Origin of the sequence: Sphingobium agri (assembly GCF_023051225.1) — a bacterium.
Taxonomy (GTDB): domain Bacteria; phylum Pseudomonadota; class Alphaproteobacteria; order Sphingomonadales; family Sphingomonadaceae; genus Sphingobium; species Sphingobium agri.
The window spans coordinates 224,844-279,800 of record NZ_JALKHS010000004.1; the positions used below are offsets into that span (position 1 = coordinate 224,844).

At 64.2% G+C, this 54,957-nt stretch carries 56 protein-coding genes (1 of these 56 cut by a window edge); 33 read left to right on the forward strand and 23 right to left on the reverse strand.

Annotated elements, in window-relative coordinates; all coding sequences use genetic code 11:
- Window positions 1-6: 6 nt before the first annotated feature.
- The 4 genes from MU848_RS02285 to MU848_RS02300 form a co-directional block, all read right to left on the reverse strand.
- On the reverse strand, window positions 7-618 hold the full coding sequence (locus MU848_RS02285) for a riboflavin synthase (protein ID WP_201515846.1): 612 nt from the start codon (window positions 616-618) through the stop codon (window positions 7-9).
- 32 nt (window positions 619-650) lie between these two features.
- Complete coding sequence (gene ribD / locus MU848_RS02290; RefSeq protein WP_281494268.1) at window positions 651-1,634, reverse strand: bifunctional diaminohydroxyphosphoribosylaminopyrimidine deaminase/5-amino-6-(5-phosphoribosylamino)uracil reductase RibD; 984 nt, start codon at window positions 1,632-1,634, stop codon at window positions 651-653.
- Between the two features lie 8 nt (window positions 1,635-1,642).
- The gene (locus MU848_RS02295) at window positions 1,643-2,098 is read right to left on the reverse strand and encodes a hypothetical protein (RefSeq protein WP_380800049.1); all 456 of its coding nucleotides are present in this window, start codon (window positions 2,096-2,098) and stop codon (window positions 1,643-1,645) included.
- A 65-nt stretch (window positions 2,099-2,163) separates the two neighbouring features.
- Entirely contained in the window at window positions 2,164-2,856 is a 693-nt protein-coding gene (locus MU848_RS02300; protein WP_247229963.1) for an energy transducer TonB, read from the reverse strand.
- A gap of 142 nt (window positions 2,857-2,998) precedes the next feature.
- On the opposite strand from MU848_RS02300, the gene MU848_RS02305 reads away from it, so the two are divergent.
- The 4 genes from MU848_RS02305 to ssb all read left to right on the forward strand — a co-directional run bounded on the left by MU848_RS02305 (window position 2,999) and on the right by ssb (window position 6,451).
- Entirely contained in the window at window positions 2,999-3,664 is a 666-nt protein-coding gene (locus MU848_RS02305; protein WP_247229965.1) for a COQ9 family protein, read from the forward strand.
- 87 nt (window positions 3,665-3,751) lie between these two features.
- Window positions 3,752-4,006, forward strand: a complete 255-nt coding sequence (locus tag MU848_RS02310) for a FeoA family protein (protein WP_201515939.1) — start codon at window positions 3,752-3,754, stop codon at window positions 4,004-4,006.
- Entirely contained in the window at window positions 4,003-5,859 is a 1,857-nt protein-coding gene (gene feoB, locus MU848_RS02315; RefSeq protein ID WP_247229967.1) for a ferrous iron transporter B, read from the forward strand. The genes MU848_RS02310 and feoB overlap by 4 nt, the downstream gene beginning before the upstream one ends.
- Before the next feature lie 25 nt (window positions 5,860-5,884).
- Window positions 5,885-6,451, forward strand: a complete 567-nt coding sequence (gene ssb, locus MU848_RS02320) for a single-stranded DNA-binding protein (protein ID WP_201515849.1) — start codon at window positions 5,885-5,887, stop codon at window positions 6,449-6,451.
- A 260-nt stretch (window positions 6,452-6,711) separates the two neighbouring features.
- Here ssb and MU848_RS02325 read toward each other — a convergent pair whose 3' ends face one another.
- The 3 genes from MU848_RS02325 to MU848_RS02335 all read right to left on the reverse strand — a co-directional run bounded on the left by MU848_RS02325 (window position 6,712) and on the right by MU848_RS02335 (window position 8,495).
- On the reverse strand, window positions 6,712-7,611 hold the full coding sequence (locus MU848_RS02325; RefSeq protein WP_201515850.1) for a UTP--glucose-1-phosphate uridylyltransferase: 900 nt from the start codon (window positions 7,609-7,611) through the stop codon (window positions 6,712-6,714).
- A gap of 86 nt (window positions 7,612-7,697) precedes the next feature.
- Window positions 7,698-8,126 carry a hypothetical protein gene (locus tag MU848_RS02330; RefSeq protein WP_097093833.1) on the reverse strand — a complete coding sequence of 143 codons (429 nt, stop codon included), beginning with the start codon at window positions 8,124-8,126 and terminating at the stop codon, window positions 7,698-7,700.
- A 195-nt stretch (window positions 8,127-8,321) separates the two neighbouring features.
- On the reverse strand, window positions 8,322-8,495 hold the full coding sequence (locus MU848_RS02335; RefSeq protein ID WP_247229969.1) for a DUF1674 domain-containing protein: 174 nt from the start codon (window positions 8,493-8,495) through the stop codon (window positions 8,322-8,324).
- A gap of 47 nt (window positions 8,496-8,542) precedes the next feature.
- Between MU848_RS02335 and htpX the strand changes: the two genes are divergently transcribed.
- From htpX to MU848_RS02385, 10 genes are all read left to right on the forward strand, one after another.
- A complete protein-coding gene (gene htpX, locus MU848_RS02340; RefSeq protein WP_281494269.1) occupies window positions 8,543-9,514 on the forward strand; it encodes a zinc metalloprotease HtpX in 972 nt (323 codons plus the stop codon).
- Between the two features lie 351 nt (window positions 9,515-9,865).
- Window positions 9,866-11,173, forward strand: coding sequence for an RsmB/NOP family class I SAM-dependent RNA methyltransferase (locus MU848_RS02345; protein ID WP_247229971.1), 1,308 nt, complete (start codon window positions 9,866-9,868; stop codon window positions 11,171-11,173).
- Window positions 11,174-11,205: 32 nt separating this feature from the next.
- Window positions 11,206-11,691 (forward strand): diguanylate cyclase, encoded by a 486-nt coding sequence (locus MU848_RS02350; RefSeq protein ID WP_247229972.1) that lies wholly within the window; start codon window positions 11,206-11,208, stop codon window positions 11,689-11,691.
- Window positions 11,692-11,782: 91 nt separating this feature from the next.
- On the forward strand, window positions 11,783-12,445 hold the full coding sequence (rpe, locus tag MU848_RS02355) for a ribulose-phosphate 3-epimerase (protein ID WP_097092555.1): 663 nt from the start codon (window positions 11,783-11,785) through the stop codon (window positions 12,443-12,445).
- Window positions 12,442-14,211 (forward strand): heparinase II/III family protein, encoded by a 1,770-nt coding sequence (locus MU848_RS02360; RefSeq protein ID WP_247229973.1) that lies wholly within the window; start codon window positions 12,442-12,444, stop codon window positions 14,209-14,211. Before rpe ends, MU848_RS02360 begins: the two co-directional genes overlap by 4 nt.
- Window positions 14,212-14,306: 95 nt before the next feature.
- Window positions 14,307-15,896 carry a bifunctional phosphoribosylaminoimidazolecarboxamide formyltransferase/IMP cyclohydrolase gene (gene purH / locus MU848_RS02365; protein ID WP_247229974.1) on the forward strand — a complete coding sequence of 530 codons (1,590 nt, stop codon included), beginning with the start codon at window positions 14,307-14,309 and terminating at the stop codon, window positions 15,894-15,896.
- Window positions 15,897-16,069: 173 nt separating this feature from the next.
- Entirely contained in the window at window positions 16,070-16,399 is a 330-nt protein-coding gene (locus MU848_RS02370; RefSeq protein ID WP_247229975.1) for a UrcA family protein, read from the forward strand.
- Between the two features lie 122 nt (window positions 16,400-16,521).
- A complete protein-coding gene (locus MU848_RS02375) occupies window positions 16,522-18,048 on the forward strand; it encodes an NAD(P)/FAD-dependent oxidoreductase (protein ID WP_247229977.1) in 1,527 nt (508 codons plus the stop codon).
- Window positions 18,049-18,058: 10 nt separating this feature from the next.
- Window positions 18,059-18,472, forward strand: a complete 414-nt coding sequence (locus MU848_RS02380) for a GtrA family protein (protein WP_247229979.1) — start codon at window positions 18,059-18,061, stop codon at window positions 18,470-18,472.
- Window positions 18,435-20,279 carry a hypothetical protein gene (locus tag MU848_RS02385; protein WP_247229981.1) on the forward strand — a complete coding sequence of 615 codons (1,845 nt, stop codon included), beginning with the start codon at window positions 18,435-18,437 and terminating at the stop codon, window positions 20,277-20,279. The genes MU848_RS02380 and MU848_RS02385 overlap by 38 nt, the downstream gene beginning before the upstream one ends.
- On the opposite strand, the gene msrB is transcribed toward MU848_RS02385, so the two are convergent.
- The 3 genes from msrB to MU848_RS02400 are packed head-to-tail and all read right to left on the reverse strand — an operon-like array spanning window position 20,260 to window position 22,898.
- On the reverse strand, window positions 20,260-20,733 hold the full coding sequence (gene msrB / locus MU848_RS02390; RefSeq protein WP_380800092.1) for a peptide-methionine (R)-S-oxide reductase MsrB: 474 nt from the start codon (window positions 20,731-20,733) through the stop codon (window positions 20,260-20,262). The two genes, MU848_RS02385 and msrB, sit on opposite strands and share 20 nt — an antisense overlap.
- A 9-nt stretch (window positions 20,734-20,742) precedes the next feature.
- A complete protein-coding gene (locus MU848_RS02395) occupies window positions 20,743-21,939 on the reverse strand; it encodes an ABC transporter permease (RefSeq protein ID WP_247229985.1) in 1,197 nt (398 codons plus the stop codon).
- On the reverse strand, window positions 21,936-22,898 hold the full coding sequence (locus tag MU848_RS02400; protein WP_247229987.1) for an ABC transporter ATP-binding protein: 963 nt from the start codon (window positions 22,896-22,898) through the stop codon (window positions 21,936-21,938). Before MU848_RS02400 ends, MU848_RS02395 begins: the two co-directional genes overlap by 4 nt.
- 22 nt (window positions 22,899-22,920) lie before the next feature.
- Here MU848_RS02400 and queG point away from each other — a divergent pair, with 22 nt between their 5' ends.
- A complete protein-coding gene (gene queG / locus MU848_RS02405) occupies window positions 22,921-23,988 on the forward strand; it encodes a tRNA epoxyqueuosine(34) reductase QueG (RefSeq protein WP_247229989.1) in 1,068 nt (355 codons plus the stop codon).
- Here the strand turns inward: queG and MU848_RS02410 are convergent.
- Both MU848_RS02410 and MU848_RS02415 read right to left on the reverse strand, forming a co-directional pair.
- Window positions 23,971-24,339 (reverse strand): hypothetical protein, encoded by a 369-nt coding sequence (locus MU848_RS02410; RefSeq protein WP_247229992.1) that lies wholly within the window; start codon window positions 24,337-24,339, stop codon window positions 23,971-23,973. The two genes, queG and MU848_RS02410, sit on opposite strands and share 18 nt — an antisense overlap.
- Window positions 24,336-25,004, reverse strand: a complete 669-nt coding sequence (locus MU848_RS02415) for an EI24 domain-containing protein (protein WP_247230096.1) — start codon at window positions 25,002-25,004, stop codon at window positions 24,336-24,338. Before MU848_RS02415 ends, MU848_RS02410 begins: the two co-directional genes overlap by 4 nt.
- 109 nt (window positions 25,005-25,113) lie before the next feature.
- Between MU848_RS02415 and MU848_RS02420 the strand changes: the two genes are divergently transcribed.
- Window positions 25,114-26,118, forward strand: coding sequence for an adenosine kinase (locus tag MU848_RS02420; RefSeq protein WP_247229994.1), 1,005 nt, complete (start codon window positions 25,114-25,116; stop codon window positions 26,116-26,118).
- 69 nt (window positions 26,119-26,187) lie between these two features.
- Here MU848_RS02420 and MU848_RS02425 read toward each other — a convergent pair whose 3' ends face one another.
- Genes MU848_RS02425 through tsaD form a run of 3 tightly spaced genes read right to left on the reverse strand, consistent with a single transcriptional unit; the run spans window position 26,188 to window position 29,769 of the window.
- The gene (locus MU848_RS02425; RefSeq protein ID WP_097092566.1) at window positions 26,188-27,717 is read right to left on the reverse strand and encodes a lipopolysaccharide biosynthesis protein; all 1,530 of its coding nucleotides are present in this window, start codon (window positions 27,715-27,717) and stop codon (window positions 26,188-26,190) included.
- Window positions 27,718-27,766: 49 nt separating this feature from the next.
- Entirely contained in the window at window positions 27,767-28,738 is a 972-nt protein-coding gene (locus tag MU848_RS02430; RefSeq protein WP_247229996.1) for an NAD(P)H-dependent glycerol-3-phosphate dehydrogenase, read from the reverse strand.
- Entirely contained in the window at window positions 28,735-29,769 is a 1,035-nt protein-coding gene (tsaD, locus tag MU848_RS02435; protein ID WP_247229998.1) for a tRNA (adenosine(37)-N6)-threonylcarbamoyltransferase complex transferase subunit TsaD, read from the reverse strand. Before tsaD ends, MU848_RS02430 begins: the two co-directional genes overlap by 4 nt.
- Before the next feature lie 44 nt (window positions 29,770-29,813).
- On the opposite strand from tsaD, the gene hemC reads away from it, so the two are divergent.
- The 4 genes from hemC to MU848_RS02455 all read left to right on the forward strand — a co-directional run bounded on the left by hemC (window position 29,814) and on the right by MU848_RS02455 (window position 33,181).
- Entirely contained in the window at window positions 29,814-30,752 is a 939-nt protein-coding gene (gene hemC / locus MU848_RS02440) for a hydroxymethylbilane synthase (protein ID WP_247230000.1), read from the forward strand.
- Complete coding sequence (locus MU848_RS02445; RefSeq protein WP_247230003.1) at window positions 30,749-31,417, forward strand: uroporphyrinogen-III synthase; 669 nt, start codon at window positions 30,749-30,751, stop codon at window positions 31,415-31,417. Before hemC ends, MU848_RS02445 begins: the two co-directional genes overlap by 4 nt.
- A 28-nt stretch (window positions 31,418-31,445) precedes the next feature.
- Window positions 31,446-32,315 (forward strand): hypothetical protein, encoded by an 870-nt coding sequence (locus tag MU848_RS02450; RefSeq protein ID WP_380800062.1) that lies wholly within the window; start codon window positions 31,446-31,448, stop codon window positions 32,313-32,315.
- Window positions 32,316-32,431: 116 nt separating this feature from the next.
- The gene (locus tag MU848_RS02455; RefSeq protein ID WP_315862405.1) at window positions 32,432-33,181 is read left to right on the forward strand and encodes an esterase/lipase family protein; all 750 of its coding nucleotides are present in this window, start codon (window positions 32,432-32,434) and stop codon (window positions 33,179-33,181) included.
- 160 nt (window positions 33,182-33,341) lie between these two features.
- On the opposite strand, the gene gltX is transcribed toward MU848_RS02455, so the two are convergent.
- Together gltX and MU848_RS02465 are read right to left on the reverse strand one after the other, a co-directional pair.
- Window positions 33,342-34,667, reverse strand: a complete 1,326-nt coding sequence (gene gltX / locus MU848_RS02460; RefSeq protein ID WP_247230009.1) for a glutamate--tRNA ligase — start codon at window positions 34,665-34,667, stop codon at window positions 33,342-33,344.
- A 4-nt stretch (window positions 34,668-34,671) separates the two neighbouring features.
- A complete protein-coding gene (locus MU848_RS02465; RefSeq protein ID WP_247230011.1) occupies window positions 34,672-36,327 on the reverse strand; it encodes an NAD+ synthase in 1,656 nt (551 codons plus the stop codon).
- Window positions 36,328-36,444: 117 nt separating this feature from the next.
- On the opposite strand from MU848_RS02465, the gene MU848_RS02470 reads away from it, so the two are divergent.
- Window positions 36,445-37,380 (forward strand): ribose-phosphate pyrophosphokinase, encoded by a 936-nt coding sequence (locus MU848_RS02470; RefSeq protein ID WP_066525693.1) that lies wholly within the window; start codon window positions 36,445-36,447, stop codon window positions 37,378-37,380.
- 25 nt (window positions 37,381-37,405) lie between these two features.
- Here the strand turns inward: MU848_RS02470 and MU848_RS02475 are convergent, their stop codons facing one another.
- Together MU848_RS02475 and MU848_RS02480 are read right to left on the reverse strand one after the other, a co-directional pair.
- Entirely contained in the window at window positions 37,406-37,672 is a 267-nt protein-coding gene (locus MU848_RS02475; RefSeq protein WP_281494270.1) for a hypothetical protein, read from the reverse strand.
- A 22-nt stretch (window positions 37,673-37,694) separates the two neighbouring features.
- A complete protein-coding gene (locus MU848_RS02480; protein WP_247230013.1) occupies window positions 37,695-38,123 on the reverse strand; it encodes a VOC family protein in 429 nt (142 codons plus the stop codon).
- A 77-nt stretch (window positions 38,124-38,200) separates the two neighbouring features.
- On the opposite strand from MU848_RS02480, the gene hisN reads away from it, so the two are divergent.
- The gene (gene hisN, locus MU848_RS02485; protein ID WP_247230016.1) at window positions 38,201-38,986 is read left to right on the forward strand and encodes a histidinol-phosphatase; all 786 of its coding nucleotides are present in this window, start codon (window positions 38,201-38,203) and stop codon (window positions 38,984-38,986) included.
- A 3-nt stretch (window positions 38,987-38,989) separates the two neighbouring features.
- Here the strand turns inward: hisN and MU848_RS02490 are convergent, their stop codons facing one another.
- Both MU848_RS02490 and MU848_RS02495 read right to left on the reverse strand, forming a co-directional pair.
- Complete coding sequence (locus tag MU848_RS02490; RefSeq protein ID WP_247230018.1) at window positions 38,990-39,520, reverse strand: O-acetyl-ADP-ribose deacetylase; 531 nt, start codon at window positions 39,518-39,520, stop codon at window positions 38,990-38,992.
- A gap of 39 nt (window positions 39,521-39,559) precedes the next feature.
- Window positions 39,560-41,740: an AsmA family protein gene (locus MU848_RS02495; RefSeq protein WP_247230020.1), complete on the reverse strand. Its 2,181-nt coding sequence runs from the start codon at window positions 41,738-41,740 to the stop codon at window positions 39,560-39,562.
- 158 nt (window positions 41,741-41,898) lie between these two features.
- On the opposite strand from MU848_RS02495, the gene rpmI reads away from it, so the two are divergent.
- The 8 genes from rpmI to MU848_RS02535 all read left to right on the forward strand — a co-directional run bounded on the left by rpmI (window position 41,899) and on the right by MU848_RS02535 (window position 50,264).
- Window positions 41,899-42,102: a 50S ribosomal protein L35 gene (rpmI, locus tag MU848_RS02500; RefSeq protein WP_007689506.1), complete on the forward strand. Its 204-nt coding sequence runs from the start codon at window positions 41,899-41,901 to the stop codon at window positions 42,100-42,102.
- 13 nt (window positions 42,103-42,115) lie between these two features.
- Window positions 42,116-42,478: a 50S ribosomal protein L20 gene (gene rplT / locus MU848_RS02505; RefSeq protein WP_022682430.1), complete on the forward strand. Its 363-nt coding sequence runs from the start codon at window positions 42,116-42,118 to the stop codon at window positions 42,476-42,478.
- Between the two features lie 160 nt (window positions 42,479-42,638).
- Window positions 42,639-43,259, forward strand: coding sequence for a LysE family translocator (locus MU848_RS02510; RefSeq protein ID WP_247230021.1), 621 nt, complete (start codon window positions 42,639-42,641; stop codon window positions 43,257-43,259).
- Window positions 43,260-43,328: 69 nt separating this feature from the next.
- Window positions 43,329-44,420: a phenylalanine--tRNA ligase subunit alpha gene (gene pheS / locus MU848_RS02515; protein ID WP_247230023.1), complete on the forward strand. Its 1,092-nt coding sequence runs from the start codon at window positions 43,329-43,331 to the stop codon at window positions 44,418-44,420.
- The gene (gene pheT / locus MU848_RS02520; RefSeq protein ID WP_247230025.1) at window positions 44,417-46,831 is read left to right on the forward strand and encodes a phenylalanine--tRNA ligase subunit beta; all 2,415 of its coding nucleotides are present in this window, start codon (window positions 44,417-44,419) and stop codon (window positions 46,829-46,831) included. Before pheS ends, pheT begins: the two co-directional genes overlap by 4 nt.
- 208 nt (window positions 46,832-47,039) lie before the next feature.
- Window positions 47,040-47,918 (forward strand): aldose 1-epimerase family protein, encoded by an 879-nt coding sequence (locus MU848_RS02525; RefSeq protein ID WP_247230027.1) that lies wholly within the window; start codon window positions 47,040-47,042, stop codon window positions 47,916-47,918.
- Between the two features lie 144 nt (window positions 47,919-48,062).
- On the forward strand, window positions 48,063-49,628 hold the full coding sequence (locus tag MU848_RS02530; protein WP_247230029.1) for a peptide chain release factor 3: 1,566 nt from the start codon (window positions 48,063-48,065) through the stop codon (window positions 49,626-49,628).
- A gap of 18 nt (window positions 49,629-49,646) precedes the next feature.
- Window positions 49,647-50,264 (forward strand): glutathione S-transferase, encoded by a 618-nt coding sequence (locus MU848_RS02535; protein WP_247230032.1) that lies wholly within the window; start codon window positions 49,647-49,649, stop codon window positions 50,262-50,264.
- On the opposite strand, the gene metW is transcribed toward MU848_RS02535, so the two are convergent.
- Window positions 50,261-50,860 carry a methionine biosynthesis protein MetW gene (gene metW, locus MU848_RS02540; RefSeq protein ID WP_097092583.1) on the reverse strand — a complete coding sequence of 200 codons (600 nt, stop codon included), beginning with the start codon at window positions 50,858-50,860 and terminating at the stop codon, window positions 50,261-50,263. The genes MU848_RS02535 and metW overlap by 4 nt on opposite strands.
- Window positions 50,857-51,993 (reverse strand): homoserine O-acetyltransferase MetX, encoded by a 1,137-nt coding sequence (gene metX / locus MU848_RS02545; RefSeq protein WP_097092584.1) that lies wholly within the window; start codon window positions 51,991-51,993, stop codon window positions 50,857-50,859. The genes metW and metX overlap by 4 nt, the downstream gene beginning before the upstream one ends.
- Window positions 51,994-52,059: 66 nt before the next feature.
- Between metX and MU848_RS02550 the strand changes: the two genes are divergently transcribed.
- The 3 genes in view from MU848_RS02550 to MU848_RS02560 are tightly spaced (at most 41 nt apart) and all read left to right on the forward strand, a layout consistent with a single transcriptional unit that may run on beyond the window.
- Window positions 52,060-53,007, forward strand: coding sequence for a 2-hydroxyacid dehydrogenase (locus MU848_RS02550; protein WP_247230034.1), 948 nt, complete (start codon window positions 52,060-52,062; stop codon window positions 53,005-53,007).
- 41 nt (window positions 53,008-53,048) lie between these two features.
- Entirely contained in the window at window positions 53,049-54,146 is a 1,098-nt protein-coding gene (gene hisC, locus MU848_RS02555; RefSeq protein WP_201515884.1) for a histidinol-phosphate transaminase, read from the forward strand.
- Window position 54,147: 1 nt separating this feature from the next.
- Window positions 54,148-54,957, forward strand: partial view of a prephenate/arogenate dehydrogenase family protein gene (locus MU848_RS02560; RefSeq protein ID WP_247230036.1) — the 5' portion only. The gene runs 96 nt beyond the window's last position; 810 of the gene's 906 nt are visible here — the first part of the coding sequence; it begins with the start codon at window positions 54,148-54,150; its stop codon lies beyond the right edge, outside the window.

Here is a 54,957-nt window from a genome sequence, read left to right on the forward strand (position 1 = left end):
CTGCAATCACATTGCTTGGCGCAGGCTTTGCATCCGATCAAGGTAGCGGGCGAGCACGTCGATCTCCAGATTGAACGATCGCCCTTCGGCCAGAGCGTCCAACGTCGTCGCAGCGGCGGTGTGCGGAATGATGTTGAGGCCGAAGTGGACGGAACCGTCCGGCTGATCTTCGACGCTGTTGACGGTCAGCGAAATGCCATCGAGGGTGATCGATCCCTTGGCCGCGAGAGCGGAAGCGAGTGCGGGAGGCGCGGCGATCACCAGCCGGGTCGAATCCCCCTCAGGGGCGGCCGATACCAATGTACCGACGCCATCGACATGGCCGGTCACGATATGGCCGCCAAGCTCGTCACCCACCTTGAGCGCGCGTTCCAGATTGAGCCTGGCGCCCTGCCGCCAGAGACCGGGCGCGGTGCGATCCACGGTTTCGGCGGACAGATCGACGGCGAACCAATCGGCGCCCTTCTCCACCACTGTAAGGCAAGCGCCGGAGCAGGCGATCGAGGCGCCGATCGCAACGCTGTCCATGTCATAAGCGGTGCCGATGACGAGGCGAAGGTCTCCCCGCTGTTCGGCGGAGCGGATGGTGCCGATGTCGGTGATGATGCCGGTGAACATGGGTGCGTGATCCTGCTGGTTCGGTGACGCTCCTAAGCGCCGCGCCGCCTTTCGTAAACCTCCAGCCGGTCATCGCCCAGTTGCCGTGCGTCGGTCAGGGTCCAGCGATGATGCGCCTGGGCGAGGTCCGACAGGCCGATGTCGCCGATGCCAGCAAGGCCCCCGCCGATGATAATCGGTGCGCGGTAAAGGAGCAGACGGTCGACCAAATCGGCTCGCAGAAACGCCGCTGCGGTTGAAGCGCCACCCTCCACCATCAGATGATCGACATGATTGAGCGCGGCGATCTCTTCGGGCTGCGCGACGGCTTCCCAACCTTCGGGCGCATCGCCGCGCGTCAGCAGCAGGCGGCGGGGAGAGCGATCCTCCAGCCCCGGCAGGCGCACATCGAGGCGCGGGGCGTCGGCGCGCAGTGTGCCGCCGCCGACAAGGATGGCGTCATGGCGCGCCCGCTCCAGATGCGCATGCGCGCGCGCGGCCTCTCCTGTGATCCAGCGGCTGGCCCCGTCCCTGAGCGCGATGCAGCCGTCGAGCGACAGGCCAAGCTTCAGGGTGACGGCGGGGCGGCCCAGCGTCTGGCGCAGGACGAAACCGCGCATGGCCGCAGCAGCCTCCTTCGCCATCACGCCCATTTCGACCTGGATGCCGCGCGCGCGCAGATGCCCTGCGCCTTGCCCATCGGTACGCGGGTCGGGGTCGCGAAGCGCGATCACCACGCGGGCCACGCCTGCTCGTGCCATCAGGTCGGCACAGCGCGGCCCACGGGCGGACAGGTGAAAACAGGGTTCCAGCGTCACATAAGCGGTCGCGCCGCGCGCCTGATCCTGCGCCTCGTCCAGCGCCTGCGCTTCGGCATGGGGCCGGCCGCCCTTCTGGGTCCAGCCACGGCCCACGACGGCTCCATCGCGAACGATCAGGCAGCCGACATTGGGATTGGGCGTGGACAGGCCCCGGCCACGTTCCGACAGGGCAATGGCCGCTTCCATGAAACGGCGGTCGTCGGCGGGGTCGGCCATCGGGAAACTCAATTCTGGCTGGTCTTGGGCGCGGCCTTTTCCGCCGCTTCCGCCTTGGCCAGCCGCGAGTCGAGCTGCGCGTTGATCTGCTTCAACGCTTCCTTGCGCCTGGCGCTGTTGCGGGCTTCCTCGGTGCGCCAGTCGATGCCGAATGCGTCGGCCCATCCCTGCATCTGCTTCTGCCGTTTTTGCAGCGCCGCTTCGCTTTTCGCGAGGTCGATTTTCTGCTGCAGGATGATGGCTGCGTCCGACCGGCTCGCGTCCCAGCTCTGGACGTAGATGATCTTGTTGCGGGTCGGCATGGTGTTGGTGTTGGCGTCGACCATGAACACCCAGATGATGACCCACGTGATCGCCATCGACAGCCCGAGCAGCGGCCATTTATGCGGCCGATTCTCGCGGAAATAGCTCCACAGGTCGCCAAGCGCGCTTTTGGGAGAGACCGGACGGGGGAAAATCGCCATCGCCGCTATATAGGATAGGGCAGCGCCGGATGCAAAGCCGCGCCTTGCATCCGGCGCCGTCAGGCTCACCTGTCGGTCAGCTTGAAATGGACGGTGAGAACCTTTGTTCCTGGCACCGGCACGCCATCGCGAGTCGCGGGGCGAAAACGCCATTTGCGCATCGCATGCCGCTGGGTGGCGATCCAGAAGGCCTCATCGGTCGCAGACAGCCGCTCGATGCCCGTCACCCTGCCGTCCGCGCCTATGCTGACGCGGACGGTGACCGATCCTTCCACGCTTTGCCGGATCATCGAGCCGGGATAATCGGGCTGGAAAGCCGCCATGGCGCGCGGGTCGATGCCGACTTCTGTGACAACGGGTTCACGCGCCGGCTCGATGGGCGGATCGATGACACTGCCGCCCGCACCGGTGCCAGCGGTTGTTCCGCCTGTGGGCACTAACGGCCCTTCACCGCTATTGGGTAGCTTCACCAGATCATCGGGATTTGAGGGGATCGGGTCTACGGTCGGCTGGGCCGGAAGCTTGGTCTCGGCGGGCTGCGGCTGGGCTTCGGGCGGCGGCGGCGGATCGAGGGGGATCTGATTGCCGATCAGGATCTGCGGCACATAAGGCGCGATCACCTCCTTGGGCATCAGGATGAAAGCGCCGACCACCAGCGCATGGACCGCGATGGTCGCCCCGATCGCGGCGGGCGATCCCCCGCCACCGCTGTAGCCACGCTGGTGGCCATTTGCCGCATGCATTGCCGATACTGCCATTGCATCCTCCATCCTCAACTTGCGCGGCTTGAGCCGCCGCTGCAACATAATGTTACATCATATCTAGTGATATGTTGCAACATTATGTTCATGCCGTGGAGGGAACTTGTGCGCTGGCATGCGGCACCTTACCATAGGAGCCATGAAGACGTTATCCGAAGACCCGACCCTGGACGAAGTGCGGGCGTATCTCGCGCCGATCATCCCGCGCCATGCCGCCTTCGACGGCTGGCGGGCGGAAGCCGTCACCATGGCCGCTTCGGAAGGACGCGTGGATGCCGAGATCGCGCAGCTCGCCTTTCCCGGCGGAGCGATGGACATGATCGACGCCTGGTTCGCGAGCATCGACGCAGGCATGCTGGAAGCGCTCCCGCCGGAAAAGCTGGTCACCATGTCGATCCGCCAGCGTATCGTCTCGTTGATAACGGCGCGGCTGACACTGCTCGCCCGCGACAGGGAGGCGTTGCGCCGCGCGCTCGCCATCATGGCGCTGCCGCAGAACAGCGTTCGGGCGGCGCGGCTGGGCTGGCGGGCGGCCGATGTCATGTGGCGCGCCGCTGGCGATCACGCCACTGACCTCAATCATTATAGCAAGCGCCTGACGCTGGCGGGCGTCTATGCCGCGACGCTGCTGGTGTTCGTCGATGACGAGAGCGACGATTGGGCGGACAGCCGCGCCTTCCTCGATCGCCGCATCGAAGGCGTGATGCGCTTCGAACGGGCGAAGGCCAGGTGGAAGGGCATCGGCGGCGGGGAAAGGCTGAGCCTTGCCCGCTTCATCGGCAGGCTCCGTTATCCCGCCATCTGACCCCAACGAGGAGGCCGCGATTCCGGCTGGCCTTTTCCTATCTATATTGATAGTCACTCGCAGGTGACTTCAGCGAGCTCTTCTACCTTGCGCCTGACCGAACTGCCGTTGCGCCAGCCAGCCTATGTGGACCTGATCGACTGGGACGCGCTGACCGCGTCGGACGGCCAGCGCTTGCGTGAATTCGGCCTGTGCGAAGGCGCGAGCGTCGAAGCGCTTCACCATGGCGGCCTGCTTGGCCGAGGTCCGATCGCCTGCAAGGTCGGGCGCATGACCATTGCCATGCGGCGCAATCACGCCGCTGCGATCACAGTCCGCACGGGCCCGGCGGACGCCGCATGAGCAGCCTGCCGCTGGTTGCGCTGGTCGGCAACCCCAATGCCGGCAAGAGCGCCCTGTTCAACGCCTTGACCGGCGCGCGGCAGAAACTCGGCAATTATCCGGGCGTGACCGTAGAGCGCAAGGCAGGCAGGCTGTCGCTGTCCGATGGCCGCCCGCTCGAACTGGTCGACCTGCCCGGCACCTACAGCCTCAACCCCACCAGCCCCGATGAGCAGGTGACCCGCGACATCGTGCTTGGCAAACAGCATGGCGAACGCCTGCCGGATGCGCTGGTTGTGGTCGTGGATGCGTCAAATCTCGACAATCACCTGCGTTTCGCCCTTGAACTGATCGCGCTTGGCCTGCCGACCGTGGTGGCGCTCAATATGGTCGACCTCGCCACCCGCGATGGGCTGGAGTTGGACGCGAATATCCTCTCGCGCGAACTGGGCGTGCCGGTGATCTCGACCGTCGCGGTGCGCAAGCGGGGCCTCGACCATCTGCGGACCGAATTGGACACTCTTTTTGACGGAAGCTCAAAGGCGCGGCCGTCCGCGGCCCCGCTTGGCTTCGACGCATTGCGCAGCGAGGCCCGCAGGATTGCCCGCGCGGCGGTGGTGCGCGAAACGCCGTCCCGCCGGTTGACGGCTGCGGTCGATCGGGTCGCTCTGCATCCCGTCGCCGGGCTGCTGCTGCTGCTGGCGCTGCTGTTCATCATGTTCCAGGCGGTCTATGCCTGGTCGGAAGCGCCCATCGCCATGATCGAAGGGCTGGCGGAAGCGGCCAGCTCGGCAGCAAGCGACGCGCTGCCGGACGGGCTGCTACGGTCCTTCCTGGTGGATGGCGTCATCAACGGCGTGGGATCGGTCGTCGTCTTCCTGCCGCAAATCCTGATCCTCTTCTTCTTCATCCTCATGCTGGAAGCGACCGGCTATATGGTTCGCGCCGCATTCCTGATGGATGGCCTGATGGCGCGCGTCGGCCTGTCGGGGCGCGCCTTCATTCCACTGCTTTCGTCCTTCGCCTGCGCCGTGCCCGGGATCATGGCGACGCGCACCATTTCCGATCCCAAGGATCGTCTGACGACCATATTGATTGCGCCGCTCATGACCTGCTCGGCCCGGCTGCCGGTCTATGCGGTCATCATCGGCGCTTTCATTCCCGCGCGGAATGTGGGTCTGGGCATCGGCCTTCAGGGCCTCGTCCTCTTCTGCCTGTATATTGCCGGAATTATCGGTGCGATGCTGGTGGCGCTGGTGCTGCGCCTTACGGTAACAAAGGGCGCAAGCGGCGGATTCCTGATGGAAATGCCGAAATATCAATGGCCGCGCCCCCAGGACATCGTGCTGGGACTGTGGCAGCGCGCGATCATCTTCCTCAAGCGCGCGGGCACGATCATCTTCGCGTCCACGGTGATCCTCTGGTTGCTGCTGAGCTTTCCCAAGGCGCCCGAAGACAGTGCCGTCAGCCAGGTAAATTATTCGGTCGCCGGGCGGATCGCCAACGGGCTCAACGTCGTGCTGGAGCCGATCGGCTTCAACCGCGACATTTCCCTGGCGCTGATCCCGGCGATGGCGGCGCGCGAAGTGGCGGTATCGGCGCTCGCCACCGTCTATTCGCTCGATGCCGACGAGGATGAGGCAAAGCTGGAGCGCAGCCTTGGCGACAGGCTGAAGGACAATTGGCCGCTGCCCACTGCGCTTGCGTTTCTCGCCTGGTTCGTCTTCGCGCCGCAGTGCATTTCGACCATCGCCGTTACGAAGCGCGAAACCAATGGCTGGAGATGGCCACTCTTCATGATCGGCTATCTTTTCGCGCTTGCCTATGCCGCTGCGGGCCTGACCTACTGGACCGCGACGGCAGCGGGGCTATAAGAACCTCCAAAGTATCGGAGGAAATATGGCGGGTTCGGTCAACAAGGTCATTCTGGTCGGCAATCTGGGCGCCGACCCGGAGGTGAAGAGCTTCCAGAATGGCGGCAAGGTGTGCAACCTTCGCATTGCCACGTCCGAAAGCTGGAAGGACCGCATGTCGGGCGAGCGCAAGGAGCGCACCGAATGGCACAGCGTCTCGATCTTTTCCGAAGGACTGGCGGGCGTCGCCGAGCGGTTCCTGCGCAAGGGTTCGAAGGTCTATGTCGAGGGTCAGCTGCGCACGCGAAAGTGGCAGGACCAGTCGGGTAATGACCGCTACACCACCGAAGTCGTGCTTCAGGGGCCAGGCGCGGTGCTGACCATGCTGGACGGCGCGCCGGGCGGTGGCCAAGGTGGCGGGCGCTCGCAAGGCGGCGGCAGTGACTGGGGCGCCAGCTCTGGCGGCTTCGGCGGCGATTATGATGATTTCGGCGGTGGCAGCAGCGGCGGCGGCTTTGGCGGCGGCAGCGGCGGCCGCTCATCGGGCGGCGGGCGCGGCGGCGCTGGCGGGCCGAATTTCGACAATGATCTGGATGATGAAGTGCCGTTCTGAGGGTTTTGTTTGGCAAGAGGTAGAGGGCGGCTCTGAGAGGGCCGCCCTTTTTTGTACATGTTGGGGAACGTCAGAACATGCGGCTCCCATAGCCCTTCAAACTAGGCATGTTACTCGTTTGAAGGGCTATGGGTGGGCGCGAGCGGAGCGAGCTTTTGCGTTACCTCAGCCAAGGCGGACGTTGCGCTGGCCCACCCCCGGCCCCTCCCGCTTGCGGGAGGGGAGATGAGGAGCGGGGCCAGCTTTTTCAGCCCATGCCCTTAGGCAGCTGCGGCGATCGTCGTCGCGCCCAGTTCGGCCAGGGCGAATTCACGGATATGTTCGCCAAGGTCCTCGCGTTCCAGCGCGAGTGCCAGGTTGGCTTCGATATAGCCCGCCTTTGACCCGCAGTCGAAGCGACGGCCGTCGAAGGTCACGCCGTGGAAGGGCTGTTGCCCGATCATCGAAGCCATGGCGTCGGTCAGCTGGATCTCGCCGCCCGCGCCCTTTTCCTGTGTGGCGAGGATCTTCATGACCTCTGGCTGCAGGATATAGCGGCCCGGCAGGATGAGGTTGGACGGCGCGGTGCCGGGCGCGGGCTTTTCAACGAGGCCCCTGACTTCGGTGAGCGGGCCATTGCGCTCGCCCGGATCGATCACGCCATAGCTTGGGGTGTCGGCCATCGGCACTTCGAGCGCGCAGACGAGGTTGCCGCCCACCTGATCATAGGCTTCGACCATCTGCTTGAGGCAGCCACGGCCGGGAGCGCCCTTCATGAATTCGTCGGGCAACAGGATGGCGAAGGGTTCATCGCCGACGATGTCGCGCGCGCACCAGATGGCGTGGCCGAGGCCGAGCGGTTCCTGCTGGCGCAGGAAGACCGCGTTGCCCGGTGCGAGGCGCGTGCCGTCAAGGGCGGACAGGTCCTTGCCGCGCTCCCGCTGGGTCGCTTCGGCTTCGAAGGCCATGTCGAAATAATCCTCGATCGCGCCCTTGCCGCGCCCGGTGATGAAGATCATCTGCTCGATCCCCGCCTCGCGCGCTTCGTCGACGGCATATTGGATTAGCGGGCGGTCGACGACCGGCAGCAATTCCTTGGGCACCGACTTGGTGGCAGGCAGGAAGCGCGTGCCGAGGCCTGCGACAGGAAACACGGCTTTGCGTATCGGCTTGTAGGGCATGGTACTCCATTCTCGCTAGACGCGCGGACAGGCTTCGCCCTCCACGCGTCAAAGGTCAAGCATAGCGGGAGGATTACCTCGCCCGGTCAGACGGCCAGCAGGCGCTGCGCCACCGTTTCGAGCGAAGATATCTCCGCATCGAGGTGATCAAGCGAGACATGCGTGTGATTGTTCCGCGCGTCGCGGCAGGTAAAGCCGCCGGGCGCTGGCTGCTGAAAGCCGCCAATGATGAGCGACCGGAAGCGATCGATCCTTTGCATGTGCCGCTCGATATCCGAAATCTCCGTCAAGGCGCTGGCGTTGCGCTTGTCACGCATCGCCACCATCGTGCGGAGTTCCGTCATCAGTTTCGCCATTCCAGGGCGCGTCCGGGTGCCGACGGTTCGCACGTCACCCATGGCTTCCCGCATCATGGCGATTTTCGCCTCCAAACTCTGCTCCAGCATCGTCCAGGCACAGACCAGACGACCAACGGCACAGAGCAGCGCCGCGTCCTCCGGCGCATATTCAGACACCGCCCTCACTTTTATCTCAGCTATATGATTCACGACCCGCCCCCGGCTTGTTTTCTTCCTTTGCCCATATGAATCCTGCACAAAAACAGGCGGTAAAGGCTAGAGGCGGAGGTGCACATCGCCCGCAATGAGGGCACAGGCCAGCGGAAGACGTGCAGAATCAGCGATGAACCGATCAAATGCGATCAGCCGGGTTTAAAAATCGATCGCGATCCCCTTGCGCTCCCAGTCGCCATAGCGGACCGGGCTCAGTTCCTCGTCATGGCGCGAGGGTCGATCCAGGGGATCGGGCTGAGGCACCGGTGGACTCTTCGACAGGTGCGCAGGCGGCTTCACATGCGCGGGGCGCTTGCCGTTATAGGTTCCCATGTCCAAAAGCCTTTCGATTGTGGCGCCGTGTCGGCAACCCCATATTCATGCATGGCCTGCTATCTGGGCCGCAAAGGAGTGGAAGACAAGTGAGCGGTTTCAAGACGGTGATGCTGTTGTCGGCGCTGACGGCGCTGTTCATGGCTCTGGGCTATACGCTGGGCGGCAGCGGCGGGGCGATGATCGCGCTGCTGGTGGCGGCGGGCATGAACCTGTTCACCTTCTGGAATGCCGACAAGATCGTCCTGTCGATGCACAATGCGCGGGAGGTGGATGCTGAGAGCGCTCCGGAATTTTACGGGCTGGTGCGCGATCTGGCGCAGCGGGCGAAGCTGCCCATGCCGCGCGTCTACCTGATCGACGAACCGCACCCGAACGCTTTCGCTACGGGCCGCAATCCCGAACATGCGGCCGTGGCAGCGACGACGGGCCTGCTGTCGATGCTGAGCCGCGATGAGGTTGCGGGCGTGATGGCGCATGAGCTTGCCCATGTGAAGAATCGCGACACGCTGATCATGACCATGGTCGCGACGATCGCGGGCGCGATGTCCATGCTCGCCAATTTCGGCCTGTTCTTCCGGGGCGGGAATGAGGAGAATGGGCATGGCAACATGCTGGCGACGCTGATGGCGGTGATCGTCGCGCCCTTTGCCGCAATGATCGTGCAGATGGCGATCAGCCGCACGCGTGAATATGGCGCTGACGCCGCCGGAGCGGAAATCAGCGGCAACCCGCGCGCGTTGGCGTCGGCGCTTGAAAAGATTTCCGGCAAGGCGGAGATGATCCCCAACCATGTGGCTGAACGCAATCCGGCCGCAGCCCAGCTCTATATCGTTCCCGTACATGTCAGCGAGCTGTTCTCCACCCATCCGGCTACGGAGAAGCGCATCGCTGCGCTGGAGGAGATGGCTGGAGGCATGGCTATTCCCGCTCCTTCAGCCCCGCGCGCGTCGGCATTGAGCCCCGTGGCGACGCCCACGCGTCGACGGTCGAGCGCGCTTGACCCCACCAGGCGCTGATGGTCGAGATCATCGGAGAGGTGGCTGCTGAAGTAGCTGGCGCGCTTGTCCGGCACGCTGGCGGGCTAGTAGTCGAACTGAGTGTCGAACACATCTTCTCCCGCCACACTGCGCGGTTCTTTCATGGGGTAGGCCGCCGTGTGATTTTCATAGGCTCGTTGGGGACAACCCGTATTCCGTCGTCGCTAAGGGCGGTCCCCAAAGGGGTCAGAGCAGGCCCCCGCCCATCAGATTGGCTGGCACTTTGGACTGGGGTTGGCATTTGGACGGCGTTGTTTCTGCTTGTTTGCATAGTCGTCACACATTTTCTTTGAAGGTGACCCTTCAAGTTAAATCGCATAGGGCGGCTTGATGCCCCGTCGCGCTTCGCAATCCGTATCAAACTCCCGCCCCGCAGACATTCCCGGCCTTCCTGCACGCCGCGCCGCTTTGCGGCTGCTCGACGCCGTCCTGCGCCGGGGCGACCCGCTGGAGCTGGCGCTGCATGGCGCGGCGCAGGGGCTCCCCGCAGCCGATCGCGCGCTTGTCCATGCCATCGCCGCAGAAGCGCTGCGCCATCTGCCCGACCTAGACGCGCTGATCGACGGCGCGACTCGTCAGCCGCTGCCGAATGATGCGAAAGCGCGCATGGTGCTGCGGATCGCCCTTATCCAGGTTCTCGCGCTTGGCACGGCGCCGCACGCCGCCATCGCGACTGCCCTGCCGCTGGTGGATGGCGGGCCGCGCAAGCTGGTGCATGGCGTGTTCGGCACAGTGACTCGCGCCGCGCCCGCTCTGCCGGACCCGCCTACCCTGCCTGAAGAGGTCGCCGCGCGGTGGGAAGCGCAGTGGGGAGGCGACATGCCCGCCGCTGCGGCAAGCGCCTATGGCGTGCGTCCGCCCGTGGACGTCAGCCTGCGCCACCCGGCAGAGACGGCCGACTGGGCCGAAAAGCTGGGCGGCGAAAGCTTCGCTCCCGGTCATGTCCGCCTGCCCGATCATGCATCGGTGACGGAGTTGCCCGGCTTTGCAGAAGGGGCTTGGTGGGTTCAGGATCTCGCGGCGTCCTGTCCCGCCCGCTTGCTCGGAACAGGCGAAGGCCGCACCGTGCTGGACCTTTGCGCCGCGCCCGGGGGCAAGACGATGCAGCTGGCCGCCGCGGGGTGGCAAGTGACGGCGCTGGATCAATCGAAGAAGCGCCTGGAACGGCTGAGCGAGAATCTGGCACGCACCGCGCTGGCCGCTACGATCCTGCAGGCCGACCTGCGCCAATGGGAACCTAAACGCCAAGCCGACGCCATCCTGCTCGACGCTCCCTGCACCGCCACCGGCATTTATCGCCGCCATCCCGACGTGCTGCACCGCATCGGTCCGCGCCAGATCGCCGAGTTGGCAGAGCTGCAGGCCGAACTGCTGAGCCGCGCTGCCCAATGGCTGAAGCCTGGCGGGACCCTGATCTACGCCACCTGCTCGCTCGAAAAGGCGGAGGGCGAGGAGCAGCTGGAGGCGTTTCTGCGTCAAAACCCCGGCTTCAGCCTTCAGCCAGCACAACAAGGCGAATTGCCGCAGGGCATTTGTCCCGATCCGGAGGGTTGGCTGCGCACTTTGCCCGACACATTGGCCGACAAGGGTGGCACGGATGGCTTTTTCGTTGCCCGCCTTGCTCGCGCGGCACAATGAACTAAGATCAGGGAACGTCAGAAAGGCCACGCTTGCGCCCGACCGAGCCCCTCCCCCTGCACCATAGTTGGCCGCTCTACGATCTGCGCCAGCATCTTGCGTCAGTATCCCTGGACGATCGCACCGCACGCGACGATCAGGCGCTGGCAGAGCGCGGGATCGGGCTGTGGCATTGCGATCTCAGCGACAACAGCCTGTCGTGGACCAGCGGCGTCTACGACCTGTTCGGCATAGAAAGGGGCGTCGGCGTTCCGCGCCCGCTTGCCACTTCGCTTTACCAGCCAGATTCGCGCGAGGCGATGGAGCAGCTGCGCGCCTACGCCATCCGTCATCGGCGCGGCTTCACCCTGGACGTGGATATTCGCCCGCTGGATGGCAGCGAATGCACGATGCGCCTTATCGCCGCGCCGATCCTGGAAGGCACGCGCGTGATCGGCCTGCATGGCGTCAAACAGTTTCTCCCGCGCGGCTCGGCGGGTTCCTGCGGCCTTGACCCCACCATTTTCATCCTGCCCTGAAATCCTTGGCCATACCCGCCGCAAAAGCCTGTGGATAAGGTCGAACTGCAGCGTTGCCCTTGATCCGTGGCGCGGCTAGAGCCGACTGTTGATGACCAGCCCGATCCTTATCTCGCCCTCCATCCTGTCCGCCGACTTCGCCCGCCTGGGTGAGGAGGTCCGCGCGATCGACGAAGCGGGTTGCGACTGGATTCATATCGATGTGATGGACGGCCATTTCGTGCCCAACATCACCATCGGCCCAGCCGTGGTGAAGGCGCTGCGCCCCCACAGCAAGAAGCCGTTCGACGTGCATCTGATGATCTCTCCGGTGGATCAGTATCTGGATGCCTTCGCGCAGGCAGGTGCCGACATCCTGACCGTCCATCCGGAAGCTGGGCCGCATATCCACCGCTCCATCCAGCACATCAAGTCACTGGGCGTACAGGCTGGCGTGGTGCTCAATCCCGGCACCCCGGCCAAGATGCTCGACTATCTGATCGATGATGTCGATCTGATCCTGGTGATGAGCGTCAATCCCGGCTTCGGCGGGCAGAGCTTCATCGAGAATCAACTGCGCAAGATCGAGGCGATCCGCAAGATGATCGACAAGAGCGGGCGCGACATCCGCCTGCAGGTCGACGGCGGCATCGACTTCACCACGGCACCGCGCGCGATCGAGGCGGGCGCGGATGTGCTGGTCGCGGGCACCGCCACATTCCGTGGCGGGCCTTCCGCCTATGCCGACAATATCCGGAAGCTCAAGGGCGGGTGAGCGACAGGCGGCGCATCCCCAGCCCTTCGCTTGCGGATACGGCGGAATCAGAACCAGCCGAAAACGGGATCGAACAGGGCAAGCGGCTCATCCGCGTGGCGGATGACAAGGGCCTGTCGCTGGCGCAGCGGATCGCCAACCGCTTTTACCTGATGAGCTGGAAGACGCCGATCCACGGTCGGCGGCTGAAGGGAAAATATCCGCTCAAGCTGCTCGCGGTGCCTGATGATGAAATTCCGGGCGATGCGAAGGCGGGGCAGGCCATCCGCGCCGGTTATTTCCTGTTCCGTGGGCTGAAGCAGCCGCTCAACACGCTGGATTTCGGCCGGCTGAGCGTCGTGCCGGCCTTTGCCGATTATCTGCACAGCTTCGCCTGGCTGCGCGACCTGTCGTCGGCCGCCACGCGCGAACAGGGTGCGCCCGTCGCGGAAGGCGTGCTGCGCAAATGGCTGGAGGCGCATGCCGAAACGCCGAGCGAACCGGCCTGGCGCGCGGACAATGCGGGCTGGCGACTGCTGTTCTGGTCGGCCCATGCGCCGCTCATCCTGTCATCCAGCGACCTGGTCTATCGATCGCTGGTGCTGAACTGCATCGCGCGGACGGCGCGGCATCTGGATCGCGGTGCTGACAAGGCACCGCTCGGCCTGCCTCGCCTGGTCGCCTGGGGCGGCATCGTCGCCGCCTCCATGCTGCTGCCCGGTGGCGCGGCACGGAAGATTTTCGGGGAAGCAGGCCTCAAGCGCGCGATCGACAATGCGGTGCATGGCGATGGCGGTATCGTGTCGCGATCCCCGCTGGATCAGCAGGGCGCCATCATGCTGCTTTCCATGGTGCGCGCCGTCTATGACGTGCGCCGGGAACAGGTGCCGCCTTTCCTGACCGAAGCGCTGGGGCGGATGGTGCCCGCCCTGCTTGGCCTCGCACATGGCGATGGGGGGCTGGGCAGCTGGCAGGGTGCGGGCGCTATCGATCCCTCCACGGTCGAAGCGGTGATCCGCGCGAGTCGGGTGCGCGCGCGACCGCTGCGGCAGGCGAATGATTGGGGGTATCAGCGGCTGGTCGCGGGCCCTACCATCGTTCAGATCGACGCAGCGCCGCCGCCCGTGGCGCGTTTGGCAGCGGCGGGATGCGCCTCCACCACCGCGATCGAGATCAGCGATGGGCCGCAGCGGCTGATCGTGAATTGCGGCGGCGCGGCGCTGGAGGGCGCGTGGATGCCCGATGGGCTGGCGCAAGGGCTGCGGACTACGGCGGCGCACAGCACGCTGGTGCTGAACGACACCAATTCCACCGCGCTGATGCCGGACGGCACGCTCGGCCGCGGCGTCACCGAAGTCGAGCTTCACCGGCAGGAGCAGGAAAGCGGCAGTCGCATAGAGATCAGCCATGATGGCTATGTCCGCCGCATGGGCTATGTCCATCGCCGCCTGCTGCTCGTCAACATCGATGGCCGGGAAATCCGGGGCGAGGATTTGCTGACCCCCGCCGCCCGCCGCCGCAGGCCGGTGAAGCTGCCCGCGCAGTTGCGCTTCCATCTTGCGCCGCTGGTCGAGCCCACCGCGACGGCGGACGGCATGGGCGCTCTGTTGCGGATCGAAATGGGGCCGATCTGGCAGTTCCGCGCCAATGCGGGGAAGCTCGCGATCGAGGAGAGCCTGTGGGTCGATGCAGAAGGCCGCCCGCACGAAACCCGCCAGTTGGTCATCACTGCCGAAGCGCTGCCCGGCGGGTCGACCATCGGCTGGCTCTTCAAGCGGATGAGCTAAGGCTCTTAACATCCAATCCTGTCCTTGCCGCATTGGCCCGGCAGGACTAGAGGGCTGCGGCAAGCCTGAGCGGCACCCGAACAGCAGGAAGCATCATGTCAGACGTCACCATCAAACGCGCCCTCCTTTCCGTGTCGGACAAGTCCGGCTTGGTCGAACTGGGCCATGCGCTGGGCAAACATGGCGTCGAACTGGTGTCCACCGGCGGCACGGCCAAGGCTCTGCGCGATGCCGGGTTGGAGGTGAAGGATATTTCGGACCTCACCGACTTTCCCGAAATGATGGATGGGCGCGTCAAGACGCTGCACCCGAAGGTTCATGGCGGCCTGCTCGCCGTGCGCAACAATCCCGATCATGTCGCCTCAATGCAGGAGCATGAGATTGGCGCGATCGACCTCGTCGTCGTCAACCTCTATCCGTTCGCTGCAACGGTCGCCAAGGGGGCAGAGCGCGAAGAGATTATCGAGAATATCGATATCGGCGGCCCCTCCATGGTCCGATCCGCCGCGAAGAATCATGAAAGCGTCGCCATCATCACCGATCCGGCCGACTATGCCCGCCTGATCGCGGAGATGGCGGAAAAGGGCGGCGCGACCAGCTATGATTTCCGCCGTATGCTGGCGGCCAAGGCCTATGCCGCCACTGCTGCCTATGACTCGATGATCGCGAGCTGGTTTGCTTTTGCCGATCAGGGCGTCGATTTCCCCGAGACCTTGGCGGTGTCGAGCAAGCTCGGATCGAGCCTGCGCTATGGCGAGAATCCGCACCAGTCCGCCGCGCTCTATCTGCCGGTCGGCCCGTCAGCCAACGGCATTGCTCAGGCCAAGCAGATCCAGGGCAAGGAGTTGAGCTACAATAATTATAATGATGCGGACGCCGCACTCGAACTGGTCAGCGAGTTCCGTGATGGCCCGCCGACCGTTGTTATCGTGAAGCACGCCAATCCCTGTGGCGTGGCGACCGGCAACACGCTGATCGAAGCCTATGAAGCGGCGCTTGCCTGCGACAGCGTATCGGCCTTTGGCGGCATCATCGCCGTCAACCGTCCGCTCGACGGGCCCACGGCCGAGGCGATCAGCGGCATCTTCACCGAAGTGGTCGCGGCACCCGATGCCGATGACGATGCGAAGGCGATCTTTGCGAAGAAGAAGAACCTTCGCCTGCTGCTGACCGGCGAGTTGCCCGACCCCGTCCGCACTGGCCTGATGATGAAGAGCATCGCTGGCGGGCTGCTCGTGCAGAGCCGCGACAATGGCCGTATCACGCGCGACCAGCTGAAGGTCGTTACCAAGCGCGCGCCCACTGATCAGGAATTGAATGACTGCCTGTTCGCCTGGACCGTCGCAAAGCATGTTAAATCCAACGCCATCGTCTATGCCAAGGGCAACAGCACCGCAGGCATCGGTGCGGGGCAGATGAATCGCCTGGAGTCCGCTCGCATCGCGGCGTGGAAGGCCAAGGATGCCGCTGAAAAGGCAGGGTGGAGCGAAGCCCGCACCATCGGCTCGGCAGTCGCGTCCGACGCCTTCTTCCCCTTCGCCGACGGCCTCCTCGCCGCAGTCGAGGCTGGCGCTACAGCCGTGATCCAGCCGGGCGGATCCATCCGGGACGAGGAAGTCATCGCGGCGGCGGATGAGGCGGGGCTGGCCATGCTATTCACCGGCATGCGGCACTTCCGCCACTGATCCTGTCATGCGGATGCGAGAGGGGGCACATTCCTTTCGCATCCGCAAAAATAGCTGATTTCTGCCACTTTCAGCCAAGTGGCCTCTTCCCAATGCCTTGCGCACATCCTATTTTCCAGTCGACCCCAAGCCCATGCAGGCTGCGGGCAACCATTGTTCGCAGGAGACATAGGATGACCATGAAGACGCTGGCGGCGTTGGCTGCCACGATGACCCTCGCCTTACCTGTTTCGGCACTCGCCTCAAGCACGCTGGTCGTGGATGCCCGCGCTGGCACAGAGACGCGCAGCATCATGGTTTCCGTGGCCGACCTGAATCTGGCGAGCGCGCACGGCGCCCGCTTGGCAAATTCCCGTATCGATCGCGCAGCCAAGCAGGCCTGCGGCTGGCTCAGCGGCTCGATCCAGCAGCCTACGCGCGAATTCCGCGACTGCTACAGCAGCGCCCTGGGAAGCGCGCGGGGCAGTCTGGACGGTCTGGCACAGGGACAGCATCAGGGCTGATCCGTCACGAATAGCGACAGGGCCGTACATGCGGCCCTGTCATGCTTACCCGCCCGTTAACCATTCCTTAGATGATTTCCGCCACTCCCGATGATAGAAGTTAGCCTATCGGGGGGCATTGCATGCCGGAAATCGACCAGAATGTGGATGTCGCCATCGTCGGCGCGGGTCCGGCAGGCCTGACTGCGGCGTATTTGCTGACGAAAAAGGGCTACACAGTCACTGTCATCGAGAAGGACCCGCGCTATGTCGGCGGGATCAGCCGCACTGTCGAACTGAACGGTTTCCGCTTCGATATTGGCGGCCACCGCTTCTTTTCGAAGTCGAAAGAGGTTGTCGATCTTTGGAACGAGATCCTGCCCAATGATTTCATCCAGCGTCCCCGGATGAGCCGCATCTATTATGAGGGCAAATTCTACAGCTATCCGCTGCGCGCTTTTGAAGCATTGTGGAACCTTGGCCTGTGGCGATCGACGCTATGCATGGCGAGTTTCGTGAAGGCCAGGCTGCTGCCGAACCGCGACGTCCGCTCCTTCCAGGATTGGACGGTGAATGCCTTCGGGCACAAGCTCTTCTCGATTTTCTTCAAGACCTATACCGAAAAGGTCTGGGGCATGCCCTGCAACGAGATGTCGGCCGATTGGGCGGCGCAGCGGATCAAGGGCCTGTCGCTCTGGGGCGCGGTAAAAGACGGGCTGAAGCGGTCGCTGGGGCTCAACAAACGGCCCAATGACGGCATGGCGGCCAAGACCTTGCTGGAAAGCTTTCGCTATCCGCGCCTTGGGCCCGGCATGATGTGGGAAGCGGCACGGGATTTCGTGGTCGCTCGCGGGAACCGGGTGTTGATGGCGCATGGCCTGAAGCAACTGTCGCATGACCAGGGCTCTGGCCAATGGCAGATGGTTGCCCAGGGCCCGGGCGGCGATGTGCTGCTAAAGGCCCGTCATGTGATCAGTTCCGCGCCGATGCGTGAGCTTGCAGGCCGCATCCACCCCCTGCCCGCAACGCTCGGCAATGCGATGGAGCTGAAATATCGCGACTTCCTGACCGTCGCCCTGATGATCAAGTCGGAAGACCTGTTTCCCGACAATTGGATCTACATTCATGATTCAAAGGTCCAGGTCGGCCGCATCCAGAATTTCCGCAGCTGGTCACCGGAGATGGTGCCCGATCCGTCGCTCGCTTGCGTGGGCCTGGAATATTTCTGCTTCGAGGGCGACGGCCTCTGGTCATCGAGCGACGACGCCTTGATCGAACTGGCCAAGCGCGAAATGGCGATCCTGGGGCTCTGCGACCCCGCCGACGTGGTGGGCGGAGCGGTCGTTCGCCAGGAGAAGGCCTATCCGGTCTATGACGACGACTATGCCGCCAATGTGCTGAAGATGCGCACGGAATTGGAGCAGCTCTACCCGACGCTGCATCTGGTCGGCCGCAACGGCATGCATCGTTATAATAATCAGGATCATGCGATGATGACCGCCATGTTGACCGTGCGGAACATCGAAGCGGGTGAACGCCAGTTCGACACCTGGGCAGTCAATGAGGATGCCGAATATCATGAGGCTGGCGCGGAAGGCGAAGAGACGGTCGGGCAGAAGGCAGCGCTGACCAGCCTGCGGCGGGTGCCCGGTCGCTTGAGGGCCGCTTGAACCGGCAGTCATGGCATTGATGAACCTGAGCCACCTGACCAGCGCTGTTGCCGTTCGTTTCACGCTCGTCCGCTATGTGCTGGCGAGCCTGTGCGCGCTCTGCGCCGACATGCTGTTGTTCCTGGCGCTGTTGCGGATTGATGTGCCGCCGACCCTGGCGGGCGCCATTGGCTATACCGGCGGGCTGCTGCTGCACTGGCTGATCAGCGTTCGCTTTGTCTTCCCGTCGGCCATTGGTCCTACAACCAAGCAACGGCTGGGCTTTGTCGTCAGCGCAGCGGTTGGCATCGGCGTGACCTCGGGCCTTATCAGCGCATTGGGAGCGGCAGGCATGGCTCCGGCGACGGCGAAGCTCTTTGCCATCCCGGTAAGTTTCCTGGCGGTATATGCGATCCGGAAATATGGCGTCTTCGCCGCTCGCTAAGGCCCGTACAGGGTTCACCCGCGACCTGGGGGTGCACGGCGTTCCGCGCGCCCGCTGGCTCGTCCTGGCCTGGCTATGCTGTGCCGCTGTCCTGCTGTGGCTCTTCCGCAACGAGCTTGGCGCCTTGGGGTTTCGTGATCCGGATGACGCGATGCGCCTTCAGCAGGTGCGAGACTGGCTTTCCGGCCAGCCCTTCCTGGACGTCAGTCAGCACCGCGTGAACCCGCCTTTCGGCGGCCCGATGCATTGGTCGCGGATCGTGGATGCGCCAATCGCGGCCATGATCCTGATCCTGCGGCCGATGGTGGGCAGCAACCTGGCCGAGATAGTGGCCTGTTCGGCGGTTCCGTTGATCCTGCTGGGGGCTTTGGTGTGGGCCGTCCATTGCGCGTCCGCGCATGTCGCCGGGCAGCCGGCGGCCATGCTGGCGCCTGTCCTGGTGCTCATCACGCCGACAATCCTCGTTCAGTTCGGGCCACTGCGGATCGATCATCATGGATGGCAGATCCTTATGGCGGCGATCGCGCTCGCAGGTGCGATGGACCCGCACGCCCGACGCGGCGGGGTTGTCGCTGGCACGGCAATGGCGGTCTGGCTGCAGATTTCGAGCGAGGGGTTGCCCTATGCCGCCTTGTTCGCGGCCATATTGGCGTTGCGCCAGTGGCGCGATCGCGATGAAGTGGCCCGCTTTGTGGCCTATGCCCTGACCTTGGGCGGCGCCGCGCTGTTCTTGTTGGCAATCCTGCGGGGCATGCCGCCACTGGTGCAGGCGCAGTGCGACGCGCTGTCAGCGGCCTATGTCTGGCCACTGCTTGCCTTTGCGGTTGTCACCCCCCTTTCCTTTCACCTCGCTGCTGCCTCGGCACTGGGGCGCTTCCTTGCCGCGGGGTCGGGTGCCCTGGCAGCGGCTGCGCTGTTCGTCATTACCGGTCGCCCCTGCCTGACGGGAGATCCGTTCCAGGCCCTTGGGCCGATCGCCTATAAGCTTTGGTATCTGCACGTCATGGAAGGCCGTCCGATTTGGGAACAGGGCCGCTCGATGACGGGCCTTATCCTTCTGCCGCCTCTGGCAGGGCTGACTGGTTCGCTTCTGGCCGTGCGTGCCAGCCAATCGGCGAAGGCTCGCGACCGTTGGCTGGCCGTGGTGCTGCTTCTGACCGGATCGACGCTGATCGCCATGCTGGTGATGCGGGCTATGTCCGTGGCTCATGTTCTGGCCTTGCCGGGCCTTGCCTGGCTCATGTTGCGGCTCTTCCGCCGCGCGCAACAGCAATCCGCAACCCTGCCGAGGGTGTTTGCCTCTTCCGCCGTCGCCCTGCTCACGCCAGCGGCCTTGTGCGCGATCTGGATCGCGGTGACGGCGAGCGCGGACGACAAGGCAGAAAAAGCGGCTACGCCCGCCGGAGAATGCCGCAGCGCCGACGCCTTGGCACCGTTGCGGCGACTGCCCCGATCAACGCTGTTCGCCCCGCTGGATATGGGCCCCGACATTCTGATCAGGACCCATCATAATGTCATCGGCACGGCCCATCACCGCAATGCGGCCGGGATCACCGCAGTCGTCGAAGCCTTCACCGCGCCGCCATCAAGAGCCAGGGACATTCTGAGCGCGTTGAATAGTGGCAAGGGACCGGACTATCTGGTGACATGCGGAGGCCTCAATGAATTCAGGCATTATGCCGACGAACATCCCGGCAGTCTGGCGTCTGTGCTGGACAAGGGCGCTACTCCCGCATGGCTGAAGCCGGTGAAGGTTCAAAGCACCGCAGCCCTGCGGGTCTACAGGATCATGCCGCCGAAAAGCTGAGGGCAACGCCGTTCATGCAATAGCGCTTGCCGGTAGGTCGCGGCCCGTCATCGAACACATGGCCGAGATGGCCGCCGCACCGCGCGCAATGGACTTCGATACGGGGATATACCAGCGAGAAATCCCGCGACGTGCCCACGGCGCGTGGCAGCGGCGCCCAGAAGCTTGGCCAGCCGGTGCCGCTGTCAAACTTCGTCTTCGCATCGAACAAGCCCTGTCCGCAGCCCGCGCATTTGAAGATGCCAGGACGATGTTCCTTGTTGAGCGGGCTGGTGAAGGGATGCTCGGTCGCATGTTTGCGCAGCACATTGTACGCTAGGGGGCTCAAGCGTTTGCGCCACTGCGCATCCGTCAGCGAGAAGGGATAAGCGGCAGCCTCGCCTGCTCCAAGAGCCCAGAAGGTAAGCGCGGCGGCTCCGCCCAAGCTACTCTTGAGAAGGTGACGGCGATCCATCATTCTGTCCTAACTTGCCGGGGCTGAGCGGCGCCTGAACAACTTCCTGCTGCTACCCTGCCCCGATTTGAGGACATGCCGCCGGAACAGCCAGACGCCTAGCCGAATGATAGCAGCCACCCAGATCGCCTGCCAGATGATCGCAACGATATGGGGCCAAAGGGCTGCATCCTGCGCCGCCCGCGCGATCATCGCGAAGGGTGAGGAAAAGGGAAAGAGGATCGCGGCGATTTCAGGCGCTGATCCCATATGATCGACGGCATAGGTGGCGAAGAAGAACACGCCCATCTGCGCCATGGTGACCGGCATGTTGAGAGTCTGCACTTCGCGCACTGTGGCGGCCTGCGCGCCAATCCCGAGGAATAGGGAGCCAAGAAGCGCATAGGCCATGGTGAAGTAGATACCGCCAAGCAACAGGAAAATAGGCCATCCAACTGCGGGAGTGGGCGGCGCGATATCCGGGCCTGCAAAGATCCTGACGCCGAACACGACACCTGCTCCCCAGAAAGCGATGCCGACGAAGCTCATCCCAAGCATCGCGATGAGCTTACCCAAAAAGACGGAGTCGATCGGGACGGCGGCGGCGAGGATCTCGATCACCTTGTTGGTCTTTTCCTCCACCAGGTTCGACAGGACCATGCCCGCCAGCAACATCGTCAGCAGGAAAATGAGGACCTGGGCGGCCCGGCCGGTCAGCAGGCGGGACTGCGCTTCCGCGCCAGCGCTCGCCGTCACCAGCTGCTTTGCGACCCGCACATGAGGCAATTGCTCGCCGGCCACGGCGGCGCTGGCAAGCAGGTTTATATCACCCTCCAGCATGGCCAGGTCGCCGGCCTTTCCTGTCAGCACGGGTTTGTCGATCGTGCCTGAAACAATGGCGATGAAGCGCGTGTCCGGCCGCGTGAGCAAAGAGCGAGGGTCACTTGGGGGAGCGCGGTGCAGGCGGGGGAGGTTGGCCGCCCCAACGCGCGCGGCCAGCATGTCGTGCGCATGTTCCATCCGCGCGGCGTCATCGGCCGCCATGGCAAGGCCGACGGTCGGACGCAGGCTTTCCGTCGTGATCTTTTCACCCAGCCCCCCGAACGCCATGCCGATCACCACCGGGAAAAGGGGACCGAGCAGGAAAAGGATGAAGGTCTTGGAAAAGATCACGGCGGAAAAATCGCGGCGGGCAATCACCAGGGCCGCGCGCAGGATCTGGCTCATCCAGCCAGCTCCTCTTCCGCATCCTGCATCTGCCGGGCCGCAGCTGCGCCCGCAATGGAAACGAACGCGTCATGCAGTCCCGGTCGTTCGATCGAGAGGCTCTCAATACCTGCCTGTCCGTCGAGCAGGGCGCGCAGCAGCGGTTCGATCCCCTCGTCCGGAAGATCGAAATGCCAAGCGCCATCGGCCGCCAATGTCTCGGCCGGGAGTGCGCGGCGCCAACGACCATCGCTCGCGCGCGTCCTCAGTCGCACTTGCGGCCGGAGCTTGTCCCGCGCCTCGCTCACCGATCCCTCGAACCGGATCTGCCCACCAGCCACGATCGCGATGCGTTCGCAAAGACGTTCGGCGTGCGCGATGACATGGGTGGAGAAGAGGATGGTGACGCCGCGCCGTGCCTGATCACGGATCAGCGTTTCCAGCTTGCCCTGGTTGATCGCGTCCAGGCCGGAAAATGGTTCGTCCAGAACGATCAGCTTCGGCTCATGAACAATCGTCCCGAAAAGCTGAACGGTTTGAGCCATGCCTTTCGACAATTGGCGGATCGGCTTGTCGACAGAGGCGCCCATGCCATGTTCGGTGAGCATCGCCCGGGCGCGTTCCCGCCCGACCTTGATCGGCAGCCCGCGCAAGGCACCCATGAAGGCGATCGCCTCCGCCGCCTTCATGGACGGGTAAAGGCCGCGTTCCTCTGGCAAATAGCCGATAGCGCGCGCCTGGCGCAGCGGGACGGCGTCGCCCAGCAATCTACGATGGCCTTCATCAGGATCGATGATGCCGAGCAGGGTGCGCAGCAAGGTCGTCTTGCCCGCCCCGTTCGGCCCCAGGATGCCATAGATCGACCCGGCTGGAACGGCGATGTCGATGCCATCGACTGCCCGGAATTTGCCGAAAGTCTTGACAAGAGCATGGCCTTCGACGGCATAGGCCGAAGAAGGAGCCGGATTGTTACGGATCATTCCCTCCTGATAGTCGCACAGCATGCCAACGCAAACCGAATCCTTGGAACAGCGCCTGAAGGCGCAGGCGCGGCGGCTGGGCTTTGCCGCATGCGCCATCGCGCGCGCGGACGCTGCACCCGAGGCGGGACGGCGGCTGCGGCAATGGCTGGACGATGGGTGCCATGGCGAGATGCTGTGGATGGAGGAGCGCGCCGAGCAGCGAGGCTCGCCGCAAGCGCTATGGCCCGACGTGCGCAGCGTCATCATGCTGGGGATGAGCTATGCCCCCGCGCGCGATCCGCTGGCGCTGGCTGATGAGGGCGACCGCGGACGGATTTCGGTCTATGCGCAGGGGCGCGACTATCATGATGTGGTGAAGAAGGGTCTGAAGAGCCTTGCCCGCTGGCTGGTCGAAGAGCAGGCAAGCGCGCTCAAGGTCTTCGTCGATACCGCGCCTGTAATGGAAAAGCCGCTCGCGGCGGCGGCGGGGCTGGGTTGGCAAGGGAAGCACAGCAATCTTGTCAGCCGCGACCATGGCAGCTGGCTGTTCCTGGGCGCGATCTACAGCGAGATTGCCTTGGAGCCCGACCTGCCGGAAACGGACCATTGCGGCAGTTGCACCGCATGCCAGTCGGCCTGCCCTACCGATGCGTTTCCTGCGCCCTATGTCGTCGACGCGCGACGCTGCATCTCTTACCTCACCATCGAGCATAAAGGGCCAATCCCACGGGAGTTTCGCGACAAGATCGGCAATCGCATCTATGGCTGCGACGATTGCCTGGCAGTATGCCCGTGGAACAAGTTCGCCGATTCGGCCGCTGCCAACCGGGCATTCATCGGCCGGGCCGAATTGGCAGCGCCTGAACTTGGCGATTTGCTGGCTCTGGACGATGCGGGATTTCGGGAAGTGTTTTCCGGATCACCCATCAAGAGGATCGGACGCAACCGGATGGTGCGCAACGCTGCGATAGCGGCAGGCAACAGCCGCGATCCGAAGCTGCTGACACCTCTGCGTCCTTTGCTGACCGACGACGATCCCGTCGTGGCGGAAGCGGCCGCCTGGGCCGTGGAGCGGTTATCGCGCTGTGATCTAACGGTGGAGCGCTGAAGCACAGGCGCCAGCATCCATATCGGCGCCAGCGGGCGTCCGTGCATCGACATGGGTGACGACCGGCTCCTTGCCGCGAGCAGGGGTGTAGAGATAGGCGTCAAGCACGCAGCGGCCATTCGCGAACTGAAGCTTGCGCATGCTGCTTTCCCTGATGTCCAGACGGGGCGTGCCGAATTGCTGGAGGAGGTGTCGCGCGTCCATGCCCATGAGCGGACCTGATTTCATGAAGGCGCTGGCGGGCGGACCCGAAGGCGACCGTCCAGCTGGTGAAGGCGGCACGATCGAGCCACCACAGGCCGACAGAGACAGGGCCAGCAAGGTGCCGAAGATAAACCGAGCGGTTCTCATAAAGGCTTGTTCCGGGCAGCGTGCAGCATGTGTACCGCCATAGCCGCGCTCCAAACCGGTGCAAGCAGGTTGATAAAGGGGATGAGGAACAGAAGCGCCGAAACGAGGCCTAGAAGCCATCGGCTGCCGCCAGACATGGTGACAAGCCCGGCATGCCGCTGCTCCACCATCTCGCTGAGGTCGCGGCCGAGGAGATAGGCATTGAGTATGACGAAAAGCAGGATCGTCCCGATACCGGTTATCAGAAGGACCAGATAAAGAGGGAGCGCGAGCAGGTTCCAGCCCGCCGACCGCCCGGCCGAGCGAAGAGCCAACCGGACGCTGCGCGCAAAGCCCAAGGGACGAGCCGAAGCTGCGGCGGCGGGATAGCTGTCCTGCTCCACCGCAATGACGATATCATCGGCGAACAGGTTCATGATCGCCATGGCGATCGTCCGGAAGAGCAACCAGGCAAGGGCAAAGACGACCAATGCGGTTGCCGCAGCTTCGGCAAAGCCGCCCCCGCCCCATCCGAGATGTTGCCGCGCGGCATGTATCAGCGCCCAGAGCGCCACAGCGGCCACGGCGAAAATGATCAGCGTCAAGGCCAGCGTCTTTGCAAGGAGGCGCAAGGCCGCTGGATGAAAGATCGCGGGGAAGGCGCGAAAGGCAGCGGCGATCACCATGACGACGCTATTCCCCGCCGCGCCTGTCCGGTCAATCTGCAACATTGCGCGCGGCAGCCGGGCCGGATAGACACGGCGCGACTTCACAGCCTTCTGATAAGGATTTCGCGTGACCGATGCTGCTGCTCCCTCGCTAGATGTTGTCGCGATCGGCAATGCCATCGTCGACGTGCTTGCTCCTAGCGACGACGCATTCCTGGCCGAACATGCGCTGGCGAAGGGCGGCATGCAGTTGATCGATGCGGCGACTGCCGAAACGCTTTACGCCAACATGGGGGCGGCTAAGGAAATCAGCGGGGGATCGGCCGCGAACACGCTTGCCGGGCTTGCAGCCCTTGGCAAGCGCTGCGCCTTTATCGGGCAGGTCTGCGACGACCAGCTGGGCGCGGTTTTCACCCATGATGTGCGAGCGCTCGGCATTCGCTACGATACGCCAGCGGTGAAGGGTGACGTGCCCACCGCTCGCTGCCTGATCCTGGTCACGCCGGACGCGCAGCGGACGATGAACACTTTCCTCGGCGCGTCACAGTTCCTGCCGGAATCCGCCCTTGACCTTGATCTGATCCGATCCGCATCGATCCTCTATCTGGAAGGCTATCTGTGGGACCCCGAGCAGCCGCGGGCTGCGATGCGTGCCGCCATCGATGCCGCCAAGGGCGCCGGACGCAAAGTCGCCTTCACGCTGTCGGACGGCTTCGTCATCGAACGGCATCGGGATGATTTCGTGCAGCTTATCGATCAGGCCTTGGTCGACATCCTGTTTTCCAACGAAAGCGAAATCCAGTCGCTGGCGCAGATTGACGATTTCGACAAGGCGGTCGCCGCTTTTTCTGGCCGGGTTCCAGTGCTGGTTTCAACACGGAGCGAAAATGGCGCAGTCGCTGTCGTGGACGGTGTCCGTTATGAAGTTCCGGCAGCGCCCGTTGCACAGATCATCGATACGACGGGCGCGGGCGACCTGTTCGCTGCGGGCTTCCTGGCCGGGCATGTCGAGGGGTTGGACGTGCATCATTGCCTGGAATTGGGCGCTGCTGCCGCGGCCGAGGTCATTTCGCATTGGGGCGCGCGGCCGGAGCAGGACCTGAAACTGATCCGGGCGGCACTTGCAAGGTAAGAAGGCCAGACCGACACTGAGCGCATGCGGCCGTTCCTGATTGCAGAGACATTGACGGCACAGCCTTGGCTAGGCTTGAACGGCTTTCTGCCGCCGGAACAGGGCGCGGTCGTCGGGACCGAAGCCCCACCGCCATATGACCAGGCTGTAGACGACCAGAATCGTCGCCACGCCAAAGACAAGCTCCACCCATTCAAGCGCCGGTGGCAGGGCGACGAAAGCAGCGCCGACGATGCAGGCGACGCCGCACGCGCTGAGCAGCGGCCAGCGCCATGCATTCACCCGCGCCTTCAAAAGATGCGATAGCAAGCGCGCTTTTACGAGGGCCCCCACCCCGAGCGCGATGGTCAGCGCCAAGGCGGGTGCAGCTGCTATCGCCATGACCGGGAGTTCAAAGCGCCGCGCCAAGGCTATCAGGCCGAAACTGAGCGCAGCCTGCAATCCGATCATGACCAACGAAATCATCAGATTGCGATGGCGAGCGATGTAGACGAGCGCGGACTCGCTGACCACCGCGGTCGCCGCAACGACTTCGGCGAGCAGGAGAAAGGCGAGCGCCCCGGTGCCGCCGACGAAATGCGGGCCGACCAGGCCCATCACGGCCTCGCCCGGAATACCAAGCGCGAGGGCAATGCCCGCCTGCGCAGCAATGATCCAGAAGCCTACCTGGCTGACCTGCCGCGCAATGGCGGTCAGATTGCCTTCGGCAAGATTGCGCGTGATGACGGGCCCCAGGATGGGATCGAAGCTGGTCTTCAGCTTTTGCGGCAAGGATGCGACCTGCTGCGCGACATAATAGACGCCGACGATGGCTGGGCTGACGAACAGGCCCAGGATGGCGAGGTCAAGGCGGCGCGACCCCCACTCCACGCCATCGGCAGCAGCGAGCGGCAGGTTGCGCCGCGCGAGCCTCCACAGCCTGCCGAAGTCCGGACGCCAACCGAAGGGAATTCCATAGTGGCGGGTCATGGGGATGATGGACGCGACCAGCGCGGCGACCATGGAGACGACGTAGGACAGGATCAGGCCGTCGCGCGTTGAGTAGAAGGCGAAAGCGAAGGCACCGATGCTGATCGCCCAGGGTTCTATGATGGACCTGGCCCGAACCGTCGCCCCTATATCGAACCGATAGGCACAAGCGGCCAGCGCGACATCCGATCCGGCGACCGCGATGACGATCAGTGCCAGCAGACGGTCCAGGCCATTGATGCCGCTATTGGGGAACATGGCTTGGGGGAATGCGACCAATATGCCGCTGCCGATCGCGGCGGCGATCAGCGTCACGAGCATCGCGTCCGTCACCACATGGCTATGCGGGCGCTCGGTCTGCGCCAATGCGCCAGCCAGGCCGCGCTTCAGCCCAAGCGTTGCAAGCTGGGCGACGAATTCGACGACCAGCACGGCATAGGCGAAGCGGCCAAGCGCATCCGCACCGTACCAGCGGCCTGCGATAAACAGAAAGGGAAGGCGCGCAGCCAGCCGCAGGAGAAAGCCGAACACATTTGTCCGGCCGCCTTTGGCAAGCGCCGCGATATCATCCTGTTGCGCGGAGGGATTTTGCTCAGCCGGCAAAGAAAGAGAGTCCCCCTGTCGCGTCATATTTTCTGGTGCCGGATGGTAAACAATAAATGATCGGAGAGCGACGGATTTATTCCGGCCGCAACGGACGGGCGAGGAGCGCGTCGATGACTGCGCCCAAGGGGGCCGCATCTTCGAGCAGGGCACAGACAGCTTCCACCACCGGCATTTCGACGGATGCCGCACGGGCCGCTTCGCGCAGCACCGGCGCGGTGAAAGCGCCTTCGGCGACTGTGCGGCGATTGGCAAGAAGCTCCCCTGCCGGCTTCCCTTCGCCCAGTCCCTTCCCCAGGGAGAAATTGCGCGAATTGGTCGACGAGCAGGTGAGGACCAAGTCGCCCAGGCCCGACAAGCCCGAAAGAGTTTCAACCCGCGCCCCCCGAGCAAGCCCGAAGCGGGTCATTTCGGCAAACCCACGGCTGATGAGTGAAGCGCGGGCATTGAGCCCAAGGCCAGCGCCCTCTGCAACGCCGCATGCGATGGCGAGCACGTTCTTCACAGCTCCGCCGATTTCCGCGCCTACGACGTCGTCCGACACATAGGGGCGGAAGGCGGGGCGCGCGACACGCGCCGCTATGCGATCGGCCAGTTCTGCGTCTTCGCATGCAAGAGTGATGGCGGTAGGCAGTCCCCGCGCGACTTCATGCGCGAAGGTCGGGCCGGACAAGACGCCGATCGGCGAGCGAGGCTGGGCCTGCCTGGCGACTTCAGACATCAGCAGGCCGCTGCCTGCTTCAATACCTTTGGAGCAGAGGACGAGCGGAAGACCGGCAGGCAGTCCGGTTACGATGGTACGCAGATGCTGAGCTGGGCAGACGATGAGCAGCAGGTCGCGATCCGCCATATCCGCCATATCACCGGTGGCGTCCACGGTCGGGCTGAGAGGAATGTTCGGCAGATAAAGCGGATTGAGATGGTCTTCATTGACCGCGCTGACCACGTCCGGCTCAAGCGCCCACAAGCGAACATGCTCCCCCTGGGAAGCAAGGGTCTGCGCCAGCGCCGTGCCCCAAGCGCCCGCTCCGATAACGCCCGCCTTCATGCCTTCACTCCTGCCCCGCGCGCTTTCTCCGCATCCGGATCCAGCGGCCAGCGCGGCCGGGCTGGAACGGTAAGATCATCGACCAGCCCGGCCGCATGGCGCTCCGCCCCCGCCCAGGCGATCATCGCCGCATTGTCCGTGCAAAGCCAGAGCGGCGGCGCGACAAAGGGAAGATCATGCCGCGCGGCGAGCGCTTGGAGCGCTGCGCGGATCGACTGGTTGGCAGCGACCCCTCCCGCGACGACGAGGGCGGTTATCCCTTCAAGCGTAGCGAGCTGCTTTTCCGTCCGATCGACTAGGCAATCTATTACCGCCTGCTGAAAGCTCGCGGCGATATCCTCGGTTGCATATTGGCCCGATTGAGCCGCGCGCATTACGGCGCTCTTCAGGCCAGCGAAGGAGAAATGCGGCTCGGCCGTTCCGACCAGGGGGCGCGGAAGAGGTACGGCTTGCGGGTTGCCGCTGGATGCGGCGCGTTCGACCGCCGGTCCACCCGGATAGCCGAGGCCAAGCAGTTTCGCAGTTTTGTCGAAAGCCTCTCCGCTGGCGTCGTCGATCGTCGTCGCCAGCCTGGAATAATCTCCTGGCCCGCGAACATGGAGCAGTTGGCAATGCCCGCCAGATACCAGCAGCAGCAGATATGGGAATTGCAGCGCCGGATCAGCGAGGCGGGGCGACAGGGCGTGGCCCTCCAGATGATTGACGGCGACCAGCGGCTTGTTCACGGCATGGGCCAGCGCCTTGCCCGTCACCAATCCGACCATCACGCCGCCGATCAAACCCGGTCCCGCCGTGGCGGCGATCACGTCCACCTGCTCCAGCGTCAGTCCGGCGTCGGCGAGGGCGGCTTCGATCAAGGGAGCAAGCGCCTCGACATGCGCGCGGGCGGCGATTTCCGGCACCACGCCGCCATAGGGGCGATGCGCCTCTTCCTGCGTCGCCAGCCGGTGCGCGAGGATTTTGCCCTCGGCCGTCACCAGCGCTGCCGCAGTTTCGTCGCAGCTTGATTCCAGGCCAAGGATGATCGTCATTGCCGCTTCCATCTAATGCCCACGGATATTAGAGCAAGCGGCATATGACATCGCCATCCTACACGCCTGATCGTCCGCTGCGCCTTGGTACGCGAGGTTCGCCATTGGCGCTGGCGCAGGCGCGCATGACGGCGGAGGCGCTGTGTGCGCGGCATGGGTGGGATGCGGACGCGATCGCGACTGTCGTCGTGCAGACAAGCGGCGACCGGATTCAGGACAGAGCGCTAGCCGAAATCGGCGGAAAGGCGCTGTGGACCAAGGAACTGGACCGCGCGCTGATCGAAGGGCAAATCGATTTTGCCGTTCATTCCATGAAGGATGTGGAGACTATACGGCCTGCGGAAATCACGATCGCGGCCATGCTGCCGCGGGCGGATGTGCGGGATCGGCTGGTCGGGGCGGAGAGTTTCGACGCCTTGCCGGACAATCCGGTAGTGGGGTCGAGTTCGCCACGGCGGGCGGCCCAGGTGAAGCGGCTTCGCCCGGATGCGCGGGTCGTGCTGTTCAGGGGCAATGTCGCCACGCGGCTGGCGAAGCTTGCTGCCGGAGAGGTGCACGCGACCCTGCTTGCAGCGGCCGGGCTCGACCGTCTGGGGCAGCCGGACGTGGGAGCATGCATTCCGCTTGACGTCATGTTGCCAGCGCCATCGCAGGGGGCGGTGGGGATCGAGACGCTGAGCGGCAATGCGGAGATGCGGGCCTTGCTCGCCGGGATCAACGACGTCGATACGTTCGATTGCGTGACGGCGGAGCGCGCGGTTCTCAAGGGTCTTGGCGGCACATGCCATTCGCCGATCGCAGCGCTGGGCCGTTTGGAGGATGGCGGCATCCGTCTTGCAGCGGAGATATTGAGTCCGGATGGCCGCGAGCGGGTCGAGGATGTGAGGATCATCAGCCGAGGGGATAGCGCCGCCGCCGAAGCGCTGGGACGATCGCTGCTGGAGCGAGCAAGCGCAGAACTGCGCGCGCTGTTCGAAGCGTGAAGCCCGTCATCATCCTGCGGCCGGAGCCGGGGGCGAGGGAGACGGCTGCGCGGGCGATGAAGCTCGGCCTTATCCCCCGCCTTTGCCCCCTGTTCGAAGCGCGGCCGATCACCTGGGACGCGCCGCCAGCCAAGCGGTTTGATGCGCTGCTCATGACCAGCGCACAGGCAGCGCGGCTCGGCGGGCCGCTGCTTTCCCGATACAGACGGCTGCCCGCCTATGCGGTCGGGCACGCCACGGCCCGCGCCATGGAAGAACAGGGATTCGAGCATGTTACGGAAGGCCATCGGGATGGCAGCGCGATTGCCGCGCGCATCGCGGCTGACGGGCACGCCCACGTCCTGCACCTTGGCGGAACGACCCTCGCCCGGATCGATTCCGGGCCGCTGGCGATCGATCGGGTGGCGGTTTACACGATCGGAGGGCGGCCGGACGCAGAGATCGATCCCCATTTGGAGCCCGGCGCCATACTGCTGGTTCATTCGCCTCGCGCCGGGAGTAGGCTCGCGGAACTGATCGGGCCGGAGCGGCGCGGCAGCCTGCATGTGATCGCCATCAGTCCAGCGGCGCTTACCGCTTGCGGGCTGGGCTGGTCGAGCGGCCAGGCGCCTGAATTGCCCGATGATGAGAGGATGCTGGCCCTCGCGGCGCGATTGTGCGAATGATCCCGCCAAGATGGAAGAGAGGTCCTCGATGAGCGAAGAAGGCGGCGCAGCGAGCGCGACAGCGATCCCGCCGGTTCCTGCACGCACGCGGGGTTCCTGGACGACTTTCCTTGCCGTGATCCTCGCTTTCGTGATCGGCGTGGCGATTGCGATAGCGGCGATGTTCTATTTCCAGGGGCGCTGGGCTGGATCGCCCTCCCGCCCTGCCGTAGCCGCTGATCCTTATCCAAGATCCGGCGTCGCGCTGCGCCCGCTGTCGACCGATGCCGGGCAAATGCTGGACGGGCGGGTCGTACAATTGGAAGAGCGGCTCAACCGCATCACGGTCGAGGCTCAGGCAGCCTCAGGCAACGCAGCCCGCGCCGAGGGGCTGCTGGTCGCTTTTGCCGCGCGGCGCGCACTCGATAGCGGGACGCCGCTCGGCTATGTCGAGGGGCAGTTGAGGCTGCGCTTCGGCCAGGCCCAGCCCCGCGCGGTGGCGACCATCATCAATGCTGCGCGCGAGCCGGTGACGCTCGCCGACCTGCGGGCCGGCCTTGCGACCGTGTCGGATCAGCTGACGACCCCGGGGCCGCAGAGCAGCTGGTGGGATTCGGTCGAGCATGAAGCGCGCGCGTTGTTGACCATCAGGCGGTCATCCACGCCCTCTCCCCGCCCCGAGGCCGCGATGGAGCGTGCACTGCGCTATATCGACGCGGGGCGGGTGGGTGCGGCGCTGACGGAAGTCGAAGCCATGCCGGGTAGAGCCGCCGCCGACCGGTGGATGCAGTTCGCCCGCCGCTATATCGAGGCCCGGCGCGCGCTCGACCTGATCGAGACGGCAGCGATCCTGGAACCCCGGCAGTTGCGCGGCGTCGACGGCGGGCCAGTCGCGCAAACCTCTCCCCTCGCCCCCTGAACCCACTGTAATAATCGGCGAGCCGTTGCCCCGGCTTCACGAAACCATTGGACGCGCTGGGCATTTGTCATGAGAATGTCATCTTTCGCCCACCGGGCCATGGAGACTATTTTCTCGTGCCGCCTTATGTTCGATCGATCAGTGGTTTGTGGAAGGGGCGCGAGGCGCAGCCCGCGCGGCAGGTTGGTCGGCCGTCCTGGCAGCATCTGATCGCCAACGCATCCATGCCTGTCGATCTCGCCCGCACGCGGGCGCGAAGGGCCGCCTTGTCACGCGCGATAAAGGGTGACGGGCGGCATGTCCTGCTGATTCCCGGCTTGCTCGCGTCCGAACAGAGGATGGAGCCGATGCGCACCATATTGGAGGCGGCAGGATTCCATGCCCATGGCTGGGGCATGGGGCGCAATCTTGGCCCGCGCCCTGACACGCTGGAGCAGATCGGCCGGAGGGTGGACGCCATCCGCAGCCGGAGCGGCGCGCCCGTAACCTTGGTGGGCTGGAGCCTCGGCGGCCTGTTTGCGCGGGAATATGCGAAATGTGCACAGGAGAAGGTTGCCGGGGTAATTACCCTCGGCTCGCCCTTTTCCGGCGATCCACGCGCCAATCATGCATGGCGGCTCTATCAGATGGTGGCAGGCCACCCGGTCGATCGCCCGCCCTTTGCCTGCAGCCGGGATGTGAAGCCACCGGTTCCGACCATCGCGCTATGGTCGCGGCGGGACGGCGTCATCCTCCCGGAATGCGCAAAGGGCCGTGCCCATGAGCGCGACAGGGCCATCGAGGTGGACTGCACCCATATGGGCTTTGCCGTTGCGCCGGAAGGCATATTGGCCGTGGGCAAGGCGCTGGAGGCGTTGGGCAACTGATCTGGCCAGCTGTGTTTTGGAAACATGTTCAATGTGAACCACTTGATCCGTTCGGACTGAGCTTGTCGAAGCCCTCTCCTCCTTGAGAAAATTAGAGCCCTTCGACAGGATCAGGGCGAACGGTGTGAGAGGTGGTGCCCGATCTAAGCACACCCCAAGGTCAGCCTAAACGCCGAAGCGCTTCCTCCTTGCCGATCAGCGGCAGGAGCTGCGCCATGTCAGGACCATGATCGAGGCCCGTGAGCGCACGGCGGAGCGGCAGGAACAGCATCTTGCCCTTTCGCCCGGTCCGTTCCTTGAGCGCGCCAGTGAGCGCGGGCCAGATGTCAGGTCCGAAGTCCAGGCCCAGCAGGATTTCGCGCGCGGTGGCGAGAAAGGCGCGATCATCCTCATCAGGCGCAGGCGCTTCGACAGGGCCTGTCACGATACGCCACCAATCGGCAGCCTGCGACATATTCTCCAGATTGGGCCGGATGGCGTTCCATCCAGCTTCATCCATCCCGGCAGGCAGGCGGGCGGACACGGCTTCGTAGGGTAGAAGGTGGACAATCTTCTGGTTGAGCGTTGCCAGTTCCGCTTCATCGAAACGCGCGGGCGCGCGGCCGAAATGCGCGAAGTCGAAGCTTTCGATCAACGGATCGACTTTGGCGAAGGGCTCGATCGGCATGGAAGTGCCAAGGCGGGCGAGCAGGGACAGGACAGCCATTGGTTCCAGTCCGATTTCACGGAAATGCGCAACGCCGAGTGAGCCCAGCCGCTTGGAAAGCTTGCCTTCGCTGCCGGTCAGCAGAGCCTCATGCGCGAAGGATGGCAGTTGCGCGCCCAGAGCGGTGAACATCTGGATTTGCGCCGCCGTGTTGGACACATGGTCTTCACCGCGCAGCACATGGGTTATGCCCATGTCGACATCGTCGATCACGGACGGGAGCATGTAGAGCCAGCTGCCATCGGCGCGGCGGATCACCGGGTCGGACAGCAGCTTGGGGTCGAAACGCTGCTCGCCACGGATGAGGTCGGTCCAGAGGATCGGCTGATTATGGTCGAGCCTGAAGCGCCAATGGGGCTTGCGGCCTTCGGCTTCATGGGCGGCGATCTGATCGCTGGTCAGCGACAGGGCGGCGCGGTCATAGACCGGGGGAAGCCCGCGGCCGAGCAGCACCTTGCGCCGCAGTTCCAGTTCCTGGCTCGTTTCATAGGCCGGATAGACATGGCCCGACGCCTTCAACTGCTCGAAGCGGCTTTCGTAAAGGGCGAAGCGATCCGATTGCTTTTCTTCCGCGTCCCAATGGAGGCCGAGCCAGGACAGGTCCGCCTTGATCGCGTTGGCATATTCGGCGCGCGACCGCTCAAGGTCGGTATCGTCGAGGCGCAGAAGGAACTTGCCGCCGCTTTTGCGCGCCCAAAGCCAGTTGTGCAGCGCGGCGCGGATATTGCCGACATGGAGGTTGCCGGTCGGCGAGGGAGCGAAGCGGGTGATGACGGTCATGAGCTTAAAGCGTCCGAAAAGCGTTGGTGATCGGATAGCGGCGATCACGCCCGAAATTGCGAATGCCGAGCTTTACGCCCGGGGGCGACTGGCGGCGCTTATATTCCGCGACATAGAGGAGGCGTTCGATGCGGGCGACGACATCCTTGTCGAAGCCGCGCGCGACAAGCTGTTCGACGGACAGTTCCTCCTCGACCAGGCCATAGAGGATCGGGTCCAGCACCTCATAAGGAGGCAGGCTGTCCTCATCCTTCTGGTCCTCGCGCAGTTCCGCGCTTGGCGGCTTGGTGATCACGCGCTCCGGCATGACCGGACCAGACGGCCCGAGGCCGAGCGAGGAGACATTCTCGTTCCGCCAGCGGCTGAGGTCGAAGACGGTGGTCTTGTAGGCGTCCTTGAGCACCGAATAGCCGCCTGCCATGTCACCATAGATGGTGGCGTAGCCGACCGACATCTCGCTCTTGTTGCCTGTGGTGAGCAGCATGTGGCCGAACTTGTTCGACAGACCCATGAGCGTGACGCCACGGATGCGGGACTGGAGATTTTCTTCCGTCAGGTCGCGCTGCCGCCCCGCGAAGGCATCGGCGAGCATCGTGTCGAAGGCTGCGACGGCCGGTTCGATCGGGATCGTATCGTAGCGGATGCCGAGCAGGCGGGCGCATTCGACGGCATCGTCCAGGCTGTCCTGGCTGGTGAAGCGCGACGGCAGCATGACGCTCCAGACGCGATCGGGTCCCAAGGCGTCCACCGCCACGGCAGCCGACAACGCCGAATCGATGCCGCCTGACAGGCCGAGGACGACGCCGGGAAAGCCGTTGCGGTTCACATAGTCGCGCAGGCCGAGCACCATCGCATTATAGATGTCGGCCGGGCGGCTATCGAGTTCATGCCGATCGCCGGGGATGCAGACCCACTGGCCTTCCCACTTTTCCCAATGGGTGAGGACGAGCGCTTCTTCCCAATCGGGCAGTTGGTGGGCGATGCTGCGGTCGGCGCCCATGACGAAGGACGCACCGTCGAACACCAGTTCGTCCTGGCCGCCCACGCGATTGAGATAGACGAGCGGCAGACCGGTTTCGCGCACCCGCGTGCCAGCGACGGCGTTGATGCGGCGATCGTCCTTGTCGACTTCGAACGGGCTGCCATTGGGGCTGATGAGGATTTCCGCTCCTTCCGCCCGCAGATGGGCAGTGACGAAGGGAAACCAGATATCCTCGCAGATCGGCACGCCGATCTTCACGCCCCGGAAATCGATGGGTGCGGGCAGCGGGCCGGGCGCGAAGAGGCGCTTTTCATCGAAGGTGCCATAATTGGGCAGCTCGCGCTTTTGCCGGATGGCGGTGACCGCGCCGTCTTCCAGCAGGGCGACGACGTTGAACAACACGCCCTGCGACGCAACGACGGTTCCTACCAGCATCGCCGGACCGCCGTCCGCCGTCGCCTGCGCCAGGCGATCCAGCTCATGGTTCGCGCGATCGACCAGCGCAGGCTTCAGCACCAGGTCCTCGGGCGGGTAACCGATCAACTGAAGCTCGGGAAAGACGATGAGGTCGGCGCCGGTCGCGCGGGCCCGCCATTCGAGCATCGCGTCCGCATTGGCCTTCAGGTCGCCCACGCTCTGTGTCATCTGGGCAAGGGCGATCACGAGTTTGTCGGTCATGGCCGCGCCCTAGTCCATTTTGCCCGCCTGCGCAAAAGCGCCTTTCCACTGAGGGCAAGCGCCGCTAAAGGGGCCGCGTTTCGCGCATCGTCATCCAATCGTCACAGGGGTTTGGCCATGAAACTCATGACCGGCAATTCCAACAAGCCGCTTGCGGCCGCCATTGCGGATTATATCGAGATCCCCCTGACCGATGCGAGCGTCCGCCGCTTCGCCGATGAGGAAGTTTTCGTGGAAATTCACGAGAATGTCCGGGGCGAGGATGTGTTCGTCATTCAGTCGACGGCCTATCCGACCAACGACAATCTGATGGAATTGCTGATCATGATCGATGCGCTGAAGCGCGCGTCGGCCAAGCGAATCACGGCGGTCGTCCCTTATTTCGGCTATGCCCGGCAGGACCGGAAACCCGGGCCGCGTACCCCGATCTCGGCCAAGCTGGTGGCGAACCTCATCACCACGGCTGGCGCGAACCGCGTGCTTTCGGTCGATCTGCATGCGGGACAGATCCAGGGCTTTTTCGACATTCCGACCGACAACCTGTTCGGCGCGCCGGTCATGTCGGCTGACATCCAGGCGCGTTTTGGCGACCGCAACCTGATGGTCGTGTCGCCGGACGTGGGCGGCGTGGTGCGTGCCCGTGCGCTCGCCAAGCGGCTGGACAACGCGCCGCTCGCCATCGTCGACAAGCGGCGTGAGCGCGCGGGCGAATCGGAAGTGATGAACATCATCGGCGACGTGAAGGGCCGTTTCTGCGTTCTGATCGATGATATCGTCGATTCGGCTGGGACGCTGTGCAACGCAGCCGGCGCGCTGAAGGCTGCGGGCGCGGAAGATGTGGTTGCCTATGTCAGCCATGGCGTGCTGTCGGGCGGCGCGGTTGCCCGCGTCGAGGCTTCCGAGCTCAAGGAGCTGGTGATCACCGATTCGATCCAGGGCACGGACGCCGTGTGCAATGCCAAGAGCATCCGCCACCTGCCGATCGCGCCTCTGCTGGGCGAAGCGATCAAGCGGATCGCGGATGAAAGCTCTGTTTCCAGCCTGTTCGACTGACCGGCGAAGTTGCGCCGCGCGACTTTTATGAGGCGCCCGGCAGCAACAATATGGGCAGGCAGAATAGCAGGATCAGGCCGCCGACGACCCTCTGCGCGCGGGAAATGCCCAGTGGTGCGCCCTGCCAAAGCATCGGGCAGGCGAGCAGCGCCAGCAGCAGGAGCATGTTGGACAGGGCGGCCGATCCCCCAATGGGCGCGTCCTGCCGCAGGGCGAGCGCGCCCAGCAAGGCAGCGAAACTCAACATCCAGCCGATCAGCGCCACAGCCATTCCCTTCCGATACAAACGCATAAACGGCGCGGGTTGCCGAAGCTTAAACGGCGGACCTCCAAGGATCATAGGTGCCGAAGCTCCACAGATTGCCTTCCGGATCGAGCGCTTCATAGCCGCGACCGGGATAGCCCTGATTGTCATGCGGCTCGTTCACCACCACCGCGCCCTGATTGCGGGCATGAAGACAGTGCGCGTCGACGTCCGCGACCACGACATAGATGCAGGTCGTGACGCCGCCCAGATCGCGCGGCGTGGTCCAGCTGTAGAGCGACTCCGCCTCACCATCGCGTGCGCTGCCGAGCATCACCATGCCATCGCCCAGGACTAGCTGCGCATGATGGATGATGTGCGGATCGGCCTCATCCTCATGACAGGCGTGCAGTTCAAAGCCGAAGGCGTCTTGCAGGAAGCTTATGGCCGCCGGGGCATCGGCATAGCGCAGGCCGGGGATCACTGGGGAACCGGGCATCATTTCCCTCCTTCATCGATCGTCAAGCGGGCTGGCTAAGCCTAGCGCAACGGGCGCTTTCCGGCTAGGCGGGAGCGATGACGACCCGCGACGACCTGACCCTTGCCCACCGCCTGGCCGACGCTGCCGCAGCGGCGATCAGGCCTTTCTTCCGCGCGCGATACGACACGGAGTTCAAGTCGGACAAGTCGCCGGTGACAGAAGCCGACCGCGCGGCTGAAGCGGCGATCCGGGCCATATTGGAAAAGGAGCGCCCGCAGGATGGCATTATCGGCGAGGAATATGGCGCAACCCGCGAAGATGCCGAGCGCGTCTGGATCCTCGACCCGATCGACGGCACGCGCAGCTTCATCGCGGGACGGCCGATATTCGGCACGCTGATCGCGCTGACCCAGGCAGGCTGGCCAACCATCGGCATCATCGACCAGCCGATCGCGAAGGAACGTTGGGCAGGCATGATGGGCCAGCCGACGACCTTCAACGGCGCGGCAGTCACCACCCGCCGCTGCCGCTCATTGGAAGAGGCCATCCTTGCCAGCACCGGCCCGCAATATTTCCCCGGCTGCACCGGCGAGCATTTTTCGCGGCTGGCGGGGCAGTGCCGCGATACGGTGTGGGGCGGCGACTGTTATAATTACGGCCTGATCGCGTCGGGGCATGTCGATATCGTTGTGGAGGCCGGGTTGAAGCTGCACGACATCGCCGCGCTTGTGCCTGTCGTGGAGGGCGCGGGCGGGCGCATGTGCGATTGGGCGGGCGACCCCATCACGGCTGAAAGCGACGGGCGCGTGATCGCCTTGGGTGATGCGGCGAGGCTGGATGATGTGCTGGAAGCGCTGGCGGAGGGGCATCACGCTCATTGACGCTCAGGCTGTGAGCCCGGCGACCGCTTCAGCATAGATGCGCCTGCTTTCATCATCGAAGCAGATGAAGAGGATGAGGTCGAAGGCCAAGGGAAAGGCAGCCAGTTCTTCCCCCACCGTCCGGGCCGCTACCTTCGAAGCCTCATCTTTCGGATAGCCATAAATGCCTGTGGAAATGGCGGGGAAAGCGATGCTGCGGAGGCTGTTTTCGCGCGCCAGTCCGAGCGATGATTTGTAGCAGTTCGCGAGCAACTCCCCTTCGCTTGCACCCCCGCCCCGCCACACTGGGCCGACAGTATGGATGACATGCGCAGCGGGCAGATTGTACCCGCGGGTGATCCGTGCCTCCCCCACCGGACAGCCACCGAGCATGCGGCATTCGGCAAGCAGTTCGGGTCCTGCCGCCCGATGGATCGCGCCATCCACCCCGCCTCCACCAAGTAGAGAGCTGTTGGCGGCGTTGACGATCGCATCCGTTGCACAACGGGTGATGTCGCCAGTCTGGATATCCCAGCGGCACGTGTCGGAGATCATGACGCAGCCCGCGCTGTAGGTCGCATTCGCCGCATTGTCCTAGAAGATTCCGAGAAACTTCTTCTTCTGCTTCTTTTCCTGCCTGGCATTGGCCTTGCCTGACTCTTCCTTTGACGTGGTGCCCCGGCCGACATCATCTCGTGGCTTGCCGTCCTTCGTGCGCTGGGCAGCGGCCGTCGCGCCCGCCAGGACGGGGCCACAAGCCGCGCTCTTGGCGTCGCCTACATCGACAAAGGCCAACACGGCAGCGAGCGGGCTCGCCGCGATTCCGAGCGCTGCCGCCGCGCCGCCGCGCGCCACCAGTTCAGGACTGATGACGTCGATGCCGGGCTTTGCGAAATAGCCGTTGATGCCGACCGGCGACTGGCCCGAAAACAGGCTGAACTTCTTGCCATCGGCGCGGAAAACAAGATCAAGGCTCTCGTTACGGAAGGAGAAGCCGCCCCGCCCCAGCATGACATTCTTCTTGGTATCGATGATGATCGGATCAGCCGCAGCGATGCCGTTGCGGACGGTGAAGGCGATGAGCCCGCAGTTGATCTGGACAGGCTCCTTCAGCTTCTTTTCAAACATCTTCGTGATGAAGGTGCCCACATCGAGTTCGGCAAGCTGCACATTGCGCGCCCACATGGTGCCCGCAGGCAGGATGACGGCAATCCTGCCATTCGCGGTGCTGAGCGAGTCATGCACCGTATCGCCAAGGCCGGTCATCTGCGCCCGTGCCTTGATAATGCCGGTCGTCCCCGATTCCTCGACGCCCCAGCGGCCAAGCAGCTTGCCCATGGGCGTGGGCGAGAGGCGGACATCATAGCGGGTGCGCACCGGCTTGCCCCGCGCATTTATCTCTATGTCCGAGCTGACATGCCCGCCGGACATGTCGAAGGTGAGCGGCGACAGCGTCAGCAGGCTGCGCTCCAGCGCGAGCGTAAGGCGGATATTGGAGATCGGCACGTTGGGCGCCCGGACCTGACGCACGTCATAGCGGACATTGGCGTCGAAATTGCGCAGCGCCTCTACCCGGAGCGGCGCATCCGGGAGGATGCGGGGTCTGCCGCCGACATTCTCGATCGCGCCACTCGCGCCCTGCCTTTCCAGTTTCTGGGGATTGTAGCCGATGAAGGGTCCTACATCGACTATGTCGAGCGTGCGGGTAGCCAGGTCCGCATTCAAGCGCAGGCGATCGTTGGGCAGCGAAACGGTCATGCGGCCGGAAAGGTCGCTGTCTCCGAACCGGCCCTTAAGATGAGTGAAGCGCCATTCTCCGTCCTGCTTCGTGAGGGCGGAGGTGAAGCGATAGGTGCGGGTTTCGGGAATGGCGACGCCGAGGAAATCGAACAGCAGCGCAAGATTGGGACCGCGCGTCACCAGCCGCAGGTCCGCTCCTTCAATCTCGGTCGCACCCGGCAAGGTGCCGCTGACCTCCAATATCGTCGGCCCCGACTGCGCGTAGAGCGCGAGGCTGTTCTTGCCGCCCGTTATCGTCTGGTTGGGTGAAAGCAGCCCTCCGCGCAGCGTGAAGGGGCGGCTTCGCATCGTGCCGTCGCCGGAGAAGCGAATGTCGCTTGCAAAGCGTGTATCCTGCGCCTTGACGGTTTCGAAGCGTATGTCGGTCGACAGCTGCATCCGGGGGTCGCGATACCGCAAGGTCGTCCCCGCGAGCAGCGCTCGGCGGATAAGCGGCAGGTCGAGCGGCTCTCCCTTCTTGTTCGGATCACCGAAGGTCCATGTATTGCTCTTGCCATCCCGCGACCATTCAAGGTCAGCGGCGGCGTTGCGAAGCTCAAGCCAGCGGACGCGATATTTGTCGCCGAAGATCAGGCTGAGCGGTGCGATCCGCGTATCGATAAGATCGGAATAGAAGAAATGCGGGCGGCTCGCCCAAGGCGTGTTGGCGATCGACATCCCCTCGGCGCGGAACTTGATGGTGATGGGCGCGAAATAGAGTTGGAAGTCGCCAGCAACCTTGACCGGACGTTCCAGGCGGCTGGTGAGGAAGCGTTCGAACGGATGTTTGAGGAACCGGCCCTTGGTGATGAACAGGATCAGCCACAGCAGAAATATCAGGCCGATGATGTAGGCAATGATGCGAAGGGGCAGCGGAACCTTGCGCCATTTCTGGCGTGTGGTGGACCAATAATGGCCTATGCCTCCTGCCGCGCCGCCGGGCGCAGGAGCCTCTTTTGCCGGAGTGTCCGGCCGCAAGGGATCGGCATCGGCCATGGCGCAAGAACGCCCATCCCCGTCTTTGGGTCCGAATCACCTTGCCTTTGAAGGTGCTTCCGACTATGCGCGCCCCTTCGCGATATTTGGAAGGACCGCCCGGCTAACTAGGGCTGCCGTGGCTGTCCGTAATCGTCGCGCTGAAGAAGGAGACGAAAATGCCCAAGCTCAAGACCAAGAGCGGTGTGAAGAAGCGCTTCAAGTTCACCGCTTCCGGCAAGGTCAAGCACGGCGTCGCTGGCAAGCGTCACCGCCTGATCAGCCACAACGCAAAATATATCCGCCAGAACCGCGGCACGTCGGTCATGTCCGACGCCGACGTGGCTCACGTGCGCCTCTGGGCGCCCTACGGCCTGAAGTAAGGAGTAGAGGCACATGGCACGCGTAAAACGTGGTACGACCACCAAGGCGAAGCATAAGAGGATTTTGGATCAGGCGAAGGGCTATTATGGCCGTCGCAAGAATACGATCCGCATCGCCCGCCAGGCTGTCGAAAAGGCCGGCCAGTACGCTTATCGCGACCGCAAGGTCAAGAAGCGTACCTTCCGTGGCTTGTGGATCCAGCGCATCAACGCTGGCGTCCGCGCTGAAGGGCTGACCTATTCTCAGTTCATGCACGGCCTGAAGCTGGCCGGCGTCGATCTGGACCGCAAGGTCCTGGCCGATATCGCCATGCACGAAGGCGAGGCGTTCAGCGCCATCATCGCCCAGGCGAAGGCTGCGCTGCCCGCGGCCTGAGCATAGAACGGTCGAAAGATCGTCCAAGGGGCGCCGGGGCAGAAGCTTCCGGCGCCCTTTTTGTTTTTCAGTCCAATCTCCGTTCGCCCTGAGCCTGTAGAAGGGCGCGCGGCTTTGAAAGGCTCAGCCCAAACGAGGGTGAGCAAAGGAGGCTGATCCCATGTCGCTGCATGCCTGGTGGCTCTATGTCACGGCGGTTTTCCTGATCTCGGCCACGCCGGGGCCGAACATGCTGCATGTGATGACGCAGAGCATCGCCCATGGTCCACGCAAGGCGATGGTCACCATGGCGGGGCTGATGAGCGCGGTGCTGCCGTGCCTCATCGCCTCCGCGCTAGGTCTGGGCGCGCTGCTGAAGGCGTCGCCGCGCCTATTCGATGTGCTGCGCTATGCGGGCGTGGCCTATTTGATCTGGCTGGGAATCAAGGCATGGCGCGCTCCGGCAACTGGCGGCGGCGATACTGACGCGGGGCAGGCACAGCGCGCCAGCAGGCTTTATGGCACGGCGCTGCTGACAGGACTGTCCAATCCCAAGCTCATCATCTTTGCCGCCGCGCTGTTTCCGCAGTTCATCGACACCACCCGGCCTTTCGCGGCGCAGCTGGCGATACTGGTGGCAAGTTTCGTGGTGATCGAAAGCTTCTGGTACAGCGTCTATGCGCTCGGCGGCATGAAGCTGAAGCGCTGGCTGGAGCCGGCCAACCGGCAGCGGCTGTTCAATCGAGGAACGGGCCTGCTCTTCATTGGATTTGGCGGGGCGCTGCTGGGCGCGCGGGCCTGACCCTTTTCTTGGCGCGCGCGCCCGGCTAAGGCCCGCTCATATTTCGCCTTCGCGGGACTGCTGAAAATCATGAGTGAGATTTCCAATCTGAAAGCCGGCCTGATCGCCGACATCAATGCCGCCGATACGCTCGATGCGCTGGAAGCGCTGCGCGTCGGCGCCATGGGCAAGAATGGGGTGGTGACGGGACTGCTCAAGACATTGGGGCCGATGAGCCCCGAGGAGCGGCTGGAGAAAGGGCCGCCGATCCAGGATCTGCGCGAAAGCGTGACGGCGGCGCTTGCGGACAGGAGGGCCGCGCTGGAGCAGGCGGCGCTCGACGCGAAGCTCGCGGCCGAGAAGATCGACATGACCCTGCCCGCCGACATCGGCCCGCAGGGATCGGTGCATCCGGTGAGCCAGGTGATGGACGAACTGGCGGAGATTTTCGCCGACCTTGGTTTCTCCGTGGCGACAGGGCCGGAGATCGAGGACGACTGGCATAATTTCACGGCGCTCAACATTCCCGAGACGCATCCGGCGCGGGCGATGCATGACACCTTCTATTTCCCCGACGCTGAATCGGGCAAGAAGATGCTGCTGCGCACTCATACGTCGCCGGTGCAGATCCGCACGATGATGAACGGCGAGCCGCCGATCCGCATCATCGCGCCGGGCCGGGTCTATCGATCCGACAGCGACGCGACGCACACGCCGATGTTCCATCAGATCGAGGGGCTGGTGATCGACAAGGGCATCACCCTTGGGCACCTCAAGTGGACGCTGGAGACCTTTCTCAAGGCTTTCTTCGAGCGTGACGACATCGTGCTGCGGCTGCGGCCGAGCTACTTCCCCTTCACCGAGCCTTCGGTGGAAGTGGATGTGGGTTACACGCTCACGAACGGTCAGCGCGTAATCGGTGGTGACGGCGATGCGCCGGGCGGCGGCTGGCTGGAAGTGCTGGGCAGCGGCATGGTCAACCGCCGGGTGATCGAGGCGTGTGGGCTGGACCCCGATGAGTGGCAGGGCTTTGCGTTCGGCACGGGCGTCGATCGGCTTGCCATGCTGAAATATGGGATGAACGACTTGCGCGCTTTCTTCGACGGCGATCTGCGCTGGCTGAAACATTATGGCTTTTCGGCGCTGGACGTGCCGACGCTGAGCGGAGGAGTGGGCGCATGAAGTTCACGCTGAGCTGGCTCAAGACGCATCTCAACACCGATGCTGATCTGCCGACGATCCTAAAGGGCCTGACGAACATCGGCCTGGAGGTCGAGGGGGTGGAGAATCCGGCCGAAAAGCTGGGCGCGTTCCGCATTGCCAGGGTGCTGACGGCGGAACCGCATCCGCAGGCAGACAAGTTGCAGGTGCTGACGGTGGATGCGGGCGATGGCGCTTTGCAGGTGGTCTGCGGTGCGCCCAATGCGCGCGCGGGCCTTGTCGGCGTGTTCGGAACCGAGGGCGCGGTGGTGCCGGTGAATGGCATGGTTTTGAAGAAGACCGCCATTCGCGGGGTCGAGTCCAACGGGATGATGTGTTCGTTCCGCGAACTGGAACTGGGCGAAGACCATGAAGGAATCATCGAATTAAACGCGGATTCTCCGGTGGGAGAGGTCTTTGCCCGGTGGGCGGGGCTCGATGACCCGGTGATTGATGTGAGTATAACACCTAATCGCCAGGACTGCATGGGCGTGCGGGGGATTGCGCGCGATCTGGCAGCGGCGGGCTTGGGCACGCTCAACCCGATCATCGTGCCGACGGTGGAGGGCGTGGGTCCGGGGCCGGACGTCCGGGTCGAGGATGAAGATGGCTGCCCGGCCTTCTTCGCGCGCACGGTGCGGGGCGTCACCAACGGCCAGTCGCCCGAATGGATGGCGCGGCGGCTGAAAGCCATCGGGCAGAAGCCGATCAGCACGCTGGTCGATATCACCAATTATCTGATGATCGACCTTGGCCGTCCGCTGCATGTCTATGACATGGCGACGCTGAAGGGTCCGCTGACGGCGCGAAAGGGCAAGGCGGGCGAAGAGGTTCTGGCGCTCAACGGCAAGACCTACACGGTTGACGAGACGATGACCGTCATCGCCGACGATGAAGCGGTGCACGACATTGGCGGCATCATGGGCGGCGAGCATTCGGGCGCGACCGACGCCACGACAGACGTGCTGATCGAATGCGCCTATTTCACGCCGGAGCGGATTGCGGTGACCGGGCAGAAGCTGGGCCTGACCAGCGACGCACGCGGACGGTTCGAGCGCGGGGTGGACCCGGCTTTCCTGGATGACGGCCTGTCGATCGCGACCGACCTGGTGGTGAAGCTGTGCGGCGGCACGCCGAGCCAGGCGACGCGTGCCGGTGAGCCGCCGGTCGCCAACAAGATCGTCCGCTACGAGCCGTCGCAATGCCTGGCGCTGGCAGGCGTCTATGTGAGCGATGACGAGCAGAAGCGCATCCTCGAAAGCCTGGGCTTTGGCGTGGAGGGGCATGACGCCACCTTCGAATATGAAGACGGCATGCCGGTGACGACGCCCGCCCATTGGAGCGTTTCCGTGCCGAGCTGGCGGCGGGACGTCGACGGCTGGCCCGATCTGGTCGAGGAAGTGGTGCGGATCGTCGGGCTGGATCAGGTGCCCTCCACCCCCCTGCCCCGCGCACCCGGCGTGGCGCGGCCGACGGCGACGGCGGAGCAACTGGTCGAACGGCGGGTCCGCCGGACGGCAGCGGCGCGCGGCTTGGCCGAGGCGATCAACTGGTCCTTCATCTCGGAGAAGGAAGCCGCGTCAGTCGGCGGCGGCGACTGGACACTCGCCAATCCGATTTCAGAGGATTTGAAGGTGATGCGGCCTTCGCTGCTGCCCGGGCTGCTGTCGGCGGCACGGCGGAACATGGATCGCGGCGCGGCTTCGGTGCGGCTGTTTGAGGTGGGACGGCGCTATTTCGCTGACAAGGAGCGGGCGACGGCTGGATTCCTGTTGGCGGGCGAGAAAACGCCGCGCGGGTGGGAGACAGGGAAGGCACAGGCTTTCTCGGCCTTCGATGCCAAGGCGGAAGTATTGGCGCTGCTGGCGGCCGCTGGCGCGCCGGTGGCGAACCTGCAAAGCTTTGGCGAGGCTTCAGCGGCCTATCACCCGGGGCAATCGGGCACATTGCGGCTGGGGCCGAAAGTGGTGCTGGCCGAGTTCGGGGTGCTGCATCCTTCGCTGGCTAAGCAATTTGGCCTGACCGGCACTGTAGTCGCGGGCCAGATCTTCCTGGATGCGATCCCGGCGAAGCGGAAGAGCGGCTTCATGCGCGCGCCCTATGCGCCGCCTGCATTGCAGGCGGTAAAGCGGGACTTCGCCTTTGTCGTCGATGAGGCAGTGGAGGCGGACGCGCTGGTGCGCGCGGTCAAAGGCGCGGACAAGAAGGCGATCGTCGATGCACGGTTGTTTGATGTGTTTGTCGGCCCGGGCGTCGATGAGGGGCGCAAGAGCCTGGCCATCGAGGTGACGTTGCAGCCGGGGGAGAAGAGCTTCTCGCAAGAGGAGTTGGACGCCATCAGTGCTGCGGTGGTGAAGGCTGCGGAGAAGTTGGGCGGGACTTTGCGGGGGTAATCCAGGCGGTTTGGTTCGATCTCGACTTCGCTCGAAACGAACGGGGGGTAGGGAGGGGCTGAACCTGCGGTAGTTTCCTTGCCGTCGTCCCGGGCTTGACCCGGGACCCCGCTTTTCTTCAGCCATGCGAACGAGGAAGCGGGACCCCCGATCAAGTCCGGGGTGACGATCTCGATTGACCCAGTGAACATCATACAGGGGGTGTGCGATGGACGAGTTGATTACGATCGCTTCGGACGGCCTCACCGCCAGCATCAATCCGCTGGGCGCGGAGCTTTGGTCGCTCACCGACGCGCAGGGCCGGGAACTGATGACCGATGCCAATCCGCGTTGGTGGACGGGGCATGCGCCTTTGCTCTTTCCCTTCGTCGGGCGGTCACGAGGCGACAGCTATCGGCATGGCGGGCGGGACTATCCAATGCCGCAGCATGGATTTGCCCGGCGAATGGCCTTTGCGCAGGTGGAGCATCTGCCCGAATCGGTGACCTTTCGGCTGGAGGCTGATGCGGAAACGCGGGCGGTCTATCCGTTCGATTTCCGGCTCGACATGCAGTTCGCGGTTGCAGGCGGCACGTTGATGATGACGGCTACCGTGATGAACCGGGGCGAGGCGGATATGCCCTTTTCCTTTGGCTATCATCCCGCCTTTGCCTGGCCGCTGCCTTATGGTGGAGCGGCAGACGCGCATGTAGTGGAGTTCGGGAAGGCGGAGGCCGCTCCGATCCGGAAGGTGGGGGATGAGCCCGGACTGATCGCGCGGGAGAAGGTGCCGTCGCCTGTCGAGGGCAATGTTCTGACGCCCAGCCATGCGATGTTCGAAGGCGACGCGCTGATCTGGGACGAGCTGGCGAGCCACAGCTTGTTGTGGGGCGTGCCGGGGCAGACGCGGTTGAAGATCGACTTTCCCGATACGCCCTGGCTGGGGTTGTGGCAGAAGCCTGGCGCCCATTATCTGTGCGTGGAGCCTTGGGCGGGCATGGCCGACCTGGTCGGCTTTGTGGGCGACGTTTGGGAAAAGCAGGGCATCATGCGGCTGCTGCCGGGGGATGAGCGGCGGTTCCGCATGGACGTGACGGTGGTGGAATAAGCTTCGTCTGAGTCGAAGCGCCATGTGCTCCTGCGAAGGCAGGAGCCAGATCAATCGTAGGGCTGGGCTCCTGCCTTCGCAGGAGCACGGCGGCGTTCGGACGCACGGCTGGCGAATCCGCCCACATTCGCTATATGGCGCGCCATGACCATTCCATCCCGCCGTACCTTCGCGATCATTTCCCACCCTGACGCCGGTAAGACGACGCTGACCGAAAAGCTGCTGCTGGAAGGTGGCGCGATTCACCTGGCCGGTGAGGTCAAGGCGCGCGGGGCGAACCGGCGGGCGCGGTCTGACTGGATGAAGATCGAGCAGCAGCGCGGCATTTCCGTGACGTCCTCGGTCATGACGTTCGAGCGTGATGGGATCACGTTCAACCTGCTCGACACGCCGGGGCACGAAGACTTTTCCGAAGACACCTATCGCACGCTGACCGCCGTCGATTCCGCCGTCATGGTGATCGACGCCGCCAAGGGCATCGAGCCGCAGACGCGCAAGCTGTTCGAGGTCTGCCGTCTGCGCAACGTGCCGATCATCACCTTCGTCAACAAGGTGGACCGCGAGGGACGTGATACGTTTGCGCTGCTGGACGAGGTGGCCGACGCGCTGGCGCTGGATGTGTGCCCGATGAGCTGGCCGGTCGGCATGGGCGGTGAGTTCGAGGGGATTTACGATTTCGCCAAGAACCGGCTTCGTCAGCCTAGCGGCCCTTCCAAGGAGTTCGAGGGCAAGGAAGTGTTTGTCGAGGGCATCGATGACGATGCGCTGGCCGAGCATGTATCCGGGCGGGGGCTGGAGAAGCTGCGCGAGGAAGCGGAGCTGGCCGTGGGCGGCTACGCCGATTTCGATCTGGCCGCCTATCGGCATGGCGATTTGACGCCGGTCTATTTCGGGTCGGCGCTCAAGCTGTTCGGCGTGACCGAGCTGATCGATGCGCTTGCCGCCCATGCGCCACCGCCGCGGGCGCAGCCGGCCGAGCCCGCGCCGGTGGAGCCGGAAGATAGCGAAGTGACCGGCTTCATCTTCAAGGTGCAGGCGAATATGGACCCGCAGCACCGCGATCGGATCGCGTTCATGCGGTTATGTTCGGGCAAGTTCCGGCGGGGGATGAAGCTGACGCCATCTGGCAGTGGCAAGCCGATCGCGGTGCATTCGCCGATCCTCTTTTTCGCGCAGGACCGCGAGATTGCGGACGAGGCGTTTCCGGGCGACATCATCGGCATTCCCAATCACGGGACATTGCGGGTGGGTGATACGCTGTCGGAAAAGGCGGGCGTGCGCTTTACCGGCCTGCCGAATTTCGCGCCGGAAATCCTGCGGCGCGTGGCACTCAAGGACCCGACCAAGACGAAGCAGTTGAGGAAGGCGCTTGACGACCTGTCCGAAGAAGGCGTGATCCAGGTCTTCTATCCGGAGATCGGATCGAACTGGATCGTCGGCGTGGTCGGGCAGTTGCAGCTGGACGTGCTGATTTCGCGGCTAGAGGCCGAGTATAAGGTGGCGGCCGGGCTGGAGGCTTCGCCTTTCGACACGGCGCGCTGGATTTCCGGTGACGATGCGGCGATCAAGGATCTGGTGTCGTTCAACGGGGCCAATATGGCGAAGGACCGGGACGGCAATCTGGTGTTCATGGCCAAGAGCGCGTGGGACATCGGCTATCAGCAGGAGCGGCATCCAAAGGTGAAGTTCAGCGCAACCAAGGAGCGTTGAGGCATTGGCGGACGCCGAATGACCGCCATCCTCTACAGCTTCCGGCGATGCCCCTATGCCATGCGGGCGCGGATGGCGCTGATCGCCAGCGGGCAGAAGGTGGTGCTGCGCGAGGTGGCGTTGCGTGACAAACCGGCGGAACTGATCGCGGCCTCGCCTAAAGGCACGGTGCCGGTGCTGGTCCTGCCGAATGGCGGCGTGATCGACGAGAGTCTGGACATTATGCGCTGGGCGCTGTCGCGGCATGATCCCGAAGGCTGGCTTGACGGGGATGATGCAGCCCTGATCGCGCGCAATGACGGGGCGTTCAAGCATCATCTCGACCGGTACAAATATGTGAGCCGCTATGGTTCCGATCCGCTGGAACATCGGTGCGCGGCGATGAAAATACTGGCTGGGCTTGAGGCGCGGCTGGAGCGGAGCAATTACCTTACCGGCGAGCAGCGGAGGCTGGCGGATATCGCCATCTTTCCCTTTGTGCGGCAGTTCGCCGCCGTGGAGCCGCAATGGTTTGCTGCGCAGCCCATTCCGCTGGTGAGAAACTGGCTGGACCGGCTGACGGGATCGCCCTTGTTTGCGCGCGCGATGCTGCGGATGGAGCCGTGGCGGGAAGGGGATGCTGCGGTTCTGCTTTAGCCGCGCCGCAGCAGGAAGACAGCGTGCTCGGCGAAGAGGTTCGCGTTCGCGTGCGTAGTTTCCTTGTCGCCCTTCAGGAACCACTGGCCATCGATCTTCCAGCCGCGTTCCTTCACCAGCGCACGGAAGTCATCGACCGTGACATGATGAATGTTGAGCGTGTCGTACCAGGTGTCGGGCAGCAGACGCGTCACCGGCATGCGGCCGCCCCACATCAGCGAGAGCCTTCCGCGCCAATGGGCGAAGTTGGGGAAGGACACGAACGCCTGGCGGCCGATGCGCAGCAGTTCCTCCACCACCAAGTCCGGGCGACGGGTGGTCTGGAGTGTCTGGCTCAAGATCGCATAGTCGAAGCTGGCGTCGGGATAATAGGCAAGGTCGGTATCGGCGTCGCCCTGCACTACGGAGAGGCCCCGCCCGACAGCGGCTGCGACATTATCGCCGTCGATTTCCAGCCCGCGCGCGTCGACCTGCTTGGCGTCGCGGAGCGCGGCCATCAGCGCGCCGTCGCCGCAGCCGACGTCCAGCACGCGCGCGCCGGGCGTGACGGTGCGGGCGATGAGGGCAAGGTCGGGACGCAATCCCTCTTCGCTCATGCGCGGCCGCCCTTCAGGAAGCCGTCGACCACGCGGTTGAGTTCAGGGCATTCGAGCAGGAAGGCGTCATGTCCGAAGGGGCTCGACAGTTCGACGAAGCTCGCCTGCGCGCCGCTGGCGTTGAGGGCGTGGACGATGACGCGGGATTCCGCCGTGGGATAGAGCCAGTCGGTATCGAAGCTGACCAGACAGAAGCGCGCTTTGGAAGGCGCGAAGGCGGTGGCGAGGCTGCCGCCATGATCCTCCGCAATGTCATAATAGTCCATCGCGCGGGTGATGTAGAGATAGGAGTTGGCGTCGAACCGTTCGACGAAACTCAAGCCTTGGTGGCGCAGGTAGCTTTCCACCTGGAAGTCGGCGTCGAAGCCGAAGGTCTTGGCGTCCCTCCCCTGCAGGCGGCGGCCGAATTTCTCGGTGAGGCCTGCTTCGGAAAGATAGGTGATGTGCGCCGCCATGCGCGCGACGGCAAGGCCTGCGCTGGGCACTTGGCCATCGGCATAATAGTCGCCCCCGCGCCAGTTGGGATCGGCCATGATCGCCTGGCGCCCGACTTCGTGGAAGGCGATGTTTTGAGCGCTGTGGCGGGCGGTCGAGGCGATGACAATGCAGCTTTCGACGCGGTTGGGGAAGATGGTCGGCCAGCTAAGTGCCTGCATGCCGCCCATTGAGCCACCAATGACGGCAGCAAGGCGGCCTACCCCGAGATGATCGAGCAACAGCGCCTGCGCGCGCACCATGTCGGCGATGGTGAGCACGGGAAAGCGCATGGCATATGGGGTGTTGCTGGCAGGGTCGATGCTGGCCGGGCCACTGGAGCCCATGCAGCTGCCGATCACATTGGCGCAGACGATGAAATGCCGTGCGGGATCGACGGGCTTCCCCTCCCCCACCATGCGCCACCACCATCCGGGCTTGCCGGTGACTGGATGATCGGACGCGACATATTGGTCGCCGGTCAGCGCATGGCAGATGAGGATGACGTTGGAGCCGTCAGCATTCATCGCGCCGTAGGTTTCATAGGCGATATCGACGGGCGCGAGGACCGCGCCGCTGTCCAGCCGGAGGGGGCCGGCGAGGCGGACTTGGCGGCGAAGGCCGAAACGGCTGTCGTCGGTGGAGGAGGCGCTGGCCATGGTGGAAGCGGGCTAGGACCGTGGAGGGGTGCTGTCAATCGGGTGGGGATCGGCTAGGACCACTGCATGAGTCAGACCCACATTCCGATCGTCGCTTATGGACCGCTATCCCCTTATCTGGAGGAGCAGCTGAAGGCACGCTTCCGGGTGCATGAGGTGGCGGCGGACGCCGATCCGACCGCGCTGGACGGTGCCGTGCGGGAGGCGCGGGCGCTGGTGTCCTTTGGTTCGGTGGGCGCTTCTGCGGCGATAATGGATGCGCTGCCTCGGCTGGAGATGATCGGCCTTTTTTCCGTCGGCTATGACAAGGTCGATGTCGCGCATGCGCGAAAGAAGGGGATCAAGGTCAGCAACACGCCTGACGTGCTGACCGACGATGTGGCCGATCTGGCAGTAGGGCTGCTCTACGCGGCCGTGCGCAACATCGCCGCCAATGATCGGATGGCGCGATCCGGCAAATGGGCGCTTGGGCAACAAGTGGCGCTGAGCGGAAGCGTCACCGGGCGCCGGATCGGCATATTGGGACTGGGGCGGATCGGCCGGGCGATCGCGCGGCGGTTGGAGCCGGTTGCGAGCGAGATCATCTATCACAATCGCAGGCCGGTCGCAGGCTCGCCCTATCGCTATGTGCAGGATCGGATCGCCTTCGCGCGAGAAAGCGAGGTGATCATCGTCGCGACGTCTGGCGGACCGGAAGCACACGGGCTGGTCGACGCCGCGATGCTGGATGCGCTCGGCCCGCAAGGCATGCTCATCAATATCAGCCGTGGAAGCGTCGTCGATGAGGATGCGCTGGTGGCGGCGTTGACCGAAGGGCGGATCGGCGGCGCGGGGCTGGACGTGTTCGTGAACGAGCCGCAGGTCCCCGAAGCCCTGTTCACCATGGACAATGTCGTGCTGCAACCGCACCAGGGAAGCGCTACGATAAACACGCGCAAGGCGATGGCCGACCTCGTGCTCGCCAATCTGGACGCGTGGGCAGCGGGCAAAGCGCTGGTTACGCCGGTCATATAGCAGCGCTTTGCCTTTGGTGCGGATGACGCTAAAGCGCGCGCATGACCAAACCCGCACCCAAGGAATGGATTCTAGGCATCTCGCCCTATGTGCCCGGCAAGGCAGCGGCCGATGACGGGCGTCCGCTGATCAAGCTGAGCGCGAATGAAAACCCGCTGGGCACCGGAGAGGCGGCACGCGCCGCCCTCATCGCCGCGACAGCGGACCTTGCCACATATCCCGATCCCGGCGCAGCGAAGATGCGCGAAGCGATCGCGGCGGTACATGGGCTTGATCCCGCGCGGGTGATCTACGGCACCGGATCGGACGAGCTGCTGCACATCGCGGCCAGCGCCTATGCCGGGCCGGGCGACGAGATACTCTACGTCAAATACGGCTTTTCGGTCTACGACATCGCGGCGCGCCGGGTCGGCGCCACGCCAGTCATCGCGCCTGACAAGGATTATGCGACCGACGTGGACGCATTGCTGGCCTGCGTGACGGAAAAGACCAAGGTCGTTTTCCTGGCCAACCCGAACAATCCCACGGGCACGATGACCCCGCGCGAGGAGATCGCGCGGCTGCATGCATCTCTGCGGCCCGATATTCTGTTTGTGCTGGATCAGGCCTATGCCGAATATCTGGACGCGAACGAGGATGATGGCGGGTTAGAGCTGGCCAGGAACGCCAGCAACGTGCTTGTCACGCGCACCTTTTCGAAGATCTACGGTCTCGCGGCTGAGCGGATCGGCTGGGGCTATGCCAGCGCTGAGATCATTGATGCGCTGCATCGCATCCGCGCGCCCTTCAACGTGACCACGGCTGGACAATCGGCCGCCATCGCGGCGGTGACGGATCAGGCGTGGGTCGAGGCGAGCCGGGCGCATAACCGGCAATGGCGGCAGTGGCTGGCCGATGAGATCGCGGCCTTGTCGAACCATGGCCTGCGGGCCGTGCCGAGCAAGGCGAACTTCCTGCTGATCCTCTTCAACGGCAAGCTGACCGCCGAAGCTGCGATGAAAGGCCTTTGGGACGAAGGCTTCGCGACCCGGTGGCTGCCGGGGCAAGGGCTTCCCAACGGTCTTCGCATCACCATCGGCACGGAGGAACAAGTCCGCGCGGTCGCGGCCAAGCTGCGCGCCATGGCGGAAACGGCCTGACATGCTGCCCTTCGCGCGCGTCACCATCATCGGCCTTGGCCTCATCGGATCGAGCCTGGCGCGGGCGATCCGCGAATATATGCCGACGGTGCGCGTAACCGGCCATGATGCCGACGCGCGCGTGCGGGAGATCGCGCGCGCCATCGACCTGTGCGACGATGTTACCGACACGGCGGGCGCGAGCGTGACGGATGCGGATCTGGTCGTGCTGTGCGTTCCGGTGAGGGCAATGGGCGCGGCGGCTGCGGAAATTGCGGACGATTTACCTGCCGATGCGATCGTCAGTGACGTGGGATCATGCAAGGCCGATGTGCTGGCGCAGCTGAGCGGCGCTCTTCCGGAGCGCATGATCATCCCGGCGCATCCTGTCGCTGGCACCGAAAATAGCGGGCCGGAAGCGGGGTTCGCCAGCCTCTTCCGGGGGCGCTGGTGCATCGTCACTCCGCCCGCCGATGCCGATCCCGTGGCGGTCGAGCGCGTCTCTGAACTATGGCACCGGATCGGTGCGGACGTGGAAACGATGGACCCGCAGCATCATGACCTGGTGCTCGCGGTGACCAGCCACCTGCCGCACCTTATCGCCTATACGATCGTCGGCACGGCCAGCGACCTGGAGGATGTCACCCAGTCCGAGGTGATCAAATATTCGGCCGGTGGCTTTCGCGATTTCACCCGTATCGCCGCGTCGGACCCGACCATGTGGCGTGACGTGTTCCTGGCGAACAAGGACGCGGTGCTGGAGATGCTGCAACGCTTTTCGGAAGACTTGTCAGCGCTGCAGCGGGCAATTCGCTGGAACGACGGTGACACG

What these genes read in the sequence shown, in the direction of transcription:
- MU848_RS02450 (WP_380800062.1), top strand. Translation starts at nt 31,446, where the DNA reads ATGAGCGAAGAAGGCGGCGCAGCGAGCGCGACAGCGATCCCGCCGGTT.
- MU848_RS02380 (WP_247229979.1), top strand. Translation starts at nt 18,059, where the DNA reads ATGGCATTGATGAACCTGAGCCACCTGACCAGCGCTGTTGCCGTTCGT.
- MU848_RS02425 (WP_097092566.1), bottom strand. Translation starts at nt 27,717, where the DNA reads ATGACGCGACAGGGGGACTCTCTTTCTTTGCCGGCTGAGCAAAATCCC.
- MU848_RS02345 (WP_247229971.1), top strand. Translation starts at nt 9,866, where the DNA reads ATGCCCCGTCGCGCTTCGCAATCCGTATCAAACTCCCGCCCCGCAGAC.
- feoB (WP_247229967.1), top strand. Translation starts at nt 4,003, where the DNA reads ATGAGCAGCCTGCCGCTGGTTGCGCTGGTCGGCAACCCCAATGCCGGC.
- MU848_RS02535 (WP_247230032.1), top strand. Translation starts at nt 49,647, where the DNA reads ATGACCGCCATCCTCTACAGCTTCCGGCGATGCCCCTATGCCATGCGG.
- MU848_RS02430 (WP_247229996.1), bottom strand. Translation starts at nt 28,738, where the DNA reads ATGAAGGCGGGCGTTATCGGAGCGGGCGCTTGGGGCACGGCGCTGGCG.
- MU848_RS02510 (WP_247230021.1), top strand. Translation starts at nt 42,639, where the DNA reads ATGTCGCTGCATGCCTGGTGGCTCTATGTCACGGCGGTTTTCCTGATC.
- MU848_RS02300 (WP_247229963.1), bottom strand. Translation starts at nt 2,856, where the DNA reads ATGGCAGTATCGGCAATGCATGCGGCAAATGGCCACCAGCGTGGCTAC.
- metW (WP_097092583.1), bottom strand. Translation starts at nt 50,860, where the DNA reads ATGAGCGAAGAGGGATTGCGTCCCGACCTTGCCCTCATCGCCCGCACC.
- MU848_RS02410 (WP_247229992.1), bottom strand. Translation starts at nt 24,339, where the DNA reads ATGAGAACCGCTCGGTTTATCTTCGGCACCTTGCTGGCCCTGTCTCTG.
- htpX (WP_281494269.1), top strand. Translation starts at nt 8,543, where the DNA reads ATGCATGGCCTGCTATCTGGGCCGCAAAGGAGTGGAAGACAAGTGAGC.
- ribD (WP_281494268.1), bottom strand. Translation starts at nt 1,634, where the DNA reads ATGGCCGACCCCGCCGACGACCGCCGTTTCATGGAAGCGGCCATTGCC.
- rpmI (WP_007689506.1), top strand. Translation starts at nt 41,899, where the DNA reads ATGCCCAAGCTCAAGACCAAGAGCGGTGTGAAGAAGCGCTTCAAGTTC.
- purH (WP_247229974.1), top strand. Translation starts at nt 14,307, where the DNA reads ATGTCAGACGTCACCATCAAACGCGCCCTCCTTTCCGTGTCGGACAAG.
- MU848_RS02475 (WP_281494270.1), bottom strand. Translation starts at nt 37,672, where the DNA reads ATGCGTTTGTATCGGAAGGGAATGGCTGTGGCGCTGATCGGCTGGATG.
- pheT (WP_247230025.1), top strand. Translation starts at nt 44,417, where the DNA reads ATGAAGTTCACGCTGAGCTGGCTCAAGACGCATCTCAACACCGATGCT.
- ssb (WP_201515849.1), top strand. Translation starts at nt 5,885, where the DNA reads ATGGCGGGTTCGGTCAACAAGGTCATTCTGGTCGGCAATCTGGGCGCC.
- gltX (WP_247230009.1), bottom strand. Translation starts at nt 34,667, where the DNA reads ATGACCGTCATCACCCGCTTCGCTCCCTCGCCGACCGGCAACCTCCAT.
- queG (WP_247229989.1), top strand. Translation starts at nt 22,921, where the DNA reads ATGCCAACGCAAACCGAATCCTTGGAACAGCGCCTGAAGGCGCAGGCG.
- MU848_RS02495 (WP_247230020.1), bottom strand. Translation starts at nt 41,740, where the DNA reads ATGGCCGATGCCGATCCCTTGCGGCCGGACACTCCGGCAAAAGAGGCT.
- MU848_RS02525 (WP_247230027.1), top strand. Translation starts at nt 47,040, where the DNA reads ATGGACGAGTTGATTACGATCGCTTCGGACGGCCTCACCGCCAGCATC.
- MU848_RS02305 (WP_247229965.1), top strand. Translation starts at nt 2,999, where the DNA reads ATGAAGACGTTATCCGAAGACCCGACCCTGGACGAAGTGCGGGCGTAT.
- MU848_RS02370 (WP_247229975.1), top strand. Translation starts at nt 16,070, where the DNA reads ATGACCATGAAGACGCTGGCGGCGTTGGCTGCCACGATGACCCTCGCC.
- MU848_RS02285 (WP_201515846.1), bottom strand. Translation starts at nt 618, where the DNA reads ATGTTCACCGGCATCATCACCGACATCGGCACCATCCGCTCCGCCGAA.
- MU848_RS02490 (WP_247230018.1), bottom strand. Translation starts at nt 39,520, where the DNA reads ATGATCTCCGACACGTGCCGCTGGGATATCCAGACTGGCGACATCACC.
- msrB (WP_380800092.1), bottom strand. Translation starts at nt 20,733, where the DNA reads ATGGATCGCCGTCACCTTCTCAAGAGTAGCTTGGGCGGAGCCGCCGCG.
- MU848_RS02550 (WP_247230034.1), top strand. Translation starts at nt 52,060, where the DNA reads ATGAGTCAGACCCACATTCCGATCGTCGCTTATGGACCGCTATCCCCT.
- MU848_RS02470 (WP_066525693.1), top strand. Translation starts at nt 36,445, where the DNA reads ATGAAACTCATGACCGGCAATTCCAACAAGCCGCTTGCGGCCGCCATT.
- MU848_RS02335 (WP_247229969.1), bottom strand. Translation starts at nt 8,495, where the DNA reads ATGGGAACCTATAACGGCAAGCGCCCCGCGCATGTGAAGCCGCCTGCG.
- hisN (WP_247230016.1), top strand. Translation starts at nt 38,201, where the DNA reads ATGACGACCCGCGACGACCTGACCCTTGCCCACCGCCTGGCCGACGCT.
- MU848_RS02465 (WP_247230011.1), bottom strand. Translation starts at nt 36,327, where the DNA reads ATGACCGACAAACTCGTGATCGCCCTTGCCCAGATGACACAGAGCGTG.
- MU848_RS02400 (WP_247229987.1), bottom strand. Translation starts at nt 22,898, where the DNA reads ATGATCCGTAACAATCCGGCTCCTTCTTCGGCCTATGCCGTCGAAGGC.
- hemC (WP_247230000.1), top strand. Translation starts at nt 29,814, where the DNA reads ATGACATCGCCATCCTACACGCCTGATCGTCCGCTGCGCCTTGGTACG.
- MU848_RS02325 (WP_201515850.1), bottom strand. Translation starts at nt 7,611, where the DNA reads ATGCCCTACAAGCCGATACGCAAAGCCGTGTTTCCTGTCGCAGGCCTC.
- MU848_RS02375 (WP_247229977.1), top strand. Translation starts at nt 16,522, where the DNA reads ATGCCGGAAATCGACCAGAATGTGGATGTCGCCATCGTCGGCGCGGGT.
- rplT (WP_022682430.1), top strand. Translation starts at nt 42,116, where the DNA reads ATGGCACGCGTAAAACGTGGTACGACCACCAAGGCGAAGCATAAGAGG.
- MU848_RS02530 (WP_247230029.1), top strand. Translation starts at nt 48,063, where the DNA reads ATGACCATTCCATCCCGCCGTACCTTCGCGATCATTTCCCACCCTGAC.
- MU848_RS02295 (WP_380800049.1), bottom strand. Translation starts at nt 2,098, where the DNA reads ATGGCGATTTTCCCCCGTCCGGTCTCTCCCAAAAGCGCGCTTGGCGAC.
- tsaD (WP_247229998.1), bottom strand. Translation starts at nt 29,769, where the DNA reads ATGACGATCATCCTTGGCCTGGAATCAAGCTGCGACGAAACTGCGGCA.
- pheS (WP_247230023.1), top strand. Translation starts at nt 43,329, where the DNA reads ATGAGTGAGATTTCCAATCTGAAAGCCGGCCTGATCGCCGACATCAAT.
- MU848_RS02480 (WP_247230013.1), bottom strand. Translation starts at nt 38,123, where the DNA reads ATGCCCGGTTCCCCAGTGATCCCCGGCCTGCGCTATGCCGATGCCCCG.
- hisC (WP_201515884.1), top strand. Translation starts at nt 53,049, where the DNA reads ATGACCAAACCCGCACCCAAGGAATGGATTCTAGGCATCTCGCCCTAT.
- MU848_RS02385 (WP_247229981.1), top strand. Translation starts at nt 18,435, where the DNA reads ATGCGATCCGGAAATATGGCGTCTTCGCCGCTCGCTAAGGCCCGTACA.
- metX (WP_097092584.1), bottom strand. Translation starts at nt 51,993, where the DNA reads ATGGCCAGCGCCTCCTCCACCGACGACAGCCGTTTCGGCCTTCGCCGC.
- MU848_RS02395 (WP_247229985.1), bottom strand. Translation starts at nt 21,939, where the DNA reads ATGAGCCAGATCCTGCGCGCGGCCCTGGTGATTGCCCGCCGCGATTTT.
- MU848_RS02415 (WP_247230096.1), bottom strand. Translation starts at nt 25,004, where the DNA reads ATGGTGATCGCCGCTGCCTTTCGCGCCTTCCCCGCGATCTTTCATCCA.
- rpe (WP_097092555.1), top strand. Translation starts at nt 11,783, where the DNA reads ATGACCAGCCCGATCCTTATCTCGCCCTCCATCCTGTCCGCCGACTTC.